At 55.0% G+C, this 48,240-nt stretch carries 36 protein-coding genes and 2 pseudogenes; 25 read left to right on the top strand and 13 right to left on the bottom strand.

All coding sequences use genetic code 11. The features are described 5' to 3' along the window. Positions 1-246: 246 nt before the first annotated feature. The 3 genes from tnpA to ACR0AP_RS19150 all read right to left on the bottom strand — a co-directional run bounded on the left by tnpA (position 247) and on the right by ACR0AP_RS19150 (position 1,945). Complete coding sequence (gene tnpA / locus ACR0AP_RS19160; protein WP_480508667.1) at positions 247-648, bottom strand: IS66-like element accessory protein TnpA; 402 nt, start codon at positions 646-648, stop codon at positions 247-249. 341 nt (positions 649-989) lie between these two features. Continuing rightward, positions 990-1,418, bottom strand: a complete 429-nt coding sequence (gspG, locus tag ACR0AP_RS19155; RefSeq protein WP_480508665.1) for a type II secretion system major pseudopilin GspG — start codon at positions 1,416-1,418, stop codon at positions 990-992. Further along, on the bottom strand, positions 1,415-1,945 hold the full coding sequence (locus ACR0AP_RS19150; RefSeq protein ID WP_480508663.1) for a prepilin peptidase: 531 nt from the start codon (positions 1,943-1,945) through the stop codon (positions 1,415-1,417). The genes gspG and ACR0AP_RS19150 overlap by 4 nt, the downstream gene beginning before the upstream one ends. Positions 1,946-1,972: 27 nt before the next feature. Between ACR0AP_RS19150 and ACR0AP_RS19145 the strand changes: the two genes are divergently transcribed. The 4 genes from ACR0AP_RS19145 (at position 1,973) to ACR0AP_RS19130 (ending at position 14,490) form a co-directional block, all read left to right on the top strand. Next, the gene (locus ACR0AP_RS19145; RefSeq protein WP_480508661.1) at positions 1,973-2,695 is read left to right on the top strand and encodes a hypothetical protein; all 723 of its coding nucleotides are present in this window, start codon (positions 1,973-1,975) and stop codon (positions 2,693-2,695) included. 114 nt (positions 2,696-2,809) lie between these two features. Next, positions 2,810-12,238, top strand: coding sequence for a PKD domain-containing protein (locus ACR0AP_RS19140; RefSeq protein WP_480508659.1), 9,429 nt, complete (start codon positions 2,810-2,812; stop codon positions 12,236-12,238). Continuing rightward, a complete protein-coding gene (locus ACR0AP_RS19135; protein ID WP_480508657.1) occupies positions 12,235-12,564 on the top strand; it encodes a DUF6984 family protein in 330 nt (109 codons plus the stop codon). Before ACR0AP_RS19140 ends, ACR0AP_RS19135 begins: the two co-directional genes overlap by 4 nt. A 438-nt stretch (positions 12,565-13,002) precedes the next feature. After that, positions 13,003-14,490: an RHS repeat-associated core domain-containing protein gene (locus ACR0AP_RS19130; protein ID WP_480508655.1), complete on the top strand. Its 1,488-nt coding sequence runs from the start codon at positions 13,003-13,005 to the stop codon at positions 14,488-14,490. Between the two features lie 1,771 nt (positions 14,491-16,261). Here the strand turns inward: ACR0AP_RS19130 and ACR0AP_RS19125 are convergent. Beyond that, on the bottom strand, positions 16,262-17,845 hold the full coding sequence (locus ACR0AP_RS19125; protein WP_480508653.1) for a GspE/PulE family protein: 1,584 nt from the start codon (positions 17,843-17,845) through the stop codon (positions 16,262-16,264). 99 nt (positions 17,846-17,944) lie between these two features. Here ACR0AP_RS19125 and ACR0AP_RS19120 point away from each other — a divergent pair, with 99 nt between their 5' ends. The 8 genes from ACR0AP_RS19120 to ACR0AP_RS19085 are packed head-to-tail and all read left to right on the top strand — an operon-like array spanning position 17,945 to position 24,576. Next, positions 17,945-18,958: a PilN domain-containing protein gene (locus ACR0AP_RS19120; protein WP_480508651.1), complete on the top strand. Its 1,014-nt coding sequence runs from the start codon at positions 17,945-17,947 to the stop codon at positions 18,956-18,958. Further along, entirely contained in the window at positions 18,958-19,521 is a 564-nt protein-coding gene (gene gspM, locus ACR0AP_RS19115; protein WP_480508649.1) for a type II secretion system protein GspM, read from the top strand. Before ACR0AP_RS19120 ends, gspM begins: the two co-directional genes overlap by 1 nt. Beyond that, positions 19,518-20,024 (top strand): hypothetical protein, encoded by a 507-nt coding sequence (locus ACR0AP_RS19110; protein ID WP_480508647.1) that lies wholly within the window; start codon positions 19,518-19,520, stop codon positions 20,022-20,024. The genes gspM and ACR0AP_RS19110 overlap by 4 nt, the downstream gene beginning before the upstream one ends. Further along, complete coding sequence (gspD, locus tag ACR0AP_RS19105; RefSeq protein WP_480508645.1) at positions 20,021-22,027, top strand: type II secretion system secretin GspD; 2,007 nt, start codon at positions 20,021-20,023, stop codon at positions 22,025-22,027. Before ACR0AP_RS19110 ends, gspD begins: the two co-directional genes overlap by 4 nt. 37 nt (positions 22,028-22,064) lie before the next feature. Continuing rightward, positions 22,065-23,282, top strand: coding sequence for a type II secretion system F family protein (locus ACR0AP_RS19100; RefSeq protein WP_480508643.1), 1,218 nt, complete (start codon positions 22,065-22,067; stop codon positions 23,280-23,282). Then, positions 23,269-23,664 (top strand): pilus assembly FimT family protein, encoded by a 396-nt coding sequence (locus ACR0AP_RS19095; RefSeq protein WP_480508641.1) that lies wholly within the window; start codon positions 23,269-23,271, stop codon positions 23,662-23,664. The genes ACR0AP_RS19100 and ACR0AP_RS19095 overlap by 14 nt, the downstream gene beginning before the upstream one ends. Beyond that, positions 23,657-24,013 carry a prepilin-type N-terminal cleavage/methylation domain-containing protein gene (locus ACR0AP_RS19090; RefSeq protein WP_480508639.1) on the top strand — a complete coding sequence of 119 codons (357 nt, stop codon included), beginning with the start codon at positions 23,657-23,659 and terminating at the stop codon, positions 24,011-24,013. Before ACR0AP_RS19095 ends, ACR0AP_RS19090 begins: the two co-directional genes overlap by 8 nt. Continuing rightward, positions 24,010-24,576 (top strand): prepilin-type N-terminal cleavage/methylation domain-containing protein, encoded by a 567-nt coding sequence (locus ACR0AP_RS19085; RefSeq protein ID WP_480508637.1) that lies wholly within the window; start codon positions 24,010-24,012, stop codon positions 24,574-24,576. Before ACR0AP_RS19090 ends, ACR0AP_RS19085 begins: the two co-directional genes overlap by 4 nt. 77 nt (positions 24,577-24,653) lie before the next feature. Here ACR0AP_RS19085 and ACR0AP_RS19080 read toward each other — a convergent pair. Beyond that, positions 24,654-24,854: pseudogene (locus tag ACR0AP_RS19080) on the bottom strand (IS30 family transposase); the annotation flags it as partial. A 180-nt stretch (positions 24,855-25,034) separates the two neighbouring features. Here ACR0AP_RS19080 and istA point away from each other — a divergent pair. The 3 genes and pseudogenes from istA to ACR0AP_RS19065 all read left to right on the top strand — a co-directional run bounded on the left by istA (position 25,035) and on the right by ACR0AP_RS19065 (position 30,081). After that, a pseudogene (gene istA, locus ACR0AP_RS19075) lies at positions 25,035-26,466 on the top strand (IS21 family transposase). Positions 26,467-26,507: 41 nt separating this feature from the next. Further along, positions 26,508-29,390: a Tn3 family transposase gene (locus ACR0AP_RS19070; RefSeq protein WP_480508635.1), complete on the top strand. Its 2,883-nt coding sequence runs from the start codon at positions 26,508-26,510 to the stop codon at positions 29,388-29,390. A 130-nt stretch (positions 29,391-29,520) separates the two neighbouring features. Further along, on the top strand, positions 29,521-30,081 hold the full coding sequence (locus ACR0AP_RS19065) for a recombinase family protein (RefSeq protein WP_480508633.1): 561 nt from the start codon (positions 29,521-29,523) through the stop codon (positions 30,079-30,081). Positions 30,082-30,764: 683 nt separating this feature from the next. Here the strand turns inward: ACR0AP_RS19065 and ACR0AP_RS19060 are convergent. Next, on the bottom strand, positions 30,765-31,430 hold the full coding sequence (locus ACR0AP_RS19060) for a P-loop nucleotide/nucleoside kinase family protein (protein ID WP_480508631.1): 666 nt from the start codon (positions 31,428-31,430) through the stop codon (positions 30,765-30,767). Positions 31,431-31,570: 140 nt separating this feature from the next. Between ACR0AP_RS19060 and ACR0AP_RS19055 the strand changes: the two genes are divergently transcribed. Together ACR0AP_RS19055 and ACR0AP_RS19050 are read left to right on the top strand one after the other, a co-directional pair. Continuing rightward, positions 31,571-31,723 (top strand): helix-turn-helix domain-containing protein, encoded by a 153-nt coding sequence (locus ACR0AP_RS19055; protein ID WP_480508629.1) that lies wholly within the window; start codon positions 31,571-31,573, stop codon positions 31,721-31,723. Positions 31,724-31,822: 99 nt separating this feature from the next. Continuing rightward, the gene (locus tag ACR0AP_RS19050) at positions 31,823-32,233 is read left to right on the top strand and encodes a GNAT family N-acetyltransferase (protein WP_480508627.1); all 411 of its coding nucleotides are present in this window, start codon (positions 31,823-31,825) and stop codon (positions 32,231-32,233) included. A 426-nt stretch (positions 32,234-32,659) separates the two neighbouring features. On the opposite strand, the gene ACR0AP_RS19045 is transcribed toward ACR0AP_RS19050, so the two are convergent. The 4 genes from ACR0AP_RS19045 to ACR0AP_RS19030 form a co-directional block, all read right to left on the bottom strand. Beyond that, positions 32,660-33,022 carry a phosphomannose isomerase type II C-terminal cupin domain gene (locus ACR0AP_RS19045; RefSeq protein WP_480508625.1) on the bottom strand — a complete coding sequence of 121 codons (363 nt, stop codon included), beginning with the start codon at positions 33,020-33,022 and terminating at the stop codon, positions 32,660-32,662. A 146-nt stretch (positions 33,023-33,168) separates the two neighbouring features. Then, the gene (locus ACR0AP_RS19040; protein WP_480508623.1) at positions 33,169-34,233 is read right to left on the bottom strand and encodes an ABC transporter ATP-binding protein; all 1,065 of its coding nucleotides are present in this window, start codon (positions 34,231-34,233) and stop codon (positions 33,169-33,171) included. Between the two features lie 22 nt (positions 34,234-34,255). Then, complete coding sequence (locus tag ACR0AP_RS19035; protein WP_480508621.1) at positions 34,256-36,433, bottom strand: ABC transporter permease; 2,178 nt, start codon at positions 36,431-36,433, stop codon at positions 34,256-34,258. 100 nt (positions 36,434-36,533) lie between these two features. Next, a complete protein-coding gene (locus tag ACR0AP_RS19030; RefSeq protein WP_480508619.1) occupies positions 36,534-37,553 on the bottom strand; it encodes an ABC transporter substrate-binding protein in 1,020 nt (339 codons plus the stop codon). 216 nt (positions 37,554-37,769) lie between these two features. Between ACR0AP_RS19030 and ACR0AP_RS19025 the strand changes: the two genes are divergently transcribed. Further along, positions 37,770-38,570 carry a winged helix-turn-helix domain-containing protein gene (locus ACR0AP_RS19025; RefSeq protein WP_480508617.1) on the top strand — a complete coding sequence of 267 codons (801 nt, stop codon included), beginning with the start codon at positions 37,770-37,772 and terminating at the stop codon, positions 38,568-38,570. Further along, positions 38,570-41,128 (top strand): sensor histidine kinase, encoded by a 2,559-nt coding sequence (locus ACR0AP_RS19020; protein WP_480508615.1) that lies wholly within the window; start codon positions 38,570-38,572, stop codon positions 41,126-41,128. Before ACR0AP_RS19025 ends, ACR0AP_RS19020 begins: the two co-directional genes overlap by 1 nt. A gap of 322 nt (positions 41,129-41,450) precedes the next feature. On the opposite strand, the gene ACR0AP_RS19015 is transcribed toward ACR0AP_RS19020, so the two are convergent. Beyond that, positions 41,451-42,215 (bottom strand): AraC family transcriptional regulator, encoded by a 765-nt coding sequence (locus tag ACR0AP_RS19015; RefSeq protein WP_480473210.1) that lies wholly within the window; start codon positions 42,213-42,215, stop codon positions 41,451-41,453. A gap of 119 nt (positions 42,216-42,334) precedes the next feature. Here ACR0AP_RS19015 and ACR0AP_RS19010 point away from each other — a divergent pair, with 119 nt between their 5' ends. The 5 genes from ACR0AP_RS19010 (at position 42,335) to ACR0AP_RS18990 (ending at position 45,812) form a co-directional block, all read left to right on the top strand. After that, positions 42,335-43,585, top strand: coding sequence for an MFS transporter (locus tag ACR0AP_RS19010; protein WP_480508613.1), 1,251 nt, complete (start codon positions 42,335-42,337; stop codon positions 43,583-43,585). Positions 43,586-43,656: 71 nt separating this feature from the next. Next, positions 43,657-44,073 (top strand): VOC family protein, encoded by a 417-nt coding sequence (locus ACR0AP_RS19005; RefSeq protein ID WP_480508611.1) that lies wholly within the window; start codon positions 43,657-43,659, stop codon positions 44,071-44,073. A 228-nt stretch (positions 44,074-44,301) separates the two neighbouring features. Next, on the top strand, positions 44,302-44,871 hold the full coding sequence (locus tag ACR0AP_RS19000; protein WP_480508609.1) for a DUF2087 domain-containing protein: 570 nt from the start codon (positions 44,302-44,304) through the stop codon (positions 44,869-44,871). Then, a complete protein-coding gene (locus ACR0AP_RS18995; RefSeq protein WP_480508607.1) occupies positions 44,864-45,244 on the top strand; it encodes a GFA family protein in 381 nt (126 codons plus the stop codon). The genes ACR0AP_RS19000 and ACR0AP_RS18995 overlap by 8 nt, the downstream gene beginning before the upstream one ends. After that, positions 45,147-45,812 (top strand): AAA family ATPase, encoded by a 666-nt coding sequence (locus ACR0AP_RS18990; protein WP_480508605.1) that lies wholly within the window; start codon positions 45,147-45,149, stop codon positions 45,810-45,812. The genes ACR0AP_RS18995 and ACR0AP_RS18990 overlap by 98 nt, the downstream gene beginning before the upstream one ends. A 228-nt stretch (positions 45,813-46,040) precedes the next feature. On the opposite strand, the gene ACR0AP_RS18985 is transcribed toward ACR0AP_RS18990, so the two are convergent. Both ACR0AP_RS18985 and ACR0AP_RS18980 read right to left on the bottom strand, forming a co-directional pair. After that, the gene (locus ACR0AP_RS18985; protein WP_480508603.1) at positions 46,041-46,292 is read right to left on the bottom strand and encodes a DUF6552 family protein; all 252 of its coding nucleotides are present in this window, start codon (positions 46,290-46,292) and stop codon (positions 46,041-46,043) included. After that, positions 46,282-46,986, bottom strand: coding sequence for an SDR family oxidoreductase (locus ACR0AP_RS18980; RefSeq protein WP_480508601.1), 705 nt, complete (start codon positions 46,984-46,986; stop codon positions 46,282-46,284). The genes ACR0AP_RS18985 and ACR0AP_RS18980 overlap by 11 nt, the downstream gene beginning before the upstream one ends. A gap of 98 nt (positions 46,987-47,084) precedes the next feature. Here ACR0AP_RS18980 and ACR0AP_RS18975 point away from each other — a divergent pair, with 98 nt between their 5' ends. Next, a complete protein-coding gene (locus ACR0AP_RS18975) occupies positions 47,085-47,963 on the top strand; it encodes a LysR substrate-binding domain-containing protein (protein WP_480508599.1) in 879 nt (292 codons plus the stop codon). The last annotated feature ends 277 nt before the right edge of the window (positions 47,964-48,240 follow it).

The raw sequence follows: 48,240 nt of genomic DNA, 5'->3' as shown, positions 1-48,240 counted from the left end.
CGCGCCTTCACATCATCCGGCCACCGCCGTGTCCCATCGGTTGAGAAAACAACACCCAACCCAATGAGAAACTCTCTCATAGTCTCCATGGAGAAACTCACCTCGCAAAATTACTCCGAGGTGAAATCCCAGATCAAGCTAAAGGCTGGAAGGTGACCGTCACGCACCGCTTACGTCCATCATGACCTTTGCGGAAATCCACAGGCTTCGTCGCCACCACAATCCGCACCCGGTTCGACGGAAAGATCATGAGACCCCGTTCAGAGCACGGACAATCTCGGAAATCCGTTTCGGAGGCGTGGCAGCGTCAAGCCGAATAGTGACGTCGCCGTGAACAATCTCAATCGAACCAGCGGGTTCTGACGGTGCTGCGGGAACCTCTGGTTCGATCACAACCGGCGCAAATTCCGCACCAGCCAGATCCGGCACCACCAATTTACCTTCTCGGGCCAGGCGACGCCATTCAGACAAATGGTTTGGACGCATGCCGGCGCGTCGGGCGACCTCGTTTACCGTCACTCCAGGAACCAGAGTTTCCGCAACAAGCTGACCTTTGACCTCTTCCGGCCAGCGCCGTTTGCCATCCCGACCAATCAAAATCTCATGGCCCGCAACGGACTCCAAACGTAGCTCCCGATGGACTCCCACAATAACCTCCTGACAAATCTACACTCCGCAGCAGAATCGCAGATCACGCAGACTTCAGGAAGGTGGGGTTGAGACACCGCTTACGGAAAGACATGAGAAAGCAGGGTTGAACCCTATGCAGAAATTGAAGGCGGCTTAGGTATCCAAAAATACGCACCTTAAACGTCGGAGAGTGGCCACGAATCAAAACCCTGAACAGAACTGGCACATAATACGCAGACTCCAAGGCGAGTAGGCGAGCACCATTGTCCAAAGGGTCTTGAATTGTATTAACAACGGCACTTTAAGCGCTAAACTCAATAAACTTCGAACGAAATCAGAAGATCTTTTTTCTCGACTAGTTAGTTCGAGACGTCGCTGTCTTCCCCCGAACCACCCCGGCTTCCGTCCCGGCCTAGGCTTGAGACGCTCGGTTGCCCCTGATCCCCGGGTTCCGCGTAAATATAGGCTCTACCCCACGGGTCGATAAGACCTTCCTCACTGTCCAGGTAAGGCCCAGCCCATGACGGATCTCCCGGAGGGGCAGATACAAGAACATTTAGGCTTTCGGAACTGGTCGGATAACGGCCCGTGTCTATGTAGAACAACTGCAATGCACTGCCGATTTGCTGGATTTGCAGTTTCGCGGTCTCTGACTTGGCGCGCCCTAAATACCCGATCAGTCGGGGGCCAGCGACCGCAGCGATCATGGCAATAATAGACAGCACAATGAGCACTTCCAGAATGGTTATACCACTACGCTTGTTCCACCCGCGACTATTGCGTTTCATGCATTGCCTCCAAGCAACCAAACACTCCAGGCAGAGAGACAAAGAAACGGTCCGAATGCAACCTTCGATTGACCTAATTCTTCAATTGATGTCGAACGAACCACCGCAAGTAGGCTGAGGACAACAACTCCAGCAAGTGCTGCTGACAAGACCACATAGATGGTTCCATAGGCCCCGCACCAAAGCCCAATTCCAGCCATGAGTTTTACGTCACCAAAGCCCAAACCATGAACGCCACGTGCTTTCAGGTAAAGTTCAGCTACCGCCCAGAACAGCAGAGGCCACAAAATTCCTCCTAAAACTCCGTCGATTAACGTCACTGTTGGATGAAACACAAGAGAAAGCGCTCCTGAGACGAGCAATAGTATGGCCGCCATATCCGGGATCTCAAAGGTCAGGAAGTCCCATACGCTAGCCCATATCAATAGAACTGCGAGTAACCCTGCCAACCAACTCAGTGGTATTGATGTCACTGCGAGCAGGCCATAAACCAGAAGATGAATTAAAACGAGCCAAATGGTTTGCATGCTCAAATCTGATAGGGGGTTGCAAAGATGGTTGCAAGCGGACGTCGAAAGCAGGGCTTTGCCCTCATCGTCGTGTTGTCAACGCTGAGCATTGTCGCGCTGCTTTTTGCAATCACAAGCAGTCGTTTTCTAGCAAACCTTAAGGTCAATGAAGCCGAATTGATACTTGCGAAACGCCAACAGGAAAATCAGGCACTGGCGGAGCTTGCGTTGGCCGTTTTCGCGGAGAAACCAAATCAAGCTGGCCGGCGGGAACCATTGGTGCTTCAACTGAACGACCGCGAACTCACGATTGCTTTGCAAGATGTAGGTGGACTGGTCGATCTTAATACCGCCGCCCCAGATCTGCTGGATGCTTTAGCCTCTTTGCTGGACATCTCTGACGATGCGGTTGAGCGGTATCGGGAGTGGAGGCGCACTCCATACCGACTGAACAGCGTCGTTGATTTCGCGCGGGTTGCGGAGATTCCGTATGAAGATGGGCTTCGCCTTCGAGAATTTGCGACAGTACATTCTGGTCGTTACGGCGTTTCGCCTGATTTGGCACCTCAGGTTTTGGTCGAGCGATTGGTAGCGGCTGCCCCTCTTGGCAGCATACAAGGCACGGAGCTTCCTGTTTCCTGGCGTACGGCTGGTTCTGGGGTGACATTTCGAGTTGATTTGTTTGAGGGTGGTCGTTTTGCACGTCCCGTTGGTGTTATTCATTTGGGCAGTTCTGGGAGTGGTGGTCGCATCCTAGAGCTGTATTGATTGTGCAAAACGAGTGATTGGGGTTGTTCTTCTATGGTTAGAAAAAACTTGTTGCAAAATCGCCTTTAGGTAGTACGTTTTCAAAAAAATCGTTATTTAAACGAGGGATACGGAATGGGTATTTTGCACCGCGCATTTTGCGCGACGACTTTCCTTTGCGCCGGATTTTCATTTTCAGCCTTTGACGCCTCTGCAGATACCTCTCTTCCGATAAAAGCCGTAGCTGGTCAGACGATCACGCTGGACCCTGTGGACGGGGTCGTTTTACCAGCCGGGCCAGCCTTGCAGCCCTCCTGGACATGGATTGACCGCCCGGCTGCCAGCGTGGCGGATTTCAGCGATGCGACCGTGCTGCGGCCCCAGATCCTGCTCGACATTCCAGGCACCTACCGTGCACGAGTGTCCTTTACTGACGCCTCGGGGGCTATTGTTGCGACCTCTGACGTTGTGTTCGGCTCGGACAATCTGCCGCCTGTGGCGCGTGCGCGGGTGCGCGGAGTGCCGGATGGTTCAAGCCCGGTGACGCTGGATGGTTCGGCCAGTTTTGATCTGGAGGGTGGCGCGCTCAGCTATAACTGGGCCATTGAATCTGCGCCTGCGGGCAGTGCCGCGCAGCTGATGGGTGACGGACCACTTTCGGCCATTTCGCTGGATCTAGAAGGTGCGTACCGGGTTGCCCTCACGGTGCAGGATCCGACCGGTGCTGTTTCTGAGCCTGAGTATCTCGACCTCCGCTATCTGCCGAACAGTGGTACCACCGATGTCTACCGCCTCAGCTACGAGGTGAACCAGATGGCTGCGACAGGTGTTGCTGATACGTTTGATCTGGGCGAGCGCGCGACCGCTCCCGGAACCCATGACAGAATCTCGGGCTTTGTTCTGGATGATGGCACCGGTTCTGTTGCCGACACGCTGACCGTGACTCTGAACGGCATCACGTATAGCGCGAGCAGCCCGACTGAGTTCCTCGCCCTAGTCGATGCGCTGGAGCTTGATACGGATACGAACACCAATGCACGGGTCTCGCCAGACCCGGCTCAATCGGATCTGACCTTCATCTTTGGCACCGCCGGAGGGTCGGTGACGCTGACCGGCCTTGTGGGTGATGCGCTGACCCGCGCCGATCTGGAAGCGCGCGGTGTGGATTATTATGAAGGGGTAGGGGGCCGGATTGTGGCGCCTGTCCCATCCGCCCGCTTCGATCAGCTGCACGCTGAGTCTGGCGTTCCCCTGACCATTGAACCTTACGCATCGACCGATATCGATGGCGATGTTCTGGTTGCCGACATGGGCGTTCTGGTCGCGCCATCCGGCGCGTCGCCGCAGATCAGCACTGACATTGACGGGCTGTCGCTTGTGACTGTGGATCAGCCGGGCGATTATCTTGTGGCTCTGGACGTTTCTGACGGAAGTTTCTCCGCGCAGGACCATGTTCTGGTCGTTGCCGGTGCAAACAAGAACCTGCGCCCGGTCGCACGTATTGCGCCGGTGACTTCAACGCAGGTCGGGGCGGCGCTTACGCTTGACGGGTCACAAAGCTACGATCTGGACGGGGATTTCATCCAGCACAGTTGGGCGCTGATCTCCGCACCGGCAGGCAGCACCGCAGGTATCGGTGGTGAGCAGATCGGCACGGCTGTGCTGACCCCTGACCTGCCCGGTGCCTATGTAGTACAGTTGAGCGTTGAAGATGATACGGTTGCAGGCGTTCCGGAGACGGCTCTGATCCTGGTGAGCCCACCGCTTCCCACCGCCAACGCGGGCCGGGATCAGGCTGTTGGTGATAGCGGCCATCTGGCGCTTGATGGTACTCTGTCGACCGGCAATGGTCTGACCTATGTCTGGTCTTCTCTGGGGTTGATGGGGGATGGCTCAAGCGTCGAGATAACCGACGCCACGCTGGCGTTGCCGGAGATCGGTCTGAGCATTCGCGAAGGCCGGTTCCGGGATGTGATCCGTCAGAACGAGATTTACCACCTCAAGCGCTCCGACACAGGTGACACCTGCCAATTCGACATCCGTCAACCCGCGGATATCTCCGGTGCCAGCGCATCGGAGCCGATTCAGTTCACCCTGCATTCCCGCGGTCGGCAGGCCGGTATGCAAGGCGATATCCTGGTCTGGGAGGTCGAGAACAAACAGACCTATACGCGGGATGTCACATTGCAAGACAGCAATGGTGTCGATCACGGCACCTGGACGGTTCCCGGGCGCACCTCGCTGCACGTGACAACGGATAACATCGGCAATGCACGTATGTATGCCTATGTTGATGGCGTTGCCCGCGACGATGACCGTGCGAAGAAGAACCCGTTCAACCGCAACAACCCGGTTTGCACTGGTCCGGGCTCTGGCGTTGTTCAACTGATCGTATCGGATTCTGCGGGTGTGTCTCTTGCGGATACGATCTTTGTTGGCAATACCAACCTGCGCCCGGTTCTGGAGACCAGATCGACGATTTCTCTGGTCTCGGGTCAGACTGTCGATTTGAATGCGTCGGACTATAGCTTCGACGGGAATGCGGATAGCCTGTCTTATGGCTGGTCGCTGATTGCCCGCCCAGCAGGGAGCAGCGCGGATCTCGGCGCGCCGATTGTATTGGGTGACGCGCTGAGTTTTGCTCCGGACCGGGGTGGTGTCTACCTGCTCCAGATTACCGCGGCAGACGATGCCATGATTGCCGAGCCGTCGGTTGTGATGGTCGAAGTTGTCAACTCGCCGCCGGTTGCAGCGGTTTCGGGCGATACCGAAGCTTTTGTCGGTGACCTTGCCACGATCAGTGCCGCGGGTTCGGGTGATCCCGATGGCGATGCTCTGTCTTATACCTGGACACTGGTTTCCGCTCCGGACGGCAGCACGGCCGGGATCATGGGGCAGGGCCAGTCCGCCATCACATTCACGCCGGATCGCCGGGGCGAGTATGTGTTCAGCCTGGTTGTCTCGGACTATGAGTTCGCCAGCGCTCCTGTCACATGGACCTTGACCGCGCCCAACCGCGCGCCGGTGGCCCTGTTGGAAGGCCCCGATCAGGTCGATGTGGGGCAGGAGGTCATCTACTCTGTCACCGGGTCAAGCGATCCGGATAACGACCCGCTGACCTTCAGCTACGCCGTCTCGACAAAACCCGCGGGCTCAGATCCCTTCTTCGAAGACCTCGGCAACGGCGAGGTCGGATTCATCGCCTACTTGCCGGGTGATTATGTTCTGGAAGTCACCGTGTCGGACGGACTTCTGGAGGCCACACATACGCTTACCGTCAATGCCAGTGCCCTGAATGCAGCCCCGGTTCTGGGCCAGCTGCGCGACAGCTACACGGTTGAACTGGGCCTGGAGCTAGCGCTTGATCTTGAGGGCAGCGACCCGGACGGGGATCCGATCAGCTTCTTTGCAACGCCGCTGCCGCTGGCAACCGGCGTTACGCTCAACGGCAATAATGGTGAGGTTCGGTTCCGCCCTGAGACCGGGCAACTGGGAACCTATAGTTATACTGTTGGGGTGTCAGATGGGGTTCTGACCGACGAGGCAACCCTCACGATCGAGGTTGTGGAAGCCACCGCCGGGGATACGGCCATTCACGGTCGTGTTCTGGACGCCACTGATTTTGCAGCCGGGACAATCACGCCGCTAGCCAACATGCCGGTTCGCCTGCGCGATGCCGCGCTGATGACCACCACCGCGGCCGACGGGACATTCAGCTTTGGCAGCCTTGTGGAAGGCACGGATCAGGTGGAGGTGGAACCCTCTGCGGATGGTGGTCCGGGCGGCTATTTGGGCGAGACACGCGTCATCACTGTGACCGAAAACCAGGATCGCGATATCACCCCGGACTTCCATCTCGTGCCGCTGACCGATGGCTGTGCAACAGTTGTCGCCGGTCAGAAGACGATGCTGACCGGAACGGCGTCCGGCGTGACGGTCTCCATCCCGGCGGATTCCGTGCAAAGTGATGCGGGTGGCCTGTACACAGGTGACGTCTGCCTCGGCTCACTGCCGCAGCTCTTTGACCATCCCGGTTTCAACGAGGACACTCAAGCCTGCCGGATTTATGCGCTGGATGCCCCCGGTGCGGTCTTCACCCAGGGCATGACCATCACTGGACCGAACCTGGACAACCTGCCGGAACAGACCCGGCTCGAGATGTGGCGGGTCAGCCAATTGAACGGCCTGTTCCGGCGTGCTGCGGACGCAAGCGTGGATTCCGGTGCGGCCACCGTCAGCGGAACGCTGTCCGGTGTCTCGGGCGGTGCATTGTTCACCTTCCTGCCGCAGGCACCACAAACGGTCGCATCTTCGGACCAGCCGACAGGGATGAAGTATCTGACCCCGTTTGAGGGCGACAATGCCACCAGCTACACCCTGCCAGGCTACACCGCCTTCGGTGAAGCGCAGGAGATTGCACTCAGCTATCACAGTCAGGCCGCCAACCCAACCATCATCGTGGCGGGCGATGTCACCATTGCCGACGACGCATCGTTGCCGGTGGCACTGCGAACACGCATCGAAGCGGGCGGGTTGTCGATCAGCGACGGGCGCAGCTGGACCCCGCGCGAAGGTTTGGACGGAACCATTCCGGCCCTGATCGGAGAACAGGTGGTTCTGCGCCAGTCCATGCCGGTCGACGGGTCGGGACTGACCTCGGGTCGTTATGCCTACCAGTTCAACAGCAAGGCGATTTATGCCTGCTCGACCGTGGGCGGCACGCATATGGCCGAGTTCTATGTGCAGAACGAAAGCGACAGTCCCTATGGCAATGGCTGGGCCATTGACGACCTGCAGAAGCTGGTGGAAGGGCCCGACGGTAAAATCTCGATCATCGATGATGATGGGGTGACCACATTCGATCCTGAACCCACCCTGACAGAGTTCGAAGACGAACCACTCGTCTTCCCCGCCACTGGGCCGGTTGGCATCGAAGCGATTGATCTGGACGGTGACGGAGATCTGGATGTCGTGTTCGCAGACAGCGGTACGGGTAGCCTCAAATCAATAATCAATTTTGGTAACAGAGACCTCCGGCAGGAGGGAACTCTCGAAATCGGTAATCCTAGTGAGGTCACGCAAACAGGGGTGTGGACTCCAAATCTTTCGGCCATGGCATTGGGTGAGTTGAACAACGATGACCTGTCGGATGTAGCTTATGTTTTGCAGGTCCAAGATGGCTTTGGATATGCCACCAATGATGGCTTTGGGAATCTGACGAGTGAGTTCCAGTCCTTGGGAATTGGGCGAAAGCCGAAGGATCTGAAGGTCACCGATCTCAACAAGGACGGGTTCGAGGACATCGTCTACGGAGCTAATACGAGTTCCTTTTTTGGCACAAATGACGAGATTTGGGTCAGTATTGGCGGGTCTGACGCGCGTCAGTTGTTCCAGATATCCAACTATACATTCAATGGTCGCGGAACGCTTCAGGTCATGGTCGACGATGTCGACGGGAACGGCTGGGATGACGTAGCCTATCGGACGCAAGAAGGTGTGGACATTCTGTTCACGCGCGCTGAGGACGGTTTCCTACGCTTTACACTACGAAACCTGCGCGCGGGTAATGGCGGTTTGAACTACTTAGGCGACTTTGCAAAGCTGCACGATTTCAACGGCGATGGCAAGCTGGACCTGGTCTACAGCTCGGACACACAATTGCAGGTGCTGTTGAACACCACAGGCCAAGCTTTTGCGGACCCCATCGTTCTGGCTCGACCGCCTGAAGCCGATGCATTTCTGTTCGTAAGCTTGGCGGATGCCAATGGCGATGGCGTGACCGATCTGGTTACAACAAGCCTGGGACAAGTCTTTGTATACATCAGTAATGGCGACGGAACTTTTCAACCCTTTGAAACCGGCTTGCTTGACTATGGTTTTGTTGACACCGATTTCGCAGACATAAATGGTGATGGCAGCCTGGATCTGCTGTCAACGCAGCGCTTCACGGTTACAGTGCATTTCTCCAAACCTTCGGCAACGGGCAAGTTTGTATCGGGGCGGGGTGAGTTCTCGACCCTTGCGCGCCTGGCGGACGGCACCTGGCAGCGGCGCTACAAGGATGGCAACATCGTTCTCTATGACGCCAATGGCTTGCAAACGGCAACAGTGGACCCGCAGGGCAACCGAAAGGAATACGCCTATGATGATCTGGGTCGCCTGGCGACCATTACCGATCAGGTGGGCGGGATCACCAGCTTTGCCTATGAAGAGCTGGGGCGTCTGGCATCTGTAACCTATCCGGATGGCCGGGTCACCACGCTCGCATATGACGACATCGGCAATCTCAACGAGGTGACGGAACCCGTCGGGTCAAAGGTCAGCTTCGCCTATGACGCAAACGGCCGTTTGGTTTCCACCACCAACCAGAATGGCAATGTCACCAGCTATACCTATGACGGTATGGGGAACCTGAACGGCGCAACGATGCCGGATGGCTCCAGCGTCGCCAACCAGGTGGCCTCGTCCCTTGGATTGATCGATGGTCTGGGCGGCGCGGCCACCAGCCCGCTGATCTATGTGGCGCCCGAAGATCGGGTGACCGCTGTCACCGACCGCAAGGGCCAGACCACCGAAGTGATCGTCAACCAGTTCGGGTCGGTTATTCAGACCACCGATCCGCTGGGCCGGGTGACCAAGATCGAACGGGACGCGCAGAACCTCGCAGTTCGGGTGGAACGACCCAGCGAGACCGCGCCTGGCGGCGTGCGTGCGGACTCGATCACCTATGACAGTCTCGGCAATGTCGAGACGATGACAGAATCCGTTGGCACTCCGGCGGAACGCACGACCTCCTATACCTATGAACCCACCTACAACAAGGTCGTGACCATGACCGATGGGGACGGGTTCACCACCACCTACACCTATGACGAGTTTGGTGAAGTGGCTGGCATGACCGATGCCGAAGGTGGTGCACGCGCCATGACCTATACACCCGAGGGCAAACTGGCTACGCGGACGGATGAGAACGGCAACGTCACATCCTTCACCTATAATGCCGATCAGAACCTCGCCAGCACCACCTATGCGGATGGCTCGGTCACGCAATTGACATATGACGCGGCTGGCAACACCACCGTGATCGCAGAGGCTGCCGGTTCGCCCATCGAGCGGCAGGTGCGCCGAAGCTATGACGGGCTCAACCGCGTGCTGTCGGTCGAAGTCACCGGTGCAGATGGTGCCAATATCGGCGGGGTCACACAGTACACTTACCGGCCCGCCGGCAACCTGGAAACGGTGACCGATCAGACTGGTCTTGTCACCACCATGTCCTATGACGGGCTCGAGCGTCTCGTGGCGATCGACGACCCGGCCGAAGGCCTGATCCAGCGCGTCTATAACGCGGCCGGTGAGGTTATCAAACACATCAACGGGGATGGTGAGACCCATCTCTATGCCTATGATGATGTCAGCCGCCTGATCCAAACCACGGATCCCGAAGGCCATGTCAAATCCTTCACCTATGACAGCCGCGACAACGTCGCGACCGTAACGGATGGGCGCGCAGGTGTAACCAGCTTTGCCTATGACACGCTGGACCGGATGGTCTCGCGCACCGATCCGATCAACCAGACCATGACCCGGGCCTATGACAGCCGCGGCAACCTGATAACACTCACCCGCGAAGGCGGATTGGTTGAAACAGCCACCTATGACGGACTCAGCCGCCGCACGCAGGTGGTGACCCCCGACGATACGCTGATCTACGGCTATGACCCGCGCAGCAACCTGACGCTGGCCGCCGACGATGACAGCCGGGTCACTTTCACCTATGACACCCGCAACCGGGTGGCCACCACCACCACCGACGGCACTGTCGGGCCGCAGCCGCAGGTCACTCTGACCTACAGCTATGACCTGCTCGACCGCCGCACGCGGATGGAGGACTCGCTGGGCGGTGCCACCACCTATGATTGGGATGCCGAGGACCGGCTGACCGATCTGACCTCGCCCTGGGGCAGCACCTACAGCTTCGGCTACGACGATGAAGGTCGCCGTACCGCGTTGACCTCCACCAGCGGCCGGACGTCCACCTATGGCTATACCAATGGCCTACTCTCGGCACTGACCCATGCGCAGTCAGGGGTGACGCTGACCGATCTGGATTATACTTACGACCCCGACGGCCAGCTGACGGCGATCCTCGACAAGCTCGACCCGGCGCAGTCGAAACACATCTCCTATGATGACCTCAACCGGCTGGTACAGGTCCGCCAGGGCATCCCGCCCATCGATGGCGGCGTGCCAGTGCCGATCGAGGATTACCAGTACGACCAGGAGGGCAACCGCACCTTCTCGAACACCTCTTCCGGCTATGAGAGCAACGCTCACAACCAGCTGCTTGAAGATGACACCTACCGCTACGCCTACGACCTGCGCGGCAACCGTATAAGCCGGACCCACAAAGTCTCCGACGCGGTCGAGACCTATGCCTATGACAGCCAGAACAGGCTGATCGGATACGGCTCCGACACCACAACCGCTGCCTACGCATACGATGCCCTCGACCGCCGTATCGCTAAAACCGTCGGCGCCGATGTCGAAGCCTTCGTCTATGACCCGTGGAACCCCTATGCCACCACGGCCAACGATGCGGTACTCGATTTCGAGAACGGCACGCTGGCCAAGCGCTGGCTGCACGGCCCGCGCACCGATGAGCCGCTGGCCTTCGAAGGCTATACCGGAAGCACCGATGCAGGCTCCGGCTCGGCCTATGGGCTCTTTGCCAACCGCCTCGGCTCGATCCTGACCGCAGTCTCAATCTCCACCGGCGCCGTCGCAGCCGATTACGACTACGACGCTTTCGGCAATCAGACCCAAACGGTCAACACCATCGAACAGCGCTACGGCTATACAGGTCGCGAGCACGACCTCGAGACCGGGCTCATCTACTACCGCGCCCGCCACTACGACCCCACAACAGGGCAGTTCATCCAACGCGATCCCATCGGCTTCGCTGCAGGAGATTTGAATCTGTACGCGTATACCTTCAACGATCCATACAACTGGACTGACCCAAGTGGGTTGGCTGTAACTGCAGACTATTCAGCTCTTACCGGTGCGATGGTTGCAAGTACTGCTATTGTCGGATGCGCGGCATACGAACCTTGTAACCAAGGCGTATTCGGGAACATAGCGTCAGGTATATCGGCGCTGATTTCCAATATCTTTGCACAATTCAATAACATTCTAAATAATCAGAGCAATGGTAGCAGTGGGAATTCAAATACGAATTCGAACGCCGACTCCGGTGCGACTGCAGCGGGAGCAACCCCGCCCGGAGGGGATGGGGATGATGACGGGGATGGAGACGACGAAAACGTATCGTATGGTCGAAATGAAAACCAAAAGCATCACACATGGCGTCACATTGACGAAGCAGGCATCAACCGTAACGCAGTAAGGGAGGCAATCCGTAACGACATGAGGGCCAACCCGTTGCCAAACACTGTTCAAAACAACATCCGGTTCGTACAGGTCAACGGTAATAGAATTCAATATAACGCGTATCGATTTTCTGATGGCAGTGTGAATGTAGGTAGGATTCATTTAGTTCCATGAAGCGTTACCTAAGACCGTACGAAATTCTAGTGGTCGAGTTTCTCGAAACTCAGAATGCCGAAACGTTTCCTTGCGACTTTAGACAGTTCCAAGTTGATGAGAGCGATGCAGGAGGCGTGGGCACTATCTGGTTTCAGAAATTGAATGAACCGGCAAAAAAAATCCTTTCTTGCAACTACAGTGACGAAGATGGTGTATTGGTTATCTTTGATTTGCATTTAGGCGAAGCCAATGTATTGGGCACTTTGGAGTATTGGCGCGTCGACTACCTTCCAGTGAAGAAATGGCCTACTAGCAAAAAGCAGCTCAAACCAGGTGTTAAATAGCGGCCCGAATCCAAATGATCCATGGACCAATGTTGATGTGAATGGGGACCCTCTTTGATATGCGAGCGGAATTTACATCGCAGAACCTATATACGGAACCAGGATGGAAGCTAATTGTCTTTTGTTCGCACAAAGACTTGAACACTCTAATTTCTGTTTTTGAAACTCGGTCAAATCGGCGATTTGATAGTATTTGCCGGACCCAACATCATAGTGATGCGGCTATAGAAATAAGGTTCGTGAAAACGGCCTCGGATGAAGCATTTCAACTTGTTAACGAAGAACCGGTGCTTTGTCTAAGTGACAAATCGGCATCGACGGCTTCTGACAAGCTCACTAGATTAAGAGACGGAGGCAAAAAAGGCTTCCAATACATAGATTTAATATACCCAGACCAAGAAGCCTTTTCTGTAATAATTCAACTCAATTGATTACATTTTGTCTGGGTTGGCCAATTTGAAAAATTGCCAGCTTCCGGTGACGCTGACCGATCTGGAGTACACTTACGACCCCGACGGCCAGCTGACGGCGATCCTCGACCGGCTCGATCCGGCGAAGTCCAAGCACATCTCCTATGATGACCTCAACCGTCTGGTGCAAGTCCGCCAAGGCATCCCGCCCATCGACGGTGGTGTGCCGGTGCCGATTGAGGATTACCAGTACGACGAAGAGGGCAACCGCACCTTCTCGAATACCTCCTCCGGCTATGAGAGCAATGCTCATAACCAGCTGCTCGAGGATGACACCTACCGCTACGCCTATGATCTGCGTGGCAACCGCATCAGCCGGACCCACAAACTCACCGACGCGGTGGAGACCTATGCCTATGACAGCCAGAACCGACTGATCGGATACGGCTCTGACACCACAACCGCCAACTACGCATACGATGCCCTCGACCGCCGTATCGCTAAAACCGTCGGCGCCGATGTCGAAGCCTTCGTCTATGACCCGTGGAACCCCTATGCCACCACGGCCAACGATGCGGTACTCGATTTCGAGAACGGCACGCTGGCCAAGCGCTGGCTGCACGGCCCGCGCACCGATGAGCCGCTGGCCTTCGAAGGCTATACCGGCACCGTCGATGCAGGCTCCGGTTCGGCCTATGAACTCTTTGCCAACCGCCTCGGATCGATCCTGACCGCAGTCTCGATCTCCACTGGCGCCGTCGCGGCCGATTACGACTACGACGCCTTCGGTAACCAGACCCAGACCGTCAACACCATCGAACAGCGCTACGGCTATACAGGTCGCGAGCAGGACCTCGAGACCGGGCTCATCTACTACCGCGCCCGACACTACGACCCCGCAACAGGCCAGTTCATCCAACGCGATCCCATCGGATTCGCGGCAGGTGACCTCAACCTATATGCATATACCTTCAACGATCCTTACAACTGGACAGACCCGACTGGGTTGGCTGTAACTGCAGATTATTCAGCTCTTACCGGTGCGATGGTTGCAAGTACCGCTATTGTCGGATGCGCGGCATACGAACCATGTAACCAAGGCGTGTTCGGGAACATAGCGTCAGGTATATCGGCGCTGATTTCCAATATCTTTGCACAATTCAATAACATTCTAAATAATCAGAGCGATGGTAGCAGTGGGAATTCAAATACAAACAATAACACAAATACTGATGCTCAAGCTGCTGCACCGACGCCAACTCCTAGTGGGGATGGAGACGATGGGGATGACAATGATGGTGACGATGAACCTGGCAAAAAAATCAGCAATAACAAACGCGCAAATGAACATGCGAAAAAACTCGACTATGAAGACGCACATGATCTGAAGGAGGCCTATGTTGGCCGGTCGGAAGTCTCGAAATTCGACATGTACTACAACAGCCGAACTGGGGTCACGCGACTGATCAGTAAGGATGGTCGAACCATTGTGAGGGTAGTAGAGACTTCATTCTAACTTGCCTTGGGAGCTTCTGAAACCATGGACCAGGACGTGACATTTGCGATCGAGCTTTGTGTCTTTACCCGGGAGCACGACGCTTATGCTCTTGCACGTCTCCTACCCGTGGATGCATCTAGTATCGTAAACCGCGGAGAGAGGCATCCGAGGGGCGGGCTCGTGCCTGAGTGGGGTATTCCTCAATCAGGCAGTATTCGATACGTCAACGAGTTTTCTATAGGGTTCGCTGCGGATCAAGCTGACAACCGCGATTATGAAAGTGAATTTCTCGCGCAGTTCGACAGATGTAGCGAGGGGTTCAGGCGCCTTCGCGTTGAGTTCGGTTGTGAGTTGGAGGTCATTGTCCGCATCCATTGCACTGAAACCGCACCCGTGTTGAATTTCGGGGCGCGCTTTTCCCGGTTCCTGGGCGAACTTGAGGTGAGTTTGACAATCCTAATGGATCCGTAAGTGTCGCGTTGTCCTTAGATTAAGGCTTCGGGGGCGGCCGCCTGATCTCGGCTTCGATCCGATGGTAAGTCCGACAAGGCCGGGCTAGGGTTGTTAGCGGAAACAGAGTGACAGTTCGCCCTGGAAGCACAGATGGGCGCCCAACTCTTGAAATAAGACCGGGCGGTGGACAACGAGGCACTGAGATACGGTATAACTGACAATGGCAGAAGTTTTCATGGAAGATGGGTGGCAAGTGTCTCCAGACTTGATCCGCTCGCAGTGCGAAAAGCAGTTGAGTCGTTATCGACCTACCAACAGATGAAATTAGCAGCCGGTTCGGTTTGCTCTTTCGAGGGGAAACAGCTTGCGTGTACTCGCGCTCTGTGACTGAATTCAAAACAAACCCGGAAATTTTTAAGCAACCAGTTGTGGTGGGCGAAATTTTTCTTAACGAAGCCGTGTGTGGCTTCCTGGTAGAGCCCATGGTTGTAATCGTTAATCAACCCAAATTAATTTTTTTTAAGAGCCGTGGGAACGACTACTGCATTTACGCTGGACAGCGACAAACAGTTGAACGAACTGTGGGCAGTGATCTTTCGGTGGCTGAAACGGAGTTCAATAAGATTTTTGATGGCCTCGGATTCGAGGGAAAAATCAATTTTTCTACAATCCAAAAGCAATACTTCTATTTTTCTTAACTTTTTGGTGCCGTGGTCGACTAGTCGCGCCCGAGTGGAAAATTAGGTATCCCTGATGTCAATATTTGGACTACATAAGCTGGAAACCTACGAAACCGTTAAGCTGGTATGTGAGGGCGAGGCGCAAATGGATGCGCCTCGATATCCGGGTGAAATATGTCTGAGATTTGCGTCCAAGACATTCAGATTTAGAAACGTATCCTCTGTTTTCTATTTTGACGAGATTTTTACCTCAAAAGCCACCTTTCCATATATGTACAATGTGGAACAAGATGCGGGTTTGTTCGAGTGTTGTGGGTCTAGTTACCTTAATCGACTTCGAGAGGACGTCGAGTTTTCGGGCGGTATGTTTTCGAACCACAAGCACTTCGTCTATTTCGATCAACATTTTTTTTGGCACATAACGGCCGGCTTATTGGAAGAAGTGACTGATGTTTATTAATCGACGGGTTAAAAATTGGACAGCCAGCTGACGGCGGTCCTCGACCGGCTGGTTCCGGCGAAGTCCAAGCATATCATCTAAGGATGACCTCAACCATATGGTGCAGGTTCGTCAGGGTATCCCACGCATCAGCGGCGGCGGGCAAGTGCCGATCGAAGATAATGACAATGATAGCCAGAACCTGGCTACCGGTTAACTAGCCAAAATCTATACCCAATACGCGGTTAAGTTCAAACGCATCTATCTTGCCGATGCTCTTCAACTCATTGGCCTGATCCTGCATCGTGCGAAACCCCTGCGCACGCGCAGCTTGAGACAGGGCGCTTTTGGTGCCTCCATCGGAAATTGCAGAACTCAAAGCGGAGTCTATTTCGAGCAGTTCTGACACCACCGTACGCCCCTTTGTTCCGGATTTGCCGCATGTTTCGCAGCCTGCACCTTGGCAGGCCACACAAACGGTTCGCACCAACCGTTGAGAAAGAACTCCCCGCAATGTGGCAGACAAAAGATACGGGGGTATCCCAAGGTCGATAAGCCGCGTCACTGCAGACAGCGAGTCATTGGTGTGGATCGTAGACAGCACCAGCCTACCGACTAGGGCGGCGCGCACGGCAATCTCTGCCGTCTCTTGGTCCCTGATTTCACCCACCATTATGACGTCAGGATCCTGACGCAGGATGGCGCGCAGAGCCCGTGCGAATGTCATCTCAACAGCGGGTTCGACCTGCACCTGATTCACGCCGGGGAGGGTGTATTCGATTGGGTCCTCCACCGTGACGATTTTCCGATCCGTGGAGTTAAGACCACTCAATGCGGTGTAGAGGGTCGTGGTTTTGCCGCTGCCCGTAGGCCCTGCCACAAGGAAGACACCGTTAGGCATATTCGTAATGCGCTCAATCTGTTCGATGCGGGTCTGGTCGTAGCCCAAAGCCGTCCAGTTCAGAGACACGTTTGACCGGTCCAGCAACCTCAGCACGATACTTTCGCCAAACTGTGTTGGCAGCGTGGACATCCGAATGTCGATGACACTGCCGCGTACCGAAATCTGGGCCCGACCATCCTGCGGCCGGCGTTTCTCGGATATATTCAGATCAGCCATGACCTTGAGCCGTGAAATAACCGAGGCTCGCTGACCTTCTGGCACAGTTCTGGCGGTGCGGAGATTACCGTCGATCCTGAACCGGATCGCTGCTGACGTCTCTCCAGCTTCGATATGGATGTCCGATGCGCCCATCCGAACCGCATCTGAAATAATGTCATTGACCAGCTTGATGGTCGGCCCGTCATTGGCCAATGCGTTCAAACGTTCGACGTCAAAATCCGACACATCCTCTTTGAGGTCGTTTGCGGGATCACTTTGGGCCAGCAACGTCTTGATCGTGGTCGGCGTCGCGATGACCATCTGAACCGGCAGCCTGAGGTGAAAGCCCACGCTTTGTATCGTTTCATGGGCGCGAGGATCAGATGTCGCGACCAGAATGGCACTGTCATTTTCAAGCACAGGTAGAACTTCAGCTCTTTTCAGAAAGTCTCTGGGAATAGGTAGGCTCTCGGAAAGTTCGGGGTTAAAGTCGGGTTCTGTGACAAATCTAACGTCCAGGAATTTTGCAAGCTCCTGATAAAGATCGTCTTCATCGACGAGGCCAAATTCAAGCAAGGTTTTTTCAATAGGCGTGTCGGTCTTGCGGCTTGCGTTTTCAGCTCTCTTAACAGCAGTTTGTGTTATCTTTTCATTGCTCTGGAGCCAGTTCAGGAATTCCGAAGTGTTCAAATATGCCACAACCATGCTCCCTGTTCACAAAGTTCTGTCAAAGCTTAAAGTTGTAGAGTAAACAAGTGGAATAATTAGGGCAATTAGCCAATAAAAACGAGCAGACAGATGATCAGGCGGACATTTGTAGATGTCAAAGCCAAGCTGACCGATTGGGCGGGCGGCTTGTTACCGGAATGGATCGGCGCCATATTATGGGGTCAACCCATGGCTGTGCCTGTAAGATTTGGTACATCGCATCTGAATCAATCTGACGTCAACGTTTCAATCGACGCGCTATCGCGAGAAGTAGCCCAAAAAGGGCAGGGTAGCAGTGCCCCCGCTATAGATATTTTTGTCCCCGCAGAATTTTTCTTTGAGCGACGGCTGAGTTTCCCGCTCACGGCCCGTAGCAAACTGGAAGAAATGTCTCTGCTCGACTTGAGAAGTCGCACGCCATTTGAACTGAGCAATATCCATTGGCGATTGGGGAAGCCCATCATTCAAGACGATACCATTGACGTTTCACAGTGGATTGTTCGACGTGACGATGTTGCAAACTGGAAGCTCAACCTGAGGAAAAATGGTTTCCGAGTCCGAAGACTGTATGTCGACACAGAAAACGCACCATCCGCCATTGCCGACTTTTCAGACGAGCTCCTGCCATGGCGCCAAAACCTCCGGAAATTGAACGCAGCGCTGGTCTCAGTGACAGCACTCGCACTGTTCGCGGCATGGCTTTATCCCGGCTGGTCAGCGCGCAGCGAAGCCCGCACGCTTCAGATTGAGTTGGATGCGTTGCGTACGGAAGCGCTTCTGGAGAGACGCAAAGTGGAAGACATTCGAAAGGCAGAAGCTCAAAAAGCAGCGTTTGTCGATGCTGTTCTTTTGAGGCCTCTCCTTTTGGATACTGTCAGGGAATTGACTGTCAGTCTGGAAGACGATGTTTGGGTTTCAACACTGACCTTCAACACTTCGCATGTGGTCATTACCGGAGAGGCCGGAAATTCCGCGGCAGAAACAGTGCTTTCCCTTGGAAGACGATCAGTTTTTGGTAATCCGCGTTTGAGCGGACCTGTTTCACGCACAGCTCGCGGGGCAGAGCGGTTTGAGATCACACTCGATCTTGGCGTGTCGGAGTAATGCAGCGGGAGAGCGTCATATCTGCGCTCGGCGCTCTTGTAATATGCGGTAGTGTTGTCGCTGTGACAGGAATTTTCATAGTGACACCGCTGAATTCCTGGAAGGCAAGCGGGCTTGAGGCACGTTCTCAGGTGCAGGCTGATATCCATCGCACACAGGCTACGATTGCCAACCTAAAGCAGCAGAGCGCTACAATTTCTCAGAATGAAGAAGAGGACTTCCTCTGGCGGGCTGAACAGATTGGCGCGGCAACGGCTCAAATTCAAACCTCTCTCTCGGCATCGGCCTCCAGCAATGGCGTGAGTTTGAGGTCGATTACACCACTGAAAACAAGGCGCGTGGCCTCGGTTGAAGCTGCGGGCTTTCGCCTTGAGTTCGACGCAACTCTGGACCAGGTACTGGGTTTCTTGCAGCAGATCGAGTACTCGTCTCCAGCTTTGCTCGTTGAAAAGGCTTCTCTGCGGCAACTTAGCCGTCCAGATAACAACCAGACACAGCCCATTCTGAATGCCCAGCTTGAGCTGATTGCCCCTATTCATCTCGAGGAGGCGAACTTCGAATGAAATCCCTTCTGCTTGCAATTTGCGGGACCTCCATGCTGATCGTCATGGCAGCATTGTCTTGCTTCGTTGCAGGCAGAACGGTGACGTCAGCCATGGAACGATCCGATCTTGCCGCGCAAACAGAACAGAGCCAAGCGGTGGAATCTACAGACGCAGATAGCACGGCACGATCTCCACGGTCAAAAATCTACTATGCAGCGATCGTTGAGCGCCCGTTATTCGCGCCCAATCGCCGCCCGAACGCACCTCTCAAACCTGATGAGGTGCAGGAAGCCGCCCTCTCAGCGGAGCCTGTCTTATCGTCTGAGCGACCGGAAATCTCTGTGCATGGCGTAATGGTAGACGCAAGCGGCAGTAAAGTGCTGGTCTCAGCAACTGGCGAGAACCCGCAGTGGGCGAAACCCGGCACAAAGATCGGTGGATGGACCGTATCTAATATCGGACCGGACTGGGTCGAACTCAGCCTGGCCTCTGAAACCTTTCGAATTGAGATGTACCAATGATGATCAACTATAGGCACCATTTTCGGACAGTATTTATTGCTTTGAGCCTTTTATTAGTTGCAGCCTGTAGCGATGAAAATTCGGAAGGTGGGTTCAGTTCACGGTTTCTAGCAAACAATGAGTCTTCAATTCGAGGATCTTCGCAAACAGGAGCCGATAGTTTGCGACTTGCTTTGAATGGTCCTGCGCCGGAAAAGCGGTATTTGGGTACAGACGAGTTTCTCGCTGCGTCCCGTGGTCGGCGGGAGATCGTCGAAGTGTCAGATGACGGGGCAATTACCCTCAATCTGGTGGACGTTCCCATTGATCAGGCTGCAAAAGCGGTTCTGGGCGATGCCCTCAACAAGAATTATACAATCAAACCTGGCGTTGAAGGTACGGTTACCTTGCAGACGACTCGCCCGCTTAGCGAGAGAGCTCTGCTTGAAACATTTGAAATCGTACTCGGTTTCAACGGTGCTACCCTCCAAACCTCCGGCGATCTGATCACAATCGTACCTTTAAAAGGGTCCTCCCGGAGAGTCACTCGCCTTGGTCAATCGCAACAAGTAGGAGCCCGTCTCGTTGCCGTTCCACTGGAATATATCGGAACCACGGAGATGATCAGGTTGCTGGAGCCAATTGTTGGTGACTCTGTCGAGCTTATGCCAATTCCGAACCGGAACATAATCCTGATTTCTGGTGCCCGGGATGAAATGGCTGCCGCGATTGATGCCGTAAACCTTTTTGATGTGGACGTTCTGAAGGGCAAATCGGTCGGTCTTTACCGTCTGAAAGCTGCGGAGCCGGAAGCCGTTGTTGAAGAGATGAACCTCATCTTCGAGACAGAAGATGGTGGTAGCCTGCAAAATGTTGTGACGTTTATCCCCAGCAAACGACTGTCTGCGGTTATTGTTGTAAGTACGCGCTCAACTTATCTGGCAAAAGCCGAACAGTGGATACGCGACCTGGACAGAACGGCCGGTGGAGCGCGCAGGCGCCCAGCGGTATACAACTTGCAACATCGCATCGCAAAAGATCTAGCTCCAATCCTGGGTGAAATGTTGCAGGATATTGCAAAAGCCGATGAAGCATCGGGCGAGGGCGCACCGCGTGTGGTCGCAGATGACGCAAAAAACGCAATTATCGTTTGGGGCAATGATACAGAACAAGAAAGTTTCTCGCGTCTCCTGCAGGCATTGGACACCGTGCCGGTTCAGGTTCTCCTAGAAGCTACAATTGTAGAAGTCGCCCTTAGAGACGAATTGAATTTTGGTCTGAGGTGGTATTTCGAACAAGGAAACTGGAGTAATGTTTTTACGGATGCCTCCAGCGGCGCGGTGGCCCCCACATTTCCAGGGTTATCCCTTTTGTTTCAAACCAGTTCAGCCCGCGTGGCAATTAATGCTTTGGCATCGATTACAGATGTCAATATTATCTCTTCGCCTAATTTGTTGGTTCTAGACAATCAGGAGGCGCGCCTTCAGATCGGTGATGAAGTGCCGATTGCTACGCAGCAGTCTCAGGATGTGACCAACCCGGACGCACCGATTATAAATACAATCGCGTATCGGGACGCTGGAATCATCCTGAAGGTCAAACCCAGAGTGGCCCAATCCGGGCAGGTCATACTGGATATCGATCAGGAAGTGAGCAGTGTGCAGAATACGACTACTTCCGGTATTGACAGCCCAACGATTTCGCAGCGCCGCGTAGAAACCAATGTAGTGGTTCATGATGGTCAAACCATCGCTCTTGGCGGCCTGATCGAAGACAGCAGAACGCGAACGGACAGCAAAGTTCCTGGGGCAGGTGATATCCCCGTTCTCGGCGCACTGTTCAGAAACCGCGAAGACAATGTCGGAAAACGGGAACTTCTGATTTTGATAACGCCGAAGGTTGTACGAAATGGGCAGGAGGCAAAATCGATAACAGACGAACTGCGAAACAGAATCTCAGGTGCCAACGGGTTGCTGCAGAATGGTATTCCATCCCAGTCCGTTTGGCACCGGATTACAGAATGACGGAACTAAAACTGCCTTTTAGTAAGGAAACGTCAACGTGCCGCGCTATTCATACACCGCATTCACCGGTTTGGGAAAGTTAGAGAAAGGCGAGCTTCAGGCTGCGGATGAACTTGCGTTATTGAGTGCGCTAACAGGTAAGGGCTTACAACCTGTCTCAATTGAGGAAGGCGCTTTCAATTTGCCTTGGTGGCAAAAGGATATCTCGCTAGGGCCAGAAAGCACTAAAGCGTCGCCCGCAGCGTTGGAGCACTTTTTCCGAACCCTTGCTGGCCTTCTGGATGTTCATCTACCTTTGCGGCAGGCTCTCAGGTTTTGTTCCGAGAATGTCAAAGATAAACAGATGGCTCAATCTGTGTCACGCATTGAACAGGACGTGGCGGACGGTAAGACGATTGCTTATGCGATGCGCGAAGCGGGAGGCTATTTTCCTGAACGCCTGATCACTATGATCGAGATTGGTGAAGCGGCCAATAACCTACGCAGTGTCGTAGCCCGTATCGCGACAGGATTAGAGAGCGAATCGAAACAGCGCCAGGAAATTCGTTCCGCGATGATCTATCCGGTTATCCTCATAATTATGTCGCTGTTTGTAATGGCATTGCTGGTCTTCTATTTGGCCCCCACCCTCGTGCCGGTTTTCGACAATGCAGAGTCCGATCCGCCTTTAATACTTGGTGTTATGACAAACCTGCGCGATCTGCTTGTCGACAAATGGCTTGTGGTTCTCGGTCTGGGTGGCGGAGTGTTTGCTTTTTGGCAGATACTCAAAACGCGTATCAAGACGGTATCCTCTCCGCTTCTGCTGAAAACCCCGGTCATCGGGCGATATCTGCGCGTTTCGGAAACCCTGAATATCCTTGATGCCATAACTATGATGTTGTCCAGCGGGTCCACACTTCCACGTGCAGTGGCAACAGCCCAACAGGCGACCGATCAGCGCGCCTACCAAGACCTTCTCGCAAGGTCAGAAGAACGTATTATTGCGGGTGACACGCTATCCTCCACCTTCAAGTCAACACCGCTGATAGACCCGATGACTGTGGCTATGGTTGAAGCTGCTGAAGCATCGGATCAGGTGGTTCAGGTTCTGGATCACCTCGTTGATGATCTCCGCTTGCGGAACGCTCAGATACGCGCGCAATCTGTTCGTCTGATCACCCCGGCACTTACGCTGATCATTGGACTTGGTGTTGGCGGCGTCATCATGTCCACCATTTCTGCCATTATGTCCCTGAACGATGTCGCGTTCTGAGGATGCCTTGCAGCTATCAACACACGCCAGAGACACGTCGGGATATTCATTGTTTGAAGTTTTGGTCGCTCTCTCAATCCTGGCAATGGTAGTAGCTGTTTCTGCAGCTGGATTTCGACCTCCGTCGGATGAGGTGAAATTGAACCGACAGATCTCTGACCTTGCCTCGAAAATCAGTGACGCGCGACTAAAGGCAATACGAACGAGCCAAGCGAATGGGATCGAAATCGTGAATTGCGATGATGAGCCAGTGAATTTGAACTTGTTTCCGGACGGGACCGCATCAGGGGGCGAGATTTGCCTGGAAGAGGGAACTCAGCGGGAAACCCTCATCTTGTCTCCTTTGACCGGGTTACTTTCGAAGGCTGCTCGCGATGAATAAACGAGCCGGGTATTCGCTGTTTGAGGTGCTAATCGCCTTTGCCGTTATGACGATGGTGCTGTCCGTGGTTTTGCCGCGGCAGGCGGAGTTTTTGGGACGCTCAACTACAAGCTCTCAAAAGGCCGTTGCAGCAGATATCGCGTATTCCCGATTGAGTGAGTTAGGGGTCGCTCGAGCCCTATCCCTTGGCGAAAGCACAGACGGGATAGGGGATTGGACTCTGTATCAACGTATTGAACCGCTTATCGTCATGGGTTCCGAAACTGATTTGGTCGAAGTTGCAATTGAAGTCGCTAGCCGGACTGGTAATGTACTCTTCCAGACCTCAGAAATTCGAGCGCTGAAATGAACGCCCGATCCGGCCTTAGCTTGTTCGAGCTTTTGATTGCTTTGGCATTGCTAGCCTTGATCGCAGTGGGATTGTCCGGAGCACTCAGATTTGCCGTCGCGGTCCATGACCGTTCGCGTATGGATCCACAACAATACGAACAAGTTGCATTGAAAGCTCGATTGCGATCCTGGTTAGCCAACGCAACCCCACCGACCGGCATAGCACCATACCCGGTTGAATTTGTTGGGACGGCCACGCGCCTGGAGTTTACGACGATCCATGCCAAAGGGTTCGCTCCTGACGCAGCTGCTCTTAGAGTCCTCGTCGAAAGTGACGGTGTCGACCTGTTGATGACCATCACTGAGATGGACGATGACGGTGAGACTTTGGCAGCTCATACAGAGATCGTCGCTCAAGGCATCAACCCGGCACTTTCCTATTTTGACGCCCATCCTGACGATAGCGCGTGGGGTGGAACTTGGTCGGATGCGTCAAGGTTGCCAGATTTGGTGCGAATAGAGGCTGCGAAAAACGACAATGCAAACTGGCACACATTCATCGTGAACCTGCTCCTTAAGTAGGTTAATATATAAAGCCGTCGCAAGATTTGGCATTGATACAGAATTTTCGTTTGTGAGCGATACCTGAACCGCGACTCCTATTGCTTCTGAGGGTAGGGGGCTTGGTCCAGTTCCACCATCATCTTTTCCCGGAACACCTCAGCGGGTGTCTTCCAACCCAGGCATTTTCTGGGCGTTGCGTTGAGGCGGTCGCAGATCATTTTCAATTCATGATCTGAGACCGCCGTGATGTCGCGCTTGTGGGGAAGCCAGCGCCTGACCCTGCGATTGGTGTTTTCCGGGTCTGCTCCGGTAGGGGGCAGGATAGTACGCTAAGCTGGGTGGGCTATCGTTTTGGCCACCTGTGTGAACCGGCATGCAAAATTGACCCCTGTATTAGGGTAATCGGCGTCCAAAAGTGACCCCCCTGATAATTCGTTTCAGAAGCTCCCTCAAAGGATTGAGGGAGCGAGTTGGGGATGTTGGTTGTGGAGACGATTGCGAAGATCAGGCGGGCGTATTTTATCCAGGGGAAGTCTATCAAGCGGATTTGCCGGGAACTTCGTGTGTCGCGGAACACGGTGCGCAAGGTGGTCCGGTCCGGGGTGACCGAGTTCAGCTATGATCGTTCAACCCAGCCCCGGCCCAAGATCGATCCCTGGCGGTCCGACTTGGATGAGATGCTGGCCGAGAATGACCGGCAGCTACGATGCGGTGCGGCGCTATGCGGCCAGTTGGTCGAAGGTGACGCGGGAAGCCTCGGCGGCCGCCTATGTGCCGCTCAGCTTCGATCCCGGCGAGGCCTATCAGTTTGACTGGAGCCATGAGGTCGTTCTGATCGATGGCGCCACCACGACAGTGAAGGTCGCCCATGTCCGCCTGAGCCACAGCCGGATGCCGTTTGTGCGGGCCTATCCCAGAGAGACCCAGGAGATGGTGTTCGACGCCCACGACAAGGCGTTCGCCTTCTTCGGTGGAGCGTGCGCCCGGGGGATTTACGACAACATGAAGACGGCGGTCGACGCGATCTTCGTCGGCAAGGACCGGGCCTATAACCGGCGGTTCCAGCAGATGTGCGGACATTACCTGGTCGACCCCGTGGCCTGCACGCCTGCGTCCGGTTGGGAGAAGGGCCAGGTCGAGAACCAGGTGGGGGTGATCCGGCGCCGGTTCTTCGTGCCGCGTCCGAAGTTCAAATCCTATGCCGAGCTGAACGCCTGGCTGGAAGACCGGTACCTGGATTATGCGAGGGCGAACAAACATCCCGAGATGCGCGACAAGACCATCTGGGAGGTGTTCGAAGAAGAGCGCCCGAGCCTTGTTCCTTACGTCGGCCCTTTCGATGGATTCCATGCAGTTCCTGCATCGGTGTCCAAGACCTGCCTCGTGCGGTTCGACAAGAACCGATACTCGGTCGATGCCCGCGCCGTGGGGCGGCCGGTTGAGATCAGGGCGTATGCCGACCGGCTGGAATGCTGGCAGGACGGGCGGATCGTCGGCCAGCACGAGCGTGCCTTCGGGCGCGACAAGACCATCTTCGATCCCCTGCATTACATCCCTGTTCTGGTCCGCAAACCCGGAGCTCTGCGCAACGGGGCACCCTTCAAGGAGTGGGACCTGCCGATTGCGATCCGCCGCGTGTGGCGCAAGCTGGAACGTCAGCCTGGCGGTGACCGGCAGATGGTCGACATTCTGAGCGCCGTGCTGACCAATGGCCTTGAGGCGGTAGAGGCCGCCTGTGCCGAAGCCCTGTCGCACAATGTTCATTCCGCTGGCGTCGTGCTGAACATCCTGGCCCGGCACCGTGAGCCGCCACCGCCCCTGACAATTAGGCCCAACCGCCCCGAAGCTGCACAGATGGGGGTTATGAGGAACAATAGTGGAACAAGAGGGCGCTTGACGCTTTTCTGATTTCTTTGAAGGTTCGCCCTGTTGGTCAAGGGGGCATTCGGATGGAAAGTGAAGAGCTGAAGGTGTGGAGCCTGTCGTTTGGCGAATTGGATTTCGTTCAGGGATACCGGCGCGCGATGCGCGCGGGGTTGGCGCTTCAGCTGGTTCATTTTCGCAGTCGCGGGTATTTTCCAGGGACGCTCAATGAGATCGCGGCCGACTGCATCCAATTTGTCGAGGAACAGTTGGGCAGCAATGTTCATTTATACGATCTGCAATCTGATGCCGCCCGCCGTCACCGCCTTGATATCTTGCGCCATCTGGGGTTTCGACGGGCGAATGAGCGGGATCGTGCAAAGCTGCATTCTGTGCTTGCTCAGGAGAGTTCCACAACAGGCCCTGCCATTGAACCTCTCATTGATTTTGGTTTCCGATGGGCGTTGCAGAAAAGGATATTCGTGCCCTCGCGGAAGATCATGGAGCGCTCGGTCCGTTCTGCGCTGCATGCATTCCAGGAAACATTCCTGACAGATATCTCGGACCAGGTTTCACAGAAAACCAGAGGGGCATTGGAAGAATGTCTTGCCGAACCACGAGGTGCGAATGGTTTTCTGCGGCTGAAGGACGATGTCGGGGCTGCGACACTGGATAGTGTTTTGGAGGCCGCCAACCGGCTGGCTTTCATAGAAGGCCTTGAACTTCCATTCGGTGTAGCGGATTGCGTCGATCCATCCTGGCTCAGGCACTTTGCCCGCCGAGTCGAAGGCGAAACAGCCTATGAAATGCGCCGTCATGCCCAGGAGAAGCGGGTCGGGCTACTGGCCCTATATATAATGTCTCGCAAATCGCAGCTGATTGATGGGTTGGTGGACCTGTTGATTGATGTGGTTCACCGGATCGGCACAAAATCCCGGCGCAAGGTAATCGGCAGAATTGCTGCCGACATCGAGAAGGTACATGGCAAGGAGCGATTGCTGGTCGACATCGCCACAGCTGCTATGATGACCCCGAATGGCAGGGTCTCGGATGTGATCTTTCCGGTTGCGGGCGCTGCGAAACTGAAAGCGATTATCGACGAACATCGAGCAAAGGGCACCCTGGATGCGCGAATCCAGATGGTGATGCGGGGGTCCTGGGCCAGCCATTACCGCCGAATGCTGCCGTCGCTGCTATCTGTCCTGAAGTTCCGTTCGAACAACGAAAGCTGGCGCCCGATCCTCGATGCTTTGTCTTTGATCACTCGCCTGAACGAGGAAGAGCGACGCGTCGCTGCGGCATCACTAGCCCCCGAAGGGTCGGTCCCGCGCAAATGGCGCGATACCGTTTTTGATCACCGAGGGTGGCTGAATGTCATTTCCTATGAACTCTGTGTCCTGACGCAATTGCGGGAACGTATCCGGGCCAAGGAAATCTGGGTCGAAGGCGCGGACCGCTACCGCAATCCGGATAACGACTTGCCAAAGGACTTCTCAGAAATGCGCGCGGCATACTACGCCGGGCTGAAACTCACCCAGGATGCGCGGGAGTTTTCCAGGTCAGTCCGTGAGCAACTGGAATTCGAGCTGCGCGAACTGAATGAGACTTTGCCCGCCAATGACCTTGTCCGGCTTCGATGGTCTGGTGAAAACCGGATTTGCGTCACGCCTTTTACGCCAGCGCCAGAGCCACGTGGGCTCCTGTCTCTGAAGGCAGAAATCGGTAGAAGGTGGCCGATGACGGGCCTGCTGGATGCGCTGAAGGAAACCGCGCTGGATACCGGGTTTCTGGATGTCTTTGAAACCTCAGCGAGCCGAGAGGCGCTTGATCGCAAAGTCAGAGACCAGCGTTTGCTTCTGTCTCTGTATGGTCTGGGCACCAACGCCGGTTTGAAGCGGGTGGCCGCCGGAGTGCCTGGGATCAGCCATGATGAGCTGCTGCACATTCGCCGCCGGTATATCGATCCAGCCTCGCTTCGGGCTGCGGCGGCCAAAGTCGCGGATGCCACTTTGGCGGTTCGGAATCCGACCGTATGGGGAGATGCGGGAACGGCCTGCGCGGCGGATTCCACCAAATTCGGCGCCTGGGACCGCAACCTGATGACCGAGTGGCATGCGCGCTATGGCGGGCGGGGCGTCATGATCTATTGGCATGTCGAGCGGCAGGCGACCTGCATTTATTCTCAGCTGAAACGCTGCTCATCTTCCGAAGTGGCAGCCATGATCGAAGGGGTTTTGCGCCATTGCACCGACATGGAAATCCAGCGCCAGTATGTTGATAGCCACGGCCAGAGTGCCATTGGTTTCGCCTTCTGTCACCTTCTAGGCTTCGAACTGGCTCCACGCTTGAAGGCCATTGCGCGGCAGAAACTGGCCTTGCCAAGCGCGGGCATGCGAGGACAACTGCCAAATCTCATGCCCATCCTGTCTGGTACTATCGACTGGGCAGAGATCGAAAGACAGTACGATGAAATGGTCAAATACGCCTCAGCCATGCAGCATGGCACGGCTGATCCGGAATCCATTCTGCGTCGTTTTGCACGCGCCGATGTGATGCACCCGACTTATAAAGCGCTCGCTGAATTGGGGCGGGCGATCAAGACCATCTTTCTGTGTCGCTATCTTCGATCCGAAGACTTCCGCCGCGAGATTCATGAAGGGTTGAATGTGGTCGAGAATTGGAACAGTGCCAACGGGTTCGTGTTCTTCGGCAAGGGTGGTGAGATTTCTAGCAACCGTATTTCCGACCAAGAAATCTCGGCTCACGCACTGCACCTGCTTCAAGCCTCACTGGTCTATGTGAACACCCGCATGATGCAATCGGTACTGGCGGAACCGATATGGGCAACCCGGCTGACGGATCGGGACTATAATGGGCTTTCCCCGCTGATCTATGCGCATATCAATCCCTATGGCCGGTTCGATGTTGATCTGAACCAGCGGATTGATTTCGGCGCAATGGCCGCCTAATCCGTGCGTCACAAAAGGGTGAACCCACAGGAGACAGACAGATGTGACACGCCAGAATGTCACAAATGAGTAGTTAACCACGTATTGTTACAGTATCAGAGTGTGAGCCACCCTAATGTGACAGATTGCAATGCCTAAGATCGGATATGCCCGCGTCAGTTCATCGAGTCAGGATCTCGACATTCAGAAAGCCAAGCTGAAGGCAGCAGGCTGTGAGGTAATCCGCTCAGAAACCGTTTCTGGTGCATCTCGTGATGATCGCTCAGAACTGGCAACCGTGATGGAGTTTTTGCGTGACGGCGACGAATTGGTTGTGCACCGCTTGGATCGCCTCGGTCGTTCTACCCGCGATGTTCTGAATCTGGTCCATGAACTGGATGCCAAGGGCGCATCGCTTCGTGTACTCGAACCTGAAGTCACAACAGCCGGTGATATGGGGCGTATGGTTATCACCGTACTGGGTATGGTGGCTGATATGGAGCTAAAGTTCATTCGTGACAGACAGCGCGCCGGGATCGATGTTGCCAAGAGCAAGGGCGTCTACAAGGGGCGACAGAAAACCGTCGATGACGAAGAAATCCGACGGTTGGCAGCCGAAGGTGTCCCAAAAGCGCAGATTGCCCGTGATCTAGAGGTTTCAAGAATGACCGTCTACAGGGCGCTCGCAGACACCGAAACCGACGTTGATTGAGACTGCGGCAAAGATTCCGGAAGAGCCCTTGATGACCAACGTGGAAACGATCAACTGGGCGAACGAGACAATCCAAGCCACACTGGGCTTTGCTCATTCGTAGGCGACACCCAACTCAAACGAACGAAGCCTCGAGAGGACCAAAACGACAAAGCTGTTGCGTTGCGAGAGTTCACTCCAACGTGCACATCGGCATCGCTCGAATTCCGCAACCAAACATCCAGAAGATTCTTCCCCCAGCCCGCCCCCTGTGCGCCGGGCAACAAATTCATGTGAACATGTGCGGGGAATTTTTCACAAATGTCATCTGGCGTGCGCCTTGGGTTGTGGATCATTGCGCAACGTCTTTGATCAGGAGACCAATCTACCGAAGGTGTCAGCCAAGGTGCATCATACCGCTCGCGTAGCTTCGGCCACCAATTGATTTCAAGAGTGCGCTCAAACTGCCTTGTATCGAGTGTTCCCACAATAAACCCGACAACCACATTCTCATACGTAAGAACATAGCAATGCTCGGGATCGAAGATCAGGTATGGTGCCGAGTAGATGTGCCCCATCATCTCAGGGTCTTGATATATTTGCGTCGCGTCCCGTCCTCGATCACCTGTCTTCAGCGAGATCATATATAGAGCTTCGAGGTCGGAATGCCTCGCGGATCGAATTGTATACATGAATTTAATCAATCATATAGACGAAGAATGGCCACCATCCATCAATCGTTGTACTTCGCGGAACACCGAATTTTGGTTTACCTCAGAGTCGGTGTGAACTTCAATTAACGAGCCAATCCCGATTGGATAGCGGTTCTCCCAACTCTTCATACGGCGAGCCAGCTCAACCGGGTCTCGCATCTGATCAAAATGGCCGGGATGTCTTTTCCGGGCTAAAAACCTGTTTAGTGCTGTATCAGCCGCGCAAACACAGCAGACTTCGATCAAGTGTTCATATGCCTCGTTCAGCCAATCTGTCGGAGTACCGCTTTCACCGTGCTCTCCAAGCGGTCTCCAATGTGAAACCAGCACTGCAGATCCTGCCGCCTCAGCGGCAGATTGGAATAAAGAATCGCTTTGCCGACTTAATGCCTTGCGATCCTCCCACGTGCGCACGTTGTTCACGTCGTAAAGGTCTTCAAGAAAGTCATCCTTGTCGAGCAGTTGAAGTGAGATGCTTTTCCCAATACTGCGAGCGATGGTTGTTTTGCCGCTCGCAGGTAGGCCTGTCACTACAACACCGATTTTCATTGCGTGTTCGCCAACCTCAAGCAAGATGTAACTATTTGACAATGTTTCTAAGGTATTTAAGCAGAAAGTCGACACTTGTCCGCATTGTCCCCCGACTTGATGATCCATCCAGGTTGCCGCGAAAAGACGGTTTGAGATTTCGGCATCGTCGTGGCTTTGAACAACCGCTCTGACGACATCGGCTGCAACTCAGCGATTAGCGCACCGAGGGTTCGCTGCTTTTACTTGTTCTTGGATTGTTCTGAATTTTGGCCACTTTCGCGTGTTCGGGCCATTTAGGCCTAGATGATGAGGAAATCCGACGATTGGCGAGCGAGGGCACCGCAAAAGCCCAGATCGCACGTGATCTCGGCGTTTCAAGAATGACTGTCTACCGCGCACTCGCTGATACCGAGAACTGAAGCCGCCGTTCGTGAAGTGCGCGACGGATTCAACAAGAGAGCCTAATGCCGTCGTTGCATTGCTTGCTGCTAAACCTGATAGTGATTTGTGGAGGCCTCATGCGACCGGAAGCAACAATCAGACCTTGTGACATTCATGATTATCCGGCGCTCAAGAATTTTGACGAGTTTATCGGTGATCGACGTATCGACATGCAGCAGGGCAGCCTCTTAGTCGCGACGCTCGAAAATGCGGTAGTTGGCTACGCCAAGGTCGTTCCTTCCGGATTCATGGGGTGGCCGCGTCTCTCAATCGTCTGTGTCGCCCCCTCATTGCGGAGGCAGGGCATAGGTCGCGAACTGGTCGAGGGTGCTCGGTCGGCCGCGCAATGGCTTCGCCTTTACACCTCCACCGAGGAATCCAATATTCCCATGCGAAACCTGCTACAAAACTGCGATGCCAGAGAGATCGGCTTCACAGACGATCTCAACATGTCTGGCGAACGCGAGATACTGTTCAGACTGAAGTAGCAAAGGGCTGCTTAGTCCCGCAATTTGGCCGGACCATTTCACGGGCCCGGACATTAACCGATCCTAGAGCCGCCGTTCGCGCACGGCGCAGCAGATTCAACGAAAGAGCCCAATCCGTGAGTTTGATTTTCTCGCTGCGCGCGCTCGCAGCACGAAAATTGCCTTTTCTGGTCGATTTACAACGCTGCACGGCGGCAGGGATACCTGCCATTCGTTCATTGTGCAGCGAAGATTTTGAAGGCACGGATCAAGACGCGAAACTTTGCGAACCTTTGGTCCAATTCAGCCAGCTAGCACAAACGGCCCACTGTGCCTTTAATCCAAGTGCGATCTCTACTCAGACATCCGAGGCTGAAGATGCAAGGAACTTGCGATGGACCTGGATAAAAATGCGCGAGGGAAGGTCGATCGGTATGTTCGCTTCGCTTACCTGTCATAGTCATCCTCAACGCGCACGATATCGTCTTCTTTCAAAAGATCACCGTACTGAACCTCAACAAAAACGAGCGGATTCTCACCCTCGTTGGCGATGCGGTGTTTCGTCTCGCGAGGTACGTATACGTGTCCGCCACGTTCGACTCGTATTGCGTCTCCGCCGATTGTGACAATTCCGGAGCCCGCAACGACGATCCAGTGTTCCGACCTATGGTTATGGTATTGTAATGAAAGGCGTTCGCCTGGATCGACTTCTATACGTTTCAACGTGTAGGTTTTGTGTGCCTCGATGACCTCCCAGCGGCCCCAGGGGCGTGCATCTGATTGTCCGGCATGGTATTCAAGTTGCTTCATTGTATGCGCTTTCGGCGGAGCAGCTGCGTTATAAATCCTACGATCTTGACCATCGCGGAAGAAACCGACAGCCCTGTTTGATTGACCTCGTTCTGGCAGAAAAGAGCTTGGGCATTTGAAATTCACCACCCAAACCTTTGAGTGCATTAGGTGGGGACCAACCGAACGGACGAAGTGTCAAATCCCACTGAAATGTCGTCACCAGATGAGAACGGGGAGTCCGTAACTTCTGAGATCACGAACAATTCGCCCAATTCTCCGTCAACCGTGTATTGAATCTGGTTCCCCAGATAGGCCGCATAGGTAATCGAGCCGGAGAAACTGTCGGGCTCGCCTGGTTTTCCCAAGACTATATTGTGGGGCCTCAGCACCATTTTCGAAGCCCCCTTACATCCGGCGAGATTGGGGACAGTAAGCGATCGCGACGAGACCATGATCTCAGACCGGATTCCATCTGAAGAAGTAACTTCACAATCTACAAGGTTGGCGTCGCCGATGAAATCGGCGATGAAGGCCGAATTTGGTCGCTCATAGAGGTCGTGGGGCGTTCCTTCCTGCGCTATCTCGGCATTTTTCATCACGATGATCCGGTCGGAAACGGCCATCGCCTCCTCCTGATCATGTGTAACATAGACCGCGGTGAGCCCAAGGTCCTGCTGGATTTGCCTGATCTCTTCCCGAACATGCCGTCGAAGTTTGGCGTCAAGATTGGAAAGCGGCTCGTCCAGCAACAGCACCTCGGGTTCGAGCACTATCGCACGCGCCACCGCAACTCGCTGCTGCTGTCCTCCGGAAAGCTCGCTGGGAAGACGAGAGCCAAAGCCCTTCAATCCGACGAGCTCGAGCCCTTGCTCTGCCTTTTCAAAGGCTTCTTTCTTCGGCACGGATTTGACGGTCAGACCGTATGCGACGTTCTCTACAACGCTCATATGTGGGAACAACGCATAGGATTGGAAGACCATCGAAACGGCACGGTAAGTGGCTGAAAGATGGGTGACATCTTCCCCACCGATGAAGATTTTGCCATTGGTTGCGCTTTCCAGGCCTGCGATCAGGCGCAGCGTGGTTGTTTTTCCGCAACCGCTGGGGCCGAGAAGCGTAACCAGCTGACCTGGATCAATGGCAATGTCGAGTTTCTTCAGTGCAGTGACTTGGCCGTATTTCTTGACGACGCCCTCGAAGTGCACCGAACCTTTTTCATAATTTTTCATTGTTGTCTCCAAACGATCTGTATCAAGTGGCTGGCTGTACACGGTTCGTGCGCCGAAGCTTTCGTGTGCCGATGGCCGCCTGAAGAAGCAGGATTGCGGTGAGCATGGTGATGATCAGGACGGCCGAATAAGCGATCGCCAATCCGAATTCCCCGTTTTCAACACGTCCCACGATGAAGGATGTCGCCATGTTGTGCTTTGCACTGACCAGGAAGATCACGGCGCTAACGGATGTGATTGCGCGGACGAAACTGTAGGTCAACGCGGCCAGAACGGCCGGCCCGAGCAATGGTGCTATGACGCGTCTGACGGTCGTGAAACTGTTTGCACCTAGCGTGATCGAAGCCTCGTCGAGGCTCTTGTCAAGCTGCGACATTGCAGCGATCCCGCCCCGCACGCCAACTGGCATGTTCCGGAACACGAAAACGACAATCAGGATAATGCTCGTTCCCGTCAGCTCGATAGGTGGGAAGTTGAACGCCATGATGTAGCTCACACCGATGACGGTGCCCGGGATTGCGAAGCTGAGCATGGTGCTGAATTCAAAAGCGTTCTTGCCGGCGAATTTCTGGCGCACTAGCAAGTAGGCAGTTGCTAGCCCAACCAGGGCGGTAAGCGGTGCCGCGATTGTCGAAATCGTAAGCGTCGTGAAGTAGCTGTCCCAAGCCACACCGGTCCAGCGAACTCCATTGCTGAAGTCGATGGAAAAAGCGCGCTTGTAGTGATCGAGCGTGAAGCTGTGATTGTAGCCCCAAAGTTTCACGAAGCTGCCAAACACGATCATGCTGTAGACAACGGCAGTGAAGACAGCCCAGGGCAGTGCGGTGGCATAGCAGGCGGTTTTGACGCCAAGACTGAGGGCAGAATGCTGACCGGAGTCGGCCTTGCCGGTGACGGTCGCATAGGACTTCTTCCCGAGCCACTTCCGCTGAACCAGGAAGGCACTCAGCGTAAGCGTCAGCAGCGCGATCGACAAGATGGCCGCTTTTGCGGGGTCTGCAACGGCACCAACGATGGCAAAGTAAATCTCGGTCGAAAGGACATTGAAGTTGCCGCCCAGGACGAGTGGATTGCCAAAATCCGCGATGCTCTCGATGAAGCCGAGGAGGAACGCGTTGGCTAGGCCGGGCCGCATTAGCGGCAATGAGACGTAGCGAAATGTTTGCCAACGGTCCGCGTCCAGCGTCTGGGACGCTTCTTCCATCGAGGGGCTGACGCCCTCGACCACGCCGATCATCACGAGAAAGGCGATCGGAGTGAAGGAAAGCATCTGGGCGAGGTACACGCCCCAGAAACCATAAATCCACCGGGTAGCCTCGACGCCAAACAACTCAGCGAAGAAATTGGTGATTGTACCGGTTCGCCCAAACAAAAGGATCAGCGCAAGGCCGATGACAAACGGCGGCGTGATGATTGGAATGACGGTGAGAATGCGAAGCAGCTTCTTTGCCCGAAACTGCGTGCGGGTGAAGATCAACGCAAATGACAGCCCCAACAACGTGGTGCCTGCACCTGTCATGACACCGAGCATGACTGAGTTGATCGCTGGTCCGCAAGAGCCACCGATCAGACATCCCAGCCCCCAAATGTCTGATGAGAAGAACCGGGGGAAAAATTCCGTGAGTGAGTAGCTGCCACCCTCGATCTCAAACGCGCGGATCAGGATGTGGGCGACGGGGAAGAATACGAACACACCGACCAGAGTGATGATGAGGCCGATCAAACCAACGACAAAAGCATCGCCGCGACCTTTGCCCATGGATGATATGCTGGTCGTCAAAATGAACAGCAGCGCGACCAGCGTAACCAAAGCTCCGGCACCCAATCCGGGTTGACCATCGCTCGCGCCGAGAAATGAGAAGATGCCGTCAAGTAGTCTTGGGCCATCCCTGACAATGATCAGCCCCTGCAATCCAGAATACACCAAAGCAGCGAATGCAACTGCGGCGGTTGCGCGTGCCTTCGCCACGGGAGGCATGGAAAGTGCCAGCAATGCACCAACTGCAATCAAGCCCAGGAATAGAGGCAACAGCCAAATCCTGCCTTGCAGGATAACTAGGGTCAGGGCTGAACCGCCCTCGTTCTCATTGAAATTTGCCAGCCATGAGAATGACCAGAATCCGCCGTCCGCCATATACCAGGGCAGCAGGCAATATCCCACCAACCCCACAAGCAGCCATAGGCTCGTGGTGCGCTTCATTTCTTAATCCTTGAATTTTTGCCGACCACATCAAGTGGCCAAAAAACCGGAGCGCGACAAATGGAGGAAATGGCCGCGCTCCGACCGGGAGATGCCTGTATCAGTTACCTGCCGGCTTCACTTCGGCGTCCCAGCGAGCCAGCAGGCGTTCGCGGGTGTCGCCCGACCCGTAGGTCGCGAAATCGTAGTCGATGAGCTTGATTGACTCGAGATCGGGAGATTCCGGCGCAACCTGCGCGTTGCTGTTGGACGGAACCTGGAAGGACCCGACTTCGGGCGCGCGCGATTGGACTTCTGCGGTCAATGCGAACTCAACCCACTGTTTTGCCGCTTCCGGGTTCTTGGCCCCCTCAATGATGCTTACGGCCCCGACTTCATACCCGGTTCCTTCGCATGGTGCGACGATCTCAAGCGGGAAACCGGACGCGGCAAGTTTAACCATGTCATGCATGAAGCCGATTGAGATGCCGGTTTCGCCGCGGGCGGCTGCCTTCGAAGGCGCCGAGCCAGATTTTGTATAGGAATTCACGTTTTTGCCGATCTCCGCCAACAGGCGAAACGCCTCGTCTTCCCCGAAAAGCTGAACAAAAGTGGCAAGTTCGGTATAGGCCGTGCCAGAGCTGTTCGGATTGGCAACTTGGATCTCGCCTTCATAGGCCGGATTGGTCAGGTCGCGCCAGCATGCGGGCGGCTCTGCACCTTTGGCCGCAAGAATCTCGGAATTGTATGCAATGCCGAGCGCGCCGGCGTAAATGCCAACGGTCCGACCTTCTGAGATGTCGGACATATTGACGGCCCAGCCGAGCAGCTCAGACGTGTCCACGCCGGAAGCCTGAGTAAGGCCTTCTGAGGCGGCAATCAGGTGCGGGTCGCCAGTGCCGCCCCACCAAACATCGATTTTCGGATTGCCAGCCTCGGCGCGAACCTGCGCCAGTGTTTCACCGGTGCTCTTGCGCACCATTGCAACGTCGATGCCAGTTTCGGCTTCAAATGCATTGGCCATGAGGTCGCACCAGTCTTGCTCGGCGCTGCAAACCAGGCTCAGTTCGTCGGCTGCCGCTTGTCCGGCTGCGAAGGATGCAACGAGCGCGACTACGCTCAAAGATGTGGTCTTTTTCATAAAGTCCTCCCAAAGGTTTCACCTCGGATCGGACCCGTTCACATGGGTTCCAAGGCTCCCCTTATCGTATTGGCCGGCAACTCATGACTGCGAGCATGGACAGATTAACAAACCTACCGGCGAACAGCTAAACGGTTAACAATGTTACAAATGTTACTCCACAGGGCGGGTTTTCAAATCAAAAACCGGAAGACGGGGTTTATGGGATCGTGCAGTATGGAAGCATACGAAAAATTTCGAGGGGACCATCGAAATCGCGATGGATGTCATTTGGAGCGCGAAGCTAAGAGCCGAACAAGGGTAGCCGTGATCGACGACGACAAGATCGTTCGTCAATCTTTGTGTGACCTGTTGCACGAGAATGGCTTCGATCCGGTAGACCTCAAAGGTAGTCGTGACTTCTATGCATTGGGGCCTGCGCCAAACATTGACCTCGCCCTGATTGATCTCAAGCTCGACGGCGAGTCTGGGCTGACACTGGCCATGCGGATCCGAGAGACGCTCGACTTGCCAATTGTCATGCTCACTGGCGTTGGCGACGAAGTCGACAAGATTGTCGGGTTAGAAACCGGGGCGGACGATTATCTGATGAAGCCGTTCAACCCCCGTGAATTAATCGCGCGGATACGGGCGGTCCTGCGGCGCTACGGTTCCAATATTCCCCGCGCCGTTGTCGCAACCGGTGGCACTGATGCACGGTACGCATTTGGGGAGATGGCTCTGGATATTGAGCGCAGAGAGTTGCGGGACAACTCGGGCGAGGAAATCCCGCTAACCAACGCCGAATATCGCCTGCTCGAATTCTTACTTCGGCATCCGAACGAGATAATTCCCCGGCCACAGCTTCTGGAGGAACTCGGCAGCGATCTGTCTCAATACGTCGACCGAACCATTGACGTGCTCATATTGCGCCTGAGGCGGAAGATCGAACGTGTGCCTTCCAAACCGGTTCATTTGCAGACCAGACGGGGACAAGGGTACATTTTTGTGACCGGCGGCGCCACGGACGAAGTCTGATGACGTTCCGGTTCAAGGCCAATATCCGACAGCGCCTTTGGATTGCTTTATCCTTGTTGGCAATCTCTACTCTATTCGTAGGCGGTGTTTCTTGGTACTCGCTTGATCGCGCAAACACGCGCCTGGAGGAACTCCACAGGCAGACTTTGTCCGAAGTCGCGAGAGCATTGAGGCTGTCGCGTCAGTCATCAGATATAGCTACGTCGGCTCCGTTCCTGCTGAGTTTTCCATCGGAGTATCTCATCGAACGTGAAGGATTGATCTTGGCCGAGACGCTTGATCAAGTCGCCAACGATTGGCCTTCGAGTGATCAGAATCCAGAAAACTCGGTGTACGCCTTCGAAAATGAGATACGCTCGGCAATCGCGGAGATGAAAGTTGCCATTTCCGAACTGGCAAAAACCGCCGAGGCCCGGAATAGCGAGAGGGAAACAAGTCAGCGGCTTGCAGATAGGCTCGACGGACTGGAAACCACATTTTATGGGCAGTCATTTAACTCCGCCATCACTGAGGGGGAGCGTCGCGATTGGTTATCTCTTCAGGCCATGGCCAACGAGCTCGTGGGCGCTGCACATGCAGAGAACCTGCTCGGCGTAGGAGAGCATCGCCGAGACTACCAACGTCTTGCGCGGGACTTCCCGGGGAATTCAGCGGCGGTTCTCCAGACTCGCTATTTACGCCAAATGGAGCAACTGGCACATGGGTCAGAAGGCTTGTTCGAAAGCCGACGTCGCGAGCTGTCCAGGGAGTTGGAAGCTCAGAACGCACTTTTTCGCATTCGCTCGAACGCTTCGATCATCAACCAACTTTCCAGTGCCTTCGCCGCTGATGCCGAAAGCTTTTTGTCCGCTGAGAGGGCTCAAACGACTACTGCCATTGGATTTGCGAAAGGTGTCATCCTCGTGCTGGGGTTGGGTGCGGTCACAATCGCGCTTTTATCCGCCATATTCGTTTCAAAATACGTCACGGCAAACATTACCGCTGTCTCCAACGCAATGATGCGATTGGCGGAAGGTGACAAAACCACTCGGCTTCCGAAAGATTCCACCGCCAACGACGAAATCGGAATCCTTCAAAGGTCGTTTCGAGTCTTTCGCGCGAACGCCCTGCAGTTAGACCGTAGCAACACGAGGCTAAATCGCCAAAACGCGCTATTTGAGCGCGTGTTCACGAACATCTCGGACGGTGTCGCTATCTCCGGGCCAGATGGGTGCCTGACGGCCACGAATCCGAACTTCGTCAAGACTCTTCGCCTGGATGCCGAAATGCGCACCCAGGGAGGGAGAATCTCTGAACTGTTGCAGGCGTCACCGATGAGTGCTGACGAAAACGCGAAGCAGCTCAACGAGGATTTTATTGGATTTAGCGAGATCAGGAGCCCCGACGGTGTGGTGATCGAAATTCGACGGAGCGCTCTCCCGGACGGAGGTGGCGTGTGGTTGTTTTCCGATGCCACTGAGCGCAGACAACTCGAAGATCGGCTGCGACAAATCCAGCATATTGAAAGCCTGGGAAAAGTTGCCGGCGAAGTCGCTCACGACTTTGGCAACGTGTTATCCAGCATTTCGACAAACATCCACCTTATTGAAGAGGCCGGAACCGGCAAGCGTGCAACTGGAACAGTTGATCGGGTGAAGGAGGCGTTGGAAATTGGAGGCGCTCTAGTCCAACGACTGCTCGCATTTGCAAGAAAGCAGGCCCTGTCTCCGGAGGTTGTGGACCTAAAAGAGTTAGTCGGCGGTTTGACCGACCTCATCGGTATCGGGTTGAAAGACGGGACACATCTGGAGACGCAGTTTTGTGACCAGGCTGTACTTGTGTTGGTAGACCCAGGCCAGCTTGAAAGCGCCATCCTCAATATTTGCCTAAACGCCAGCCAGTCCATTGCAGGCGATGGAACGATAAATCTGGCCATCGAGGCATCCAGCGACGACGAGGCAATTGTCAGAATAACCGACACTGGAAGCGGCATGGACGAAATGACCCTGTCGCGGGCATTCGAACCGTTTTTTTCGGCCCGAAGCGACGGCAGCGGAACGGGGCTCGGTCTGCCTATGGTCTACGGCTTCATGAAACAATCCGGCGGCGATGTGGAAATAGTCAGCACCGTCGGAAAGGGTACGGAGGTGCGCCTCGTCTTTCCAATCGCGGATCGGCAAGACGGCACCAATGCTTTGTCTGGAAGTGGTAAGCGGGCCTTCGTCGTGGAGGACGACGCGGAGGCTATGCGACACGCTGAGCGTTGCCTTAGAAAGGAAGGCTTTTTGGTTCAAAGCGCGCCCAGTTACGCAACTGCCAAAAAATTCCTTGAATCCGACATGTCACCGGACGTGGTGGTCACCGACCTGCATCTCGACAATGGCGAGACTGGGTGGGAGCTGGCAGAATTCTGCATGCAACGCCACCCTACCGCCCAGATCATCATCGTCTCTGGTCGCATGCCGGATGACACCCCACATTTTGCCGAAACAAATGCCAGAATTCATTGCTTGGAGAAGCCTCTTACTCAGCAAAAATTAAGAACTACACTTTGTAAAATGGCGCTGCACTTGTTTTAGACTCGCACGCAGTATGGAGTTGACAGCGCCCTTCAAGGCTGCAATGGCAAAAAAATTCTTTATTCCGTTCGCGAAGGAATAGCCGGTCTGGAGACGCCCGTTGTGACGTGGCAATCTGAATGCCGCACATGGGAGCAAATACTGCGTCAGCAGTAAGGGCAGCTGCACAAGTCCGAATTGTCCCGCGATGTGTGAGTCCACTCAGTCTCCAATTTTGCAAGTGCTGCGAGCGACCGCTAAGCGGGCTGCGTCTGCAGCATTCTAGACCATGTTTGAGTGGCTGGTATGGGCCGCAGAAAACATCTGACCCTTTTGGTACAACCTACCGGCTCCTTAAAACCTCCCTCGGACTAACGCCTAGAGTTTGTCGGAACATATAGCTGAAAGCGCTCATAGATTCGTATCCCATATCGAAGGCAACCGAGGTTACGCTCTTACCCGCCGCGAGCAGTGATACGGCATGCAAGACCCGTGCATGGCGCAACCATTTCGACGGTGGCATGCCTGTTTCTGCGATGAACAGTCGTTCGACGGTCTTTCTGCTCGCGGAGACGCCTGACAACCAAGCTTCGACTGAGCGAATGCTGCCTGGGTCGTTGAGGGCATCACGCGCGACGCCGAGTAGCCGCGCATCTTTCGGCAAAACAAGTGAGAGCGACACGTCCTTCGCTGCGAGTAGCTCGTGTCGAAGCAAGGTCTGCAGCGCTGTGTTGTGCTTAACTGTTCGTGTACTTGTCGCTTCTGGCATCGCCGCAACAAACAATGCATCCAGAAGTGGTGTCATGGCCACGACCCGGCAATCTGGCCCAAGCCACTCTGCCTCTTCGCGATTGACATCGACATAGTGCATGACGTTGTTCGCCCCATAGCGCATCCAATGTTCTTTGTCCGGGGGAATCCAGATCGCCATAGCCGGACTGAGCAGCAGGACCCGGTCCGGGGTTCCGACATACATCGACCCTGAGGCCGCGGAGATGAGTTGACCAAAATCGTGGGAATGCCAGTCGTAGCATTCGCCTGACGCTGGCTCAATCGTTTCCCCGAGATAGCGGGGTCGATCAGATGTTGTCAGCTTGCTGTCCTTCATTGACGAATCCTCAATAACAATCGTCTCCCTGTCGACAGACAGACATATCACCCTTCGCTAACAATCGCCAATCAGTCGGGCACCGTGCCTGAAGTTTCGCACTCAATGGGTTAGGCACTATGACAGAACGATCTCTGATGGCCTGGTTTGCCGCAGGACACTTCGCCATCGACTGGCCAATCGCAGCGCTATGGTTGATCGTGCCGGCCGCTGGCCTCCACATGGACCTTTCCCCCGCTGAGGTCGGTCTACTGTTCACGCTGCTCAGCGTTGGTGGTGCTTTGGCCTATCTGCCTGCGGGCCTCATCGCAGATCGGGTGTCGAGCCGGGGTCGTCTTCTTGTCGGTACCTTTTTCTGGGTCGTCGTGGGATATGCGCTCGCAGCAAAGGCGCTAGGATTTTGGAGCCTTGCGATCCTTCTGGCACTCGCTGGGATGGGCAACGCGGCCTGGCATCCGATTGCAACCGGAGTACTGACCGACGACAACAAGACAACGCGCGCCCGCGCTTTGGGAATACATGCGGTTGGAGGGTCTTTTGCGGAGGTGTTCGCGCCACTGTTGATCGGGTTGCTGTTATCGGTTGTGGATTGGCGCGTTGCTCTGGCGCTTTCGGTACTTCCAACCGCCTGTGTTGGCGTTTGTTTTTTGTGGATCGCGCGGGCGGTTCCCTTATCCGAAGCTTCGCGTATCAGTAGAAAGGAGCTATTGCTGCTTCTGAATACATGGCGCAGTCAAAGAGGGGTTCGCCTCGTTGCCATGGTCTCATTCAATAACATGGCACTGATTGGTCTGATGAGCATGATCCCGCTCTACTTGGCGACGGTTCACGCACTTACACCCGAAAAGATTGGGGTTATCTTTGCAGCTATGCTTGTGGCCGGGGCGCTCGCCCAGCCGTTGGTTGGATCAATTTCCGACAAGCTCGGCCGCTTTCCGGTACTCGCAACTGGAAACGGGTTTGCTGCCCTGGCTGTCGGTTTACTGGTGTTCGAGCCCCCGTTCTTGGTCATGATTGCAATCATGGCCTTTGGGGTTGCCTCGCTGGACGCAGTTCGAGCGACAATGCTGGCAGCCGCAGTTGATCACTCGGATCGCAACGAAAGTACGACGCTGGGTTTCGCGTTCACTTTGCTGGACGGGGTAGGCGCGTTTGGAGCGGTTTTGGCCGGGATCGTCGCTGGCATATCCTGGGGTGCCATGTTTGGCCTTTCTGCAGCGTTTGCCGGCGGTGCGGCCGTTCTTGCCATCGGCACTCTGCCCGCTTCAGCACGACCCAATGATTTTCCATCAATTGATCCGCTTGGTAGAAATCGCATGACTATCGAAGAGGCTAAGGCCGAACATGCGCGGCGATACTGGTTTATATGATCAAATGCGCGAACCGCCGCGACTAAACGCGTCAAGCGACGAATGGGAACAAATCACAAGGATGCTTAACTATGATTGCCTACATCACAATAGGTGCCGATGACATGAAGAGCGCTGAACGCTTCTACTCCGCGTTTCTGCCAGATCTCGGATATCAGCTGGAACACTATCACGGTGACCTGAGCTATGCGCTTCCTACAAAGCCGGGGCAGGCGCCAAACCTCCCTGAGTTCTATGTCAAATCTCCTTTTGACGGGAAGCCCGCATCAACAGGAAATGGCACGATGGTCGCGTTCGAGGCGCGCAGCCAACAACAGGTTCGTGATCTTCATGCCGCTGCACTTGAGGCGGGTGGAAGAGACGATGGAGCGCCGGGCTTCAGAGAGGCCTACGGACCGAACTTTTTTGTCGGCTACCTGCGCGATCCTCAAGGCAACAAGATCGCGTTATTCTCCAGCGATCAGAGCGAACCAGGAAGAGACGGATGAAGGAAACTGTCTGGTTGGGCGGGCAATACAACGATGGCCTTGGCCTCGGTCGCATCATTTGCTATCTACTTTGCACGGTCGGCAGACACCGAGGCGTCGCTGCTCCTCTGGGAGAGCTAAACCTGCCAAACAGATCGAACGGCAAAGCAATCACTAACACAGTTGAGAGCGCCGCTTCGTTAAGCCAGCGACCGACGATCCAGCATTGGCGCTTGATGTGGAAGCCCCATGCCTAAAATCTCTCTGCCGTTACACGCGGACGACTTGACCGTGTTTGCGCGATCCCTCGCCAAGCAACTCGGTGACGTAAGCCCGCCGCACCTCGTGCTTATGAATATGGCTGCGCGTGCCGCAAATTTTCAAAATGTCCAACACATGCGTTCGGTCCACTCTGCTGGCCAAAGGCTTGCGCGCGCAACCAACGGGCAAACTGTTGATGCGAGAGCCGTAGAGCGCGCCTTGCATCAATTCGATTCCAATGGCTGTCTCGTTCGTTGGCCGTCCAAACGCAGTGTGCAAACGCTTGCTCTTTGGGCGCTCTGGGCAAGACTTCCGCCGGCACAGTCGATGATGGAGCAGGAAGTCAACGAGCGTCTGAATCTCGAACACGTGTTCAAAGATCCAGCAACCCTGCGGCGAACAATGATTTCTGCCGGGCTTCTGACGCGCCGAAACGATGGCACCAACTACCGACGCGTCGAACAGGAGCCGCCAGCCGAAGCGAAAGCTCTCATTCAAGCACTGAATGTGCGGCGCCGGAACCGTGCGCCAAAAACAGAGGAGGTGGGCCATGCATAAAGGATCTTGTCTTTGTGGCGCCGTTAAGATCGTCGTCGAAGGTGACCTGCCTCGCCCCACGGCATGCCACTGCCAGCAATGTCGCAAGCATTCCGGTCATTTTGAGGCCTCCATCGACATTCCCCGGACGTCACTTCGGGTTGAAGGCGAGGATGCAGTGCGCTGGTACCAGTCTTCCAAAAAGGTGCGACGGGGCTTCTGCGGCACCTGTGGATCAACCCTGTTCTGGGATCCGATCCACCATGACTGGACGGCGGTGGCCATGGGCGTGTTCGATGGTCCAACGAATACGTCTCTGGCGATGCATATCTTTATGTCTGAGAAAGGGGACTACTACGAGATCGCAGACGGCCTTCCTCAGAACGAGCGGTAGCGCGACGCAGAATTGGTCTTGGGACAAAGTGATGGGACAAAAGCTGATTTTGCTGACAGGCTGTTCTGGTGGGGGAAAGTCAACTTTGCTTCAGGCCCTCGGCAAATGTGGGCACACTACGGTGCCAGAGCCTGGTCGACGGATCGTTGCAGATGAACTGGCCCGGGCGAGTCACGCTTTGCCGTGGGTGAACATGCACGCATTCGCCTTGCGAGCCGTTGAGGTTGCAAGGACAGACTTGCACGCAGCGTGTGAGTCAGAAGGTTGGGTCTTTTTTGATCGCGGCTTAGTTGATGCTGCGGTTGCCTTAGCGAGTTCTGGTGGACCGGACCTATCAGAAACACTCGGAACATCGCGGCAATACGCAAAGCATGTTTTCGTAGCCCCTCCATGGAAAGATCTTTTCACGCAGGACGCTGAACGCAGGCACGACTTCAGTGAAGCACTTCAGGAGCATCGCCGTATTGTGCGCGCATTAGATACCCTTGGCTACTTGAGAACGGAGCTGCCAAGAGTATCAGTGCAACAGCGCGTTGAATTCGTTCTGAGCATGTGTGCTGCAGCTTAAGCCAGTGGCCCGCTTCTAAGTCGTCATGCTCTCGACTTTGCACCCGCAGCGAACGGCGGCAGTACGGGCTGCGACCGCAGCATCGGAGCTGGGTGGTGAATGTCTCTTAAGGGCCGACTTCATCGTCGTGATCTGGGCCCTCCAATGAAATGCTGCGGTTGTTCTGATGACGGCAACGAGCCCTCTTTGACCGATGCTGCAAGACGCACTAATGACCGCTCTTTTGTGTCAGCCGCTTGCCATACCTGCAATCATTGCGCCTAGCGCGACAAGGTGGACCAGCATGAGCGCCTTGTCATTCCATAGAGCGCCGACGGCGAACCAACCCACGACTCCGACAAGAAACAGGTAGAGGTTCCATGGTGTCCAGCCAAACCCGGTCGCGGTGTATCCCATGATCTGAACTGCGGATGCGCCCCACTTGACCGCGAAGACAAGGCGCTCGCGCGATGACGCGAGCGCCAAGGTATCAGACTGCACGTGTCAATCCTCCGTCGAGACGCAAGTTTTGTCCTGTCATGTAGCCACCATGATTCGAGGCGAGCCACGAAATGAGAGAAGACACCTCCGAAGCGAAACCGTAGCGCCCCATGGGAATACGCGCTTTGCGGTCTTCGGTTTCGGGCAGACTGTCTATGAATCCCGGAAGGACGTTGTTCATGCGAATGTTCTCGGACGCATATTTATCCGAATAGAGTTTCGTGAATGCAGCAAGCCCGGCCCGGAAGACCCCCGACGTTGGGAAAAGAGGGTCAGGTTCAAATGCCGCAAAGGTTGAGATGTTGATGATCGCCCCGCCGCGCTGCGCCTGCATTGTGGGTGTGACAAGCCTTGTCGGACGGATCACGTTCATCAGGTAGACTTCCATCCCTTGATGCCAATCGTCGTCGCTGATTTCGAGAACCGGTCCTTTCGGTCCGTGGCCAGCAGAGTTCACCAAGACATCGATACGGCCCCAACGATCCTTCGCACCCTCGACCAGAGCGTTCAGCGCTTCTCCATCAAGGTTAGAGCCAGTCACGCCAAAGCCGCCGAGTTCTCCGCCGAGCGCCTCACCCTTGCCGGACGAGGACAGGATGCCGACTTTGAACCCATCTTCTGCCAATTTGCGGGCTGCATCCGCGCCCATACCGCTGCCGCCAGCCGTGATCAAAGCTACTTTTTCTACTGTCATGTCGAGTATCCTTTCTTGATTGAACCATACATGGTTATTTTTTTGGTGAAATTCGATTCAGAATTGATGTTGCATGACAGTAGAATTACTATTGAAAAATGACCGAACTTCCCCCGCTCAACAGTTTGCGTGCGTTCGATGCAGCCGGTCGCCGCCTCAGCTTCCGCTCAGCCGCCGATGAATTGGGCGTTACGCAAGGGGCCGTTGCACAACAGGTACGCCAGCTCGAAGCGCATCTTGATGTGGTCTTGTTTGAAAGGGTGCCGAAAGGCTTGGCTTTTACGCCAGTCGGGCGCAGCTATCACAACCGCATTGCCGGAGTGTTCGTAGACCTTCGAGCCGCAACTGCCGAACTGAAACCAGAGCCGAATAAAGTTCTTATCAGTGTCACACCGACCTTTGCTGCGAAATGGCTGATCCCCAACCTACCGGACTTCACCGCAGCGCACCCGGATATCGATTTGCGGATTATGGCGACCGAAAGAGTTTCCAGCTTCCACAGCGACGGGATAGACCTGGCAGTGCGCCAGGGATCGCCGCCATTTGGCGCATCGCTGGACGTAACGCTCTTGTTCAAGCAGTCGCTAATCGCTGTCGCCGCGCCAAAGTTTGCGGCCAAAGGTGACGCTCATCTTGACCCAGAAAACCTCGCCAACCAGCCGAAGGTCCATGATACCCATGACCTATGGCCCAGCTATCTTGCGCATTTAGGCGTACGGGACCAGTCTCCTCGTCACCTTCGTCTGAGCCAAACCTCCCTTGCGGTCGATGCAGCAATCGCCGGGCAAGGTTTGGCGTTGGTAAGCCGGTTTCTGGTGGCTAATGACCTTGAAGCCCGACGTTTGATCGAGGTTGGTGCAGCTTGGGACGCGAGCGGAAGTGATTTCTATGTCCTCATGCCACGAACCGCCAAAACCAATGAATCGGTCGTCAATGTCGTGACATGGCTAACGGCGCGCTCAGCCGAAGATGCCTGACTACATTGGAACCATGAGCGGTCATTCAAATCATTGGGACGAATGGCAGTAAGGTCCGCTGCCCTGCCATCTGAGAAGCGCGTGGGAAGGTCCGGTTTGCGTGGTTTAGAGCCTTCTGCACGAGCAAAAACTCAAAGTGCAGTTAAGGTCCGGTTGGGGCTCATACTACCAATTCGGGCTTGTCGCAGAGAAGGGCAGATGCGAGCCTATCGCTGACCGCTAAGTAAACTCCAGGTCTCTGTTTTTGTGAGTGTTCTGGTTTTCGTGTCGGCAGTTC

This window comes from Ruegeria sp. AF7 (genome assembly GCF_056541885.1).
The sequence above is the reverse complement of the archived record's forward strand: the minus strand, read 5'-3'. Positions and strand labels throughout refer to the sequence as shown.

Bases quoted from the DNA above. Each gene is read 5' to 3' on its own strand.
- gspG (WP_480508665.1), bottom strand. From the start codon at position 1,418: ATGAAACGCAATAGTCGCGGGTGGAACAAGCGTAGTGGTATAACCATT.
- ACR0AP_RS19150 (WP_480508663.1), bottom strand. From the start codon at position 1,945: ATGCAAACCATTTGGCTCGTTTTAATTCATCTTCTGGTTTATGGCCTG.
- ACR0AP_RS19145 (WP_480508661.1), top strand. From the start codon at position 1,973: ATGGTTGCAAGCGGACGTCGAAAGCAGGGCTTTGCCCTCATCGTCGTG.
- ACR0AP_RS19140 (WP_480508659.1), top strand. From the start codon at position 2,810: ATGGGTATTTTGCACCGCGCATTTTGCGCGACGACTTTCCTTTGCGCC.
- ACR0AP_RS19135 (WP_480508657.1), top strand. From the start codon at position 12,235: ATGAAGCGTTACCTAAGACCGTACGAAATTCTAGTGGTCGAGTTTCTC.
- ACR0AP_RS19120 (WP_480508651.1), top strand. From the start codon at position 17,945: ATGATCAGGCGGACATTTGTAGATGTCAAAGCCAAGCTGACCGATTGG.
- gspM (WP_480508649.1), top strand. From the start codon at position 18,958: ATGCAGCGGGAGAGCGTCATATCTGCGCTCGGCGCTCTTGTAATATGC.
- ACR0AP_RS19110 (WP_480508647.1), top strand. From the start codon at position 19,518: ATGAAATCCCTTCTGCTTGCAATTTGCGGGACCTCCATGCTGATCGTC.
- gspD (WP_480508645.1), top strand. From the start codon at position 20,021: ATGATGATCAACTATAGGCACCATTTTCGGACAGTATTTATTGCTTTG.
- ACR0AP_RS19095 (WP_480508641.1), top strand. From the start codon at position 23,269: ATGTCGCGTTCTGAGGATGCCTTGCAGCTATCAACACACGCCAGAGAC.
- ACR0AP_RS19090 (WP_480508639.1), top strand. From the start codon at position 23,657: ATGAATAAACGAGCCGGGTATTCGCTGTTTGAGGTGCTAATCGCCTTT.
- ACR0AP_RS19085 (WP_480508637.1), top strand. From the start codon at position 24,010: ATGAACGCCCGATCCGGCCTTAGCTTGTTCGAGCTTTTGATTGCTTTG.
- ACR0AP_RS19070 (WP_480508635.1), top strand. From the start codon at position 26,508: ATGGAAAGTGAAGAGCTGAAGGTGTGGAGCCTGTCGTTTGGCGAATTG.
- ACR0AP_RS19065 (WP_480508633.1), top strand. From the start codon at position 29,521: ATGCCTAAGATCGGATATGCCCGCGTCAGTTCATCGAGTCAGGATCTC.
- ACR0AP_RS19060 (WP_480508631.1), bottom strand. From the start codon at position 31,430: ATGGATCATCAAGTCGGGGGACAATGCGGACAAGTGTCGACTTTCTGC.
- ACR0AP_RS19050 (WP_480508627.1), top strand. From the start codon at position 31,823: ATGCGACCGGAAGCAACAATCAGACCTTGTGACATTCATGATTATCCG.
- ACR0AP_RS19045 (WP_480508625.1), bottom strand. From the start codon at position 33,022: ATGAAGCAACTTGAATACCATGCCGGACAATCAGATGCACGCCCCTGG.
- ACR0AP_RS19040 (WP_480508623.1), bottom strand. From the start codon at position 34,233: ATGAAAAATTATGAAAAAGGTTCGGTGCACTTCGAGGGCGTCGTCAAG.
- ACR0AP_RS19035 (WP_480508621.1), bottom strand. From the start codon at position 36,433: ATGAAGCGCACCACGAGCCTATGGCTGCTTGTGGGGTTGGTGGGATAT.
- ACR0AP_RS19030 (WP_480508619.1), bottom strand. From the start codon at position 37,553: ATGAAAAAGACCACATCTTTGAGCGTAGTCGCGCTCGTTGCATCCTTC.
- ACR0AP_RS19025 (WP_480508617.1), top strand. From the start codon at position 37,770: ATGGAAGCATACGAAAAATTTCGAGGGGACCATCGAAATCGCGATGGA.
- ACR0AP_RS19020 (WP_480508615.1), top strand. From the start codon at position 38,570: ATGACGTTCCGGTTCAAGGCCAATATCCGACAGCGCCTTTGGATTGCT.
- ACR0AP_RS19015 (WP_480473210.1), bottom strand. From the start codon at position 42,215: ATGAAGGACAGCAAGCTGACAACATCTGATCGACCCCGCTATCTCGGG.
- ACR0AP_RS19010 (WP_480508613.1), top strand. From the start codon at position 42,335: ATGACAGAACGATCTCTGATGGCCTGGTTTGCCGCAGGACACTTCGCC.
- ACR0AP_RS19005 (WP_480508611.1), top strand. From the start codon at position 43,657: ATGATTGCCTACATCACAATAGGTGCCGATGACATGAAGAGCGCTGAA.
- ACR0AP_RS19000 (WP_480508609.1), top strand. From the start codon at position 44,302: ATGCCTAAAATCTCTCTGCCGTTACACGCGGACGACTTGACCGTGTTT.
- ACR0AP_RS18995 (WP_480508607.1), top strand. From the start codon at position 44,864: ATGCATAAAGGATCTTGTCTTTGTGGCGCCGTTAAGATCGTCGTCGAA.
- ACR0AP_RS18990 (WP_480508605.1), top strand. From the start codon at position 45,147: ATGGTCCAACGAATACGTCTCTGGCGATGCATATCTTTATGTCTGAGA.
- ACR0AP_RS18980 (WP_480508601.1), bottom strand. From the start codon at position 46,986: ATGACAGTAGAAAAAGTAGCTTTGATCACGGCTGGCGGCAGCGGTATG.
- ACR0AP_RS18975 (WP_480508599.1), top strand. From the start codon at position 47,085: ATGACCGAACTTCCCCCGCTCAACAGTTTGCGTGCGTTCGATGCAGCC.